Annotated in this window: 44 protein-coding genes, 4 tRNA genes and 2 pseudogenes; 47 read left to right on the top strand and 3 right to left on the bottom strand. The window is 46.1% G+C overall.

The window, feature by feature from the left end:
• Window positions 1-45 precede the first annotated feature (45 nt).
• Window positions 46-405, top strand: coding sequence for a hypothetical protein (locus FGF66_RS08270; protein WP_139457187.1), 360 nt, complete (start codon window positions 46-48; stop codon window positions 403-405).
• Window positions 406-552: 147 nt separating this feature from the next.
• On the opposite strand, the gene fusA is transcribed toward FGF66_RS08270, so the two are convergent.
• The gene (gene fusA, locus FGF66_RS08275; RefSeq protein ID WP_139457188.1) at window positions 553-2631 is read right to left on the bottom strand and encodes an elongation factor G; all 2079 of its coding nucleotides are present in this window, start codon (window positions 2629-2631) and stop codon (window positions 553-555) included.
• A 251-nt stretch (window positions 2632-2882) separates the two neighbouring features.
• Between fusA and eno the strand changes: the two genes are divergently transcribed.
• The 22 genes from eno to FGF66_RS08385 all read left to right on the top strand — a co-directional run bounded on the left by eno (window position 2883) and on the right by FGF66_RS08385 (window position 32002).
• Entirely contained in the window at window positions 2883-4196 is a 1314-nt protein-coding gene (gene eno / locus FGF66_RS08280; RefSeq protein ID WP_139457189.1) for a phosphopyruvate hydratase, read from the top strand.
• Window positions 4197-4291: 95 nt separating this feature from the next.
• Window positions 4292-4597 carry a septum formation initiator family protein gene (locus FGF66_RS08285; protein ID WP_246046635.1) on the top strand — a complete coding sequence of 102 codons (306 nt, stop codon included), beginning with the start codon at window positions 4292-4294 and terminating at the stop codon, window positions 4595-4597.
• A gap of 201 nt (window positions 4598-4798) precedes the next feature.
• Window positions 4799-6883, top strand: coding sequence for a (E)-4-hydroxy-3-methylbut-2-enyl-diphosphate synthase (gene ispG, locus FGF66_RS08290; RefSeq protein WP_246046636.1), 2085 nt, complete (start codon window positions 4799-4801; stop codon window positions 6881-6883).
• Window positions 6880-7662, top strand: a complete 783-nt coding sequence (locus FGF66_RS08295) for an SDR family NAD(P)-dependent oxidoreductase (RefSeq protein WP_139457191.1) — start codon at window positions 6880-6882, stop codon at window positions 7660-7662. Before ispG ends, FGF66_RS08295 begins: the two co-directional genes overlap by 4 nt.
• A gap of 174 nt (window positions 7663-7836) precedes the next feature.
• Window positions 7837-7909 (top strand) — tRNA-Thr (locus FGF66_RS08300).
• A 14-nt stretch (window positions 7910-7923) separates the two neighbouring features.
• Window positions 7924-8006 (top strand) — tRNA-Tyr (locus FGF66_RS08305).
• Between the two features lie 21 nt (window positions 8007-8027).
• Window positions 8028-8100, top strand: a tRNA-Thr gene (locus FGF66_RS08310).
• Between the two features lie 23 nt (window positions 8101-8123).
• A tRNA-Trp gene (locus FGF66_RS08315) sits at window positions 8124-8196 on the top strand.
• Between the two features lie 53 nt (window positions 8197-8249).
• The gene (gene secE / locus FGF66_RS08320) at window positions 8250-8441 is read left to right on the top strand and encodes a preprotein translocase subunit SecE (protein WP_139457192.1); all 192 of its coding nucleotides are present in this window, start codon (window positions 8250-8252) and stop codon (window positions 8439-8441) included.
• 27 nt (window positions 8442-8468) lie between these two features.
• Window positions 8469-9044, top strand: a complete 576-nt coding sequence (gene nusG, locus FGF66_RS08325; protein WP_139457193.1) for a transcription termination/antitermination protein NusG — start codon at window positions 8469-8471, stop codon at window positions 9042-9044.
• Between the two features lie 45 nt (window positions 9045-9089).
• Window positions 9090-9515, top strand: a complete 426-nt coding sequence (gene rplK / locus FGF66_RS08330) for a 50S ribosomal protein L11 (protein ID WP_139457194.1) — start codon at window positions 9090-9092, stop codon at window positions 9513-9515.
• Between the two features lie 65 nt (window positions 9516-9580).
• Complete coding sequence (gene rplA / locus FGF66_RS08335; protein ID WP_170181291.1) at window positions 9581-10270, top strand: 50S ribosomal protein L1; 690 nt, start codon at window positions 9581-9583, stop codon at window positions 10268-10270.
• 24 nt (window positions 10271-10294) lie between these two features.
• Complete coding sequence (rplJ, locus tag FGF66_RS08340; protein WP_139457222.1) at window positions 10295-10813, top strand: 50S ribosomal protein L10; 519 nt, start codon at window positions 10295-10297, stop codon at window positions 10811-10813.
• Window positions 10814-10869: 56 nt separating this feature from the next.
• Complete coding sequence (gene rplL, locus FGF66_RS08345; protein WP_139457196.1) at window positions 10870-11250, top strand: 50S ribosomal protein L7/L12; 381 nt, start codon at window positions 10870-10872, stop codon at window positions 11248-11250.
• Window positions 11251-11662: 412 nt separating this feature from the next.
• Complete coding sequence (gene rpoB, locus FGF66_RS08350; RefSeq protein ID WP_170181296.1) at window positions 11663-15568, top strand: DNA-directed RNA polymerase subunit beta; 3906 nt, start codon at window positions 11663-11665, stop codon at window positions 15566-15568.
• A 91-nt stretch (window positions 15569-15659) separates the two neighbouring features.
• Complete coding sequence (gene rpoC, locus FGF66_RS08355) at window positions 15660-20114, top strand: DNA-directed RNA polymerase subunit beta' (protein WP_139457198.1); 4455 nt, start codon at window positions 15660-15662, stop codon at window positions 20112-20114.
• A gap of 1637 nt (window positions 20115-21751) precedes the next feature.
• A complete protein-coding gene (locus FGF66_RS12825; RefSeq protein WP_211341997.1) occupies window positions 21752-22315 on the top strand; it encodes a polysaccharide biosynthesis/export family protein in 564 nt (187 codons plus the stop codon).
• Between the two features lie 30 nt (window positions 22316-22345).
• Complete coding sequence (locus FGF66_RS08365) at window positions 22346-24787, top strand: GumC family protein (RefSeq protein WP_139457199.1); 2442 nt, start codon at window positions 22346-22348, stop codon at window positions 24785-24787.
• 163 nt (window positions 24788-24950) lie between these two features.
• Window positions 24951-26969: a polysaccharide biosynthesis protein gene (locus tag FGF66_RS08370; protein WP_170181292.1), complete on the top strand. Its 2019-nt coding sequence runs from the start codon at window positions 24951-24953 to the stop codon at window positions 26967-26969.
• Window positions 26970-27294: 325 nt separating this feature from the next.
• Complete coding sequence (locus FGF66_RS08375) at window positions 27295-29067, top strand: ABC transporter ATP-binding protein (RefSeq protein WP_170181293.1); 1773 nt, start codon at window positions 27295-27297, stop codon at window positions 29065-29067.
• A 602-nt stretch (window positions 29068-29669) separates the two neighbouring features.
• Window positions 29670-30782 (top strand): polysaccharide pyruvyl transferase family protein, encoded by a 1113-nt coding sequence (locus tag FGF66_RS08380; protein WP_139457201.1) that lies wholly within the window; start codon window positions 29670-29672, stop codon window positions 30780-30782.
• On the top strand, window positions 30779-32002 hold the full coding sequence (locus FGF66_RS08385; RefSeq protein WP_139457202.1) for a Coenzyme F420 hydrogenase/dehydrogenase, beta subunit C-terminal domain: 1224 nt from the start codon (window positions 30779-30781) through the stop codon (window positions 32000-32002). Before FGF66_RS08380 ends, FGF66_RS08385 begins: the two co-directional genes overlap by 4 nt.
• Window positions 32003-32459: 457 nt before the next feature.
• Here the strand turns inward: FGF66_RS08385 and FGF66_RS08390 are convergent, their stop codons facing one another.
• The gene (locus FGF66_RS08390) at window positions 32460-32804 is read right to left on the bottom strand and encodes a transposase (RefSeq protein ID WP_246046637.1); all 345 of its coding nucleotides are present in this window, start codon (window positions 32802-32804) and stop codon (window positions 32460-32462) included.
• Window positions 32805-33097: 293 nt separating this feature from the next.
• Here FGF66_RS08390 and FGF66_RS08395 point away from each other — a divergent pair, with 293 nt between their 5' ends.
• From FGF66_RS08395 to FGF66_RS08500, 23 genes and pseudogenes are all read left to right on the top strand, one after another.
• Window positions 33098-34231, top strand: a complete 1134-nt coding sequence (locus FGF66_RS08395) for a glycosyltransferase (protein ID WP_139457204.1) — start codon at window positions 33098-33100, stop codon at window positions 34229-34231.
• Between the two features lie 66 nt (window positions 34232-34297).
• Window positions 34298-35533 carry a hypothetical protein gene (locus FGF66_RS08400; protein WP_139457205.1) on the top strand — a complete coding sequence of 412 codons (1236 nt, stop codon included), beginning with the start codon at window positions 34298-34300 and terminating at the stop codon, window positions 35531-35533.
• A gap of 45 nt (window positions 35534-35578) precedes the next feature.
• Window positions 35579-35779, top strand: coding sequence for a transposase (locus FGF66_RS13045; protein WP_281279066.1), 201 nt, complete (start codon window positions 35579-35581; stop codon window positions 35777-35779).
• Window positions 35780-36426: 647 nt separating this feature from the next.
• The gene (locus tag FGF66_RS12950) at window positions 36427-36597 is read left to right on the top strand and encodes a hypothetical protein (RefSeq protein ID WP_246046638.1); all 171 of its coding nucleotides are present in this window, start codon (window positions 36427-36429) and stop codon (window positions 36595-36597) included.
• Between the two features lie 12 nt (window positions 36598-36609).
• Window positions 36610-36816, top strand: a pseudogene (locus FGF66_RS12955) (transposase); the annotation flags it as partial.
• 85 nt (window positions 36817-36901) lie between these two features.
• The gene (locus tag FGF66_RS08415; RefSeq protein ID WP_139457206.1) at window positions 36902-38125 is read left to right on the top strand and encodes a glycosyltransferase; all 1224 of its coding nucleotides are present in this window, start codon (window positions 36902-36904) and stop codon (window positions 38123-38125) included.
• Between the two features lie 4 nt (window positions 38126-38129).
• The gene (locus FGF66_RS08420; protein WP_139457207.1) at window positions 38130-39206 is read left to right on the top strand and encodes a polysaccharide pyruvyl transferase family protein; all 1077 of its coding nucleotides are present in this window, start codon (window positions 38130-38132) and stop codon (window positions 39204-39206) included.
• 19 nt (window positions 39207-39225) lie between these two features.
• Window positions 39226-40449 (top strand): Coenzyme F420 hydrogenase/dehydrogenase, beta subunit C-terminal domain, encoded by a 1224-nt coding sequence (locus FGF66_RS08425; RefSeq protein ID WP_139457208.1) that lies wholly within the window; start codon window positions 39226-39228, stop codon window positions 40447-40449.
• A gap of 4 nt (window positions 40450-40453) precedes the next feature.
• Window positions 40454-41476, top strand: a complete 1023-nt coding sequence (locus FGF66_RS08430) for a polysaccharide biosynthesis protein (protein ID WP_139457209.1) — start codon at window positions 40454-40456, stop codon at window positions 41474-41476.
• A 38-nt stretch (window positions 41477-41514) separates the two neighbouring features.
• On the top strand, window positions 41515-41775 hold the full coding sequence (locus FGF66_RS12830) for a four helix bundle protein (RefSeq protein WP_211341998.1): 261 nt from the start codon (window positions 41515-41517) through the stop codon (window positions 41773-41775).
• A gap of 263 nt (window positions 41776-42038) precedes the next feature.
• Complete coding sequence (locus FGF66_RS08440; RefSeq protein ID WP_139457210.1) at window positions 42039-43205, top strand: polysaccharide biosynthesis C-terminal domain-containing protein; 1167 nt, start codon at window positions 42039-42041, stop codon at window positions 43203-43205.
• A 49-nt stretch (window positions 43206-43254) separates the two neighbouring features.
• Window positions 43255-44388, top strand: coding sequence for a non-hydrolyzing UDP-N-acetylglucosamine 2-epimerase (wecB, locus tag FGF66_RS08445; RefSeq protein ID WP_139457224.1), 1134 nt, complete (start codon window positions 43255-43257; stop codon window positions 44386-44388).
• 85 nt (window positions 44389-44473) lie between these two features.
• Window positions 44474-45283, top strand: a complete 810-nt coding sequence (locus FGF66_RS08450) for a glycosyltransferase family 2 protein (RefSeq protein WP_139457211.1) — start codon at window positions 44474-44476, stop codon at window positions 45281-45283.
• Window positions 45284-45656: 373 nt separating this feature from the next.
• Entirely contained in the window at window positions 45657-46868 is a 1212-nt protein-coding gene (locus FGF66_RS08455; protein ID WP_281279068.1) for a glycosyltransferase family 4 protein, read from the top strand.
• 130 nt (window positions 46869-46998) lie between these two features.
• Window positions 46999-47634 (top strand): sugar transferase, encoded by a 636-nt coding sequence (locus FGF66_RS08460; RefSeq protein ID WP_139457212.1) that lies wholly within the window; start codon window positions 46999-47001, stop codon window positions 47632-47634.
• A 15-nt stretch (window positions 47635-47649) separates the two neighbouring features.
• On the top strand, window positions 47650-48282 hold the full coding sequence (locus FGF66_RS08465) for an acetyltransferase (protein WP_139457213.1): 633 nt from the start codon (window positions 47650-47652) through the stop codon (window positions 48280-48282).
• A 2-nt stretch (window positions 48283-48284) separates the two neighbouring features.
• A complete protein-coding gene (locus FGF66_RS08470; RefSeq protein WP_139457214.1) occupies window positions 48285-48527 on the top strand; it encodes an acyl carrier protein in 243 nt (80 codons plus the stop codon).
• Complete coding sequence (locus FGF66_RS08475; RefSeq protein WP_139457215.1) at window positions 48524-49849, top strand: AMP-binding protein; 1326 nt, start codon at window positions 48524-48526, stop codon at window positions 49847-49849. The genes FGF66_RS08470 and FGF66_RS08475 overlap by 4 nt, the downstream gene beginning before the upstream one ends.
• The gene (locus FGF66_RS08480) at window positions 49846-50571 is read left to right on the top strand and encodes an SDR family NAD(P)-dependent oxidoreductase (protein ID WP_139457216.1); all 726 of its coding nucleotides are present in this window, start codon (window positions 49846-49848) and stop codon (window positions 50569-50571) included. Before FGF66_RS08475 ends, FGF66_RS08480 begins: the two co-directional genes overlap by 4 nt.
• A gap of 11 nt (window positions 50572-50582) precedes the next feature.
• Window positions 50583-51194, top strand: a complete 612-nt coding sequence (locus FGF66_RS08485; RefSeq protein WP_170181294.1) for an acyltransferase — start codon at window positions 50583-50585, stop codon at window positions 51192-51194.
• Window positions 51195-51342: 148 nt separating this feature from the next.
• Window positions 51343-52506: a DegT/DnrJ/EryC1/StrS family aminotransferase gene (locus tag FGF66_RS08490; protein WP_139457217.1), complete on the top strand. Its 1164-nt coding sequence runs from the start codon at window positions 51343-51345 to the stop codon at window positions 52504-52506.
• 136 nt (window positions 52507-52642) lie between these two features.
• Window positions 52643-53497 (top strand): exosortase/archaeosortase family protein, encoded by an 855-nt coding sequence (locus FGF66_RS08495; protein WP_139457218.1) that lies wholly within the window; start codon window positions 52643-52645, stop codon window positions 53495-53497.
• Window positions 53457-54182, top strand: a complete 726-nt coding sequence (locus FGF66_RS08500) for an exosortase C-terminal domain/associated protein EpsI (RefSeq protein WP_139457219.1) — start codon at window positions 53457-53459, stop codon at window positions 54180-54182. The genes FGF66_RS08495 and FGF66_RS08500 overlap by 41 nt, the downstream gene beginning before the upstream one ends.
• Before the next feature lie 42 nt (window positions 54183-54224).
• On the opposite strand, the pseudogene FGF66_RS12960 reads toward FGF66_RS08500, so the two are convergent.
• A pseudogene (locus FGF66_RS12960) lies at window positions 54225-55064 on the bottom strand (IS630 family transposase); the annotation flags it as partial.
• Window positions 55065-55094: 30 nt separating this feature from the next.
• Between FGF66_RS12960 and FGF66_RS08510 the strand changes: the two are divergent.
• The coding region (locus FGF66_RS08510; RefSeq protein ID WP_139457221.1) for a transposase family protein at window positions 55095-55343 on the top strand (249 nt) is incomplete at its 3' end.

Consider the following 55343-nt stretch of genomic DNA (forward strand, 5'->3'; position numbering starts at 1 on the left):
TTCTTTCTGGTCATAGTTTTGCTCCTTGTTTCATGAGTGGAATCTATGACCGTTTACACACTTTATCTCACTGACCCAAAATCCTTGGGCTTCCTTGAACTCTCATTGTCTAATCCCGAAAAGGCGTTGTCACTTTTTCGCAAAGCAGATGAACTGATCCGGAGAGCGCAGGCCCCTTTGGGATTGGCAGGCAACCTTGCTGGGATGATTCTCTGTTACAAGCAACTCAATACGCTGGATGATGATACTTTGAAGGAGCTTGCAACTGAAGCTTTGACTATTGCGCTCAAATTCGGAGTTGAATCGGCGGTCATGCAGACTTTGCTAAGCGTTTTATACGAAGCGTGTGACGAGGATGAAGATAAGCTGAAGGCGTTGCTTGATTCCCTTGGATTCGACGCATAATCAAAACAGCAACCGGCCTGCTCATTTCAGGGGAGCTGAAAAAACGGGTCGGTTTGCAGGTAATGCGGACAGTGTGGACGAAGTGGACGGGGTGGACAGGAAAACGATGATGAGGTTTTCGCTGTCCACTTTGTCCTTTTTGGCTTTTTACTGTTTCGCGGCTTTTTCGGCGATGAGCTGGTTGGCTATTTCTACCGGGGCCTCTTCGTAGTGGTTGAAGGTGTAGCTGTAGCGTGCGCGGCTCTGGGTCAGCCTCGTCAGGGCGTGATGGAACGTCGAGAGCGAGGCTTGCGGGATGAGCGCCTTGATGACCTGGAACCTGCTTTCGGTGTCCATGCCGAGAATTCTGCCTCGCTTGCTTGAGATGTCGCCGACGATTTCGCCCGTGAACTGGTCGGGGGTCTGCACCGTCAGCGAGTAAATCGGTTCGAGAATCAGCGGCTTTGCCTTTTCGACCGCGGCCTTGAAGGCCATGTGAGCGGCGATCTTGAAGGCGTATTCCGAACTGTCAACCGGGTGGTATGATCCATCGTACACCACCGCTTTCAGATCGACGACCGGGTAGCCGGTGAGGCTGCCTTCGGCGATCGATTCGCGCAATCCCTTCTCGACTGCCGGAATGTAGCGGGTCGGGACCACGCCGCCGACCACCTCGCTGGCGAATTCGAAGCCAGAGTCGCGCTCCAGCGGTTCGATGCGCACCCAGACATCACCGTACTGGCCGCGACCGCCAGACTGTTTTTTGAATTTACCCTGCGCCGCCGCGCTCAACCGGATGGTCTCGCGATAGGGAATCCGCACGGGGGCTACCTCGACCTGCACGTTGAATTTGTTGTGCAGTCGGCTGATGATGATGTCGAGATGCGTTTCGCCAAGTGTTTTCAGGATGGTCTGGTTGAACTCGACGTCATGCTCGATGGCGAAGCTCGGATCCTCTTCGTGGAGATGGTGCAGTCCGGCGGAGATTTTTTCTTCGTCACCCTGCGTGACCGGCACGATGGCCGAAGAGAGCACCGGTTCGGGAAAGAGAATCGGGCTGATCCGGCAATCGACCCCCTTGTCTGCGAGCGTGTCGTTGGTGTGGGAGTTCTTGAGCTTGACCACCATGCCGATGTCGCCCGCGAGCAGCTTGTCCACGGGAATCTTTTTCTGCCCCTGCATCGTGTAAACTTGCCCGATTTTTTCGAGCTGACCGGTCTGGACGTCGATCAGTTCGTGGCCGCTTTCGATGTGCCCCGAATAGACACGAACGTAGGAGATTTCGCCGACTCTTGGTTCGGACATGGTCTTGAAAATAAAGGCGATGGTCGAGCCGTCGGGATCGGGTGGAAGCAACTTTTCGTCGTTCATGACCGAGCAGTACGCGTGTTCCGGGCCGCGCTCGATGGGTGACGGGCAGATGTTGACGATGGCGTTCAGAAGTCTTTCGGTACCGATGAGATGGAGCGGGGAGGTGCAGAAAACCGGGAAGAAGGTTCTGGTGACGAGTGCCGATTTTATGCCGGCCCGGAGTTCGTCTTCGGTGAGGGAGCCCTCTTCGAAAAAGCGGTTCATCAGCTCCTCGTCGGTTTCAGCGACCGCCTCGACGAGTTGCTGGTGCAGCTCCTCGGCTTTTTTCCGGTACAGATCGTGAATCTCCGAAACCACCATGCTGCCGGGTTTGTCGGGGCTGAATTCGATCTGCTTCATCAGGAGCACGTCGATCAGGATATGGTGTCCGGGTCCCTCATCTGCCGGAAACTGGATCGGTGTGACCAGGTGGCCGAAATGGTCGCGCAGGGAGTCGAGGGTCGAATCGTAGCCCGCCCGGTCAGCATCGAGTTTGGTGAGCACGAACATGGTCGGTTTGTAGTACTCTTTGGTGTACTCCCACACCGTATCGGTGCCGACTTCCACGCCTGTGGCGGCGTTGACCGTGATCAGAACGGTATCGGCGACCCGCATGGCGGATTTGACGTCTCCGTGGAAATCGAGCAGTCCGGGGGTATCGATGATATTGATCTTCTTCTCATTCCATGCGCCGTGGATGAGGCTGGTGTTCAGGCTGTGCTTTCTCTCTGTTTCGTCAGAAGCGTAATCTGACAGAGTTGTGCCATCTTCGATGCTGCCGAGCCGGTTGATGACCCCCATGCAGAGGGCGAACGATTCGCACAGTATGGTTTTTCCGGTGCCGGAATGGCCGGTAACGACAATGTTCCTCAATTGATCCGTTGGAACAGCTTGCATGTCAGTACTCCTTTCTTGGATTGGTTTTAACGGAGCCGTCTGTTTTTGCCGCTTTCCCGCCTGACAGTGCGTCACGCAGTAAGTCAGCTTCGGGCAGTACTTGAAAACTTAGTGAAAAAAAGTGGCCTTCGCTACCAGACGGACATGAAACCTATTTTGTCATCGATAAAATGAGTTACGATTTCCGAACAATGAGCACCATTGCGTATCTTTTCAATTCTGTTCTTCATTCAATTCTAAATACCCGTATCATGCCAGTCATCACCAGGATTCATGCCCGCCAGATCATGGACTCGCGAGGAAATCCCACTGTCGAGGTGGATGTTCATACTGAAAGTTCTTTTGGCCGTGCAGCGGTGCCAAGCGGCGCTTCGACGGGTGTTCACGAAGCGGTCGAACTCAGGGACAAGGACAAGAGCGTTTTTCTCGGCAAGGGTGTGCTCAAGGCTGTCGAGAACGTCAACACCGTGATCAACGATGCTTTGCAGGGCATGGACGTGACTGAGCAGGAGGCTATCGACGCCAGGCTCATCGAGCTTGACGGCACGCCGAACAAATCCGTTCTCGGCGCCAACGCGATCCTCGGCGTTTCGCTGGCCTGCGCGAAGGCCGGAGCTGAGTATTCCGCCTTGCCGCTCTACCGCTACATCGGCGGCACGACGGCCAAGACGCTGCCCGTGCCGATGATGAACGTGCTCAATGGCGGCGCTCATGCCGACAATACGGTCGATTTTCAGGAGTTCATGATCATGCCGATTGGCTTCGAGCGCTACTCCGACGCGCTTCGGTGCGGCGCGGAGGTGTTCCACTCGCTCAAGTCGCTTCTGCACAAGCGCGGCCTGAGCACGGCGGTGGGCGATGAAGGCGGATTCGCGCCGAACGTGGAGTCCAACGAACAGGCGATCGAGCTGGTGATCGAGGCCATCGGCCTGGCGGGCTACAAGGCCGGAGCGCCGACCGACAAGGGCGGTCTCGGCGACGCGCACGTCATGATCGCGCTCGATCCGGCAAGTTCCGAGTTTTACGACACCGAAAAGAAAAAGTACGTGTTCAAGAAATCCTCCGGACGCGAACTTTCTTCCGAAGAGATGGCCAGCTACTGGGCCGACTGGGCGAGCCGCTACCCGATCATCTCCATCGAAGACGGCATGGCCGAGGACGACTGGGAAGGGTGGAAGATGCTGACCGACAAGATCGGTGACCGTGTGCAGCTCGTGGGCGACGATCTGTTCGTGACCAACAGCCTCCGCCTGGCCGAAGGCATCGAGAAGGGCGTGGCCAACTCGATTCTCATCAAGGTCAACCAGATCGGCACCCTGACCGAAACGCTTCAGGCCATTGAGCTGGCCAAGCGCAACGGCTATACCTCGGTCATCAGCCATCGGAGCGGCGAGACCGAAGACACCACCATCGCGCAGATCGCCGTGGCGACCAACGCCGGGCAGATCAAGACCGGCAGCATGTCGCGCTCCGACCGCATGGCCAAGTACAACGAACTGCTCCGTATCGAGGAGATGCTCGGCGACACGGCGCTCTATCCGGGCATCGGGGCCTTCAGGGTTTGAGGCCGGGGAGATTATCGTTCATATGACTCTATCAGGGGGCAAGGCGCGTCAATCCGGCACGCCTTGCGCTCGAACCTGCTGCTACTGAACACATGATGAACTACTTGACGGATATATGGGGTTCCATCCGCCTGAATCCGAAAAAGTATGTGATTCGGGTCATTCTTGCCCTTGTGGCTATCTGGTTTGTTTTCGGTGACTTCGGCCTGGTGACCCGCATAAGCATGGAGCTGGAGAACCGGAAACTCGAAAAGCTCCAGGCCGAAGAGGACAAGAAGATCGTCGAACTCCGCGGCACGATCAAGAACGCCTACCAGCCCGACAGCGTCGAAAAGGTCGCCAGGGAGCGCTTCAATTTCCACAAAAAAGGCGAGACCGTGTTCATTATAAGAGAGCCGTGAGGTGCTTGGCAGAGTGAGTGCTGCGTGGACGAAATGGACGCGGTGGACAAATGACAAAGCCCGGAGCCAGGCACTCCTTCAATTCAGCATTCATAATTCATAACTCATAATTCTCTTCCCCCTCCTTCCCCCCGGTTTTTATATGTGCTGGCCTTTGGCTACCTTCTGGATCATTTTCATTCATTTTCAACCAGCCATCTTATGAGCGAAGATCGCCTTGCCGCAGGCAATGTCATCGACTATCCGGCGCCGGTGTACAGTTACCGCCGTCGTGTCACCAGAGAGGTTCCCTTCGGAGTGATCGCCCTGGGCGGATACCTGCCGATCCGGGTGGAGTCCATGACCACCGCGCACACCCTGGATACAGCGGCTTCGGTGGAGCAGTGTCGGCGCTTGTACGAGGCGGGGTGTGAAATCATCCGCTTGACGGTTCCGACCGAGCGTGATGCCGAAAATCTGCGTAACATCCGCGAGCAGCTTCGCCGGGATGGCATCGACACGCCGCTGGTGGCCGACATCCACTTTTCGGCGAAAGCGGCTATGAAAGCGGTGGAGTTCGTCGAGAACATCCGCGTCAATCCGGGTAACTACGCCACCGGCGCGAAGTTTTCGAGCGAGGATTACACCGAGCTGGAGTATCGTGCCGAACTCGACAAGGTGCGCGAGGAGTTCACGCCGCTGGTCAGGAAGGCCAAGGCGCTCGGCGTTTCGATGCGCATCGGCACCAACCACGGCTCGCTCTCCGACCGCATCGTGAGCCGCTACGGCAACTCGCCCGAAGGGATGGTGGAGGCGGCGCTTGAATTCTCCCGAATCTGCGAGGACGAGGGGTACTACGACCAGCTCTTTTCGATGAAGTCCTCGAACGTTCGCGTGATGATCCAGGCCTATCGCCTGCTGGTCGCCCGCGCCGACGCGGAGCTGCGCTACGCCTATCCGCTGCATCTCGGCGTGACCGAGGCGGGCGACGGCGACGAGGGGCGCATCAAGTCGGCGATGGGCATCGGCGCCCTGCTCGAAGATGGCCTCGGCGATACGATTCGCGTATCGCTCACCGAGGATCCGGTCAACGAGGTGCCGGTCGGTTTCGCTATCGTCAAGAAATACAACGACATGCTGCTGGTGCGTGGCGACCGGGCGCACCTGCCGGTTAAGCATGTGGTCGAGCACGAGCTGAAGAATCAGGGGCACGAGCTGCTGCCGTTCGAGCCATTCGGCTATTCGCGGCGACCCTCCGTCGCCATCGACGGCGCGGGAATACCGCTCGGCGGCGACGCCTTGCCGGGGGTCGAAACCGCCGCCCGTGCGCCGATTACCGATACGGCGGCGCTTCGCGACGAGATTGTCGCGCGGCTCGATCCGGAGAAGCCGGAGGGCGCAATCCGCTCGGAGCTGGTCGGCGTCGGCGTCGGCAGCGCCGAGGATATTCCGTTGTTCGCGGAGTTGCTCGATTCGCTCGGAGCGCTTCGCGAAAAGATCGTCGTTTCGACCGCCGATACCTCGATTGTTTCGGCGCTCTTGCCGCTCTGCGGACGGGTGCGGCTCGATATTGTCGAGGGCGAAACGCTCGGCACCGGCTTCATCGAGTCGCTGCACGACAGGAACGCCGCCATCGAGTTCTGCTTCATCCACGAAAAATCTTCCGAGAATGTGCCTGCCGAGGTGCTGGTTCGCCTTGCCGCCAAACTGAAGACGAGAGGCTTGCGGCGGGTCATGCTCTCCATCGTCTCCGATGCGCCGCTCTACCCGACGCGGAAGCTCGCGCTCGAACTGAAAAAAGCCGGGATCGACTATCCGCTTGTCGTGCGTTACCGTCGGCTTGACGGCGAACGTTTCGGGGTGCTGATCCAGAGCGCCATCCAGGCGGGCACACTCTTTTGCGACGGCATCGGCGATCTGGTGGCGCTCGAAACGACGCTGCCAGTCGGCGAAGAGGTCGGACTCTGTTTCAACATTCTTCAGGCCGCACGGATCAGGATGTCCAAAACCGAGTTCATCTCCTGCCCCGGTTGCGGACGCACCTACTTCGATCTCGAAAAGATCACGGCGCTCATCAAGCAGCGGGTCTCGCATCTCAAAGGCTTGAAGATTGGCATCATGGGCTGCATCGTCAACGGACCCGGCGAGATGGCCGACGCCGATTTCGGCTACGTCGGTTCGGGCAAAGGGCGCGTCAGCCTCTACGTCGGCAAAGAGTGCGTCGAGGAGAACATGCTCGAGGCGGCGGCGCTCGACCGGCTGATCGAGCTGATCCGCCAGAATGGCAAGTGGGTCGATCCTGTATGACTTTCCATACGCTGATTACCGGCGCTTCGACCGGTATCGGCAAGCGGCTTGCCGAAGAGTTCGCCGGCATGGGCGACAATCTGGTGCTGGTCGCCCGCTCTCGCGACAAGCTCGAAACGCTGGCCGGGGAGTTGCGTCGCGCGCATGGCGTCGATGTGCAGGTGTGCTGTCAGGATCTTTCAATGCCCGGCGCGGCGGCGAAGGTCTTCGGGTTTTGCGAGCGGAATGGGATCGCCATCGACAGGCTGGTCAATTGCGCTGGATTTTCCGTGGCAGGGGACTTCGAGCGGATGGATGAGGAGGCGTTCGTGCAGATGGCCACGGTCAACATGGTCGCGGTGGCGGCGCTGATCCGCTTGTTCCTGCCGGCCATGCGCGCCCGCCGCCGAGGCGCGGTCGTCAACATCGCCTCGCTCGCCGGTTTCCAGGGGGTGCCGGGCATGGCCTGTTACTCCGCCAGTAAGGCGTTCGTGGTCAATCTGACCGAAGCGCTCTCCATCGAGTTTCGGGGCACTGGCATCCGTATATTTGCCGTCTGCCCCGGATTCATCGACAACGACCTTTTTTACCGCCGGGCAGGTCACGACAGGAACCGGATCATCGTGCCGGTTTCAAGTCCCGATGTGGTCGTGAAAGCCGTGCGCAAGGGACTCGCCGGAAAAGAGTTGCTGATCCTGCCGACCTTTTTCGACTGGCTCATGGTCTTTTCCCAGCGTTTCGTGCCCAGGAAAATTGCGGCGGGGCTGGCCGGCCTCTTCGCTGGAGCCAGGGGGAAGTAATTATGAATGATGAATGTTGAATGTTGAATGTTGAATTGAAAGAGTGCCAGGCATCTTGCTCAGGTTAATGGTCCACATCGCCCATTCCATCCTTTTTTCTTGAGATTTTTATTTTTTTCTTTTGCATTATTTGAACGGGCTGTTATATTACCAGCCCTGTATTTTTAATGAGCTGCTGGTGTAGCTCAATTGGTAGAGCAGCTGATTTGTAATCAGCAGGTTGCGGGTTCGAGTCCCATCACCAGCTCTCGGTACATGCATGGGTAGGTAGCGAAGCGGTCAAACGCAGCAGACTGTAAATCTGTCGACTTATGTCTTCGGAGGTTCGAATCCCCCCCTACCCACTTGCTTTTTGTTGGTGACAAGCTGATGTAGCTCAGTCGGTAGAGCACTTCCTTGGTAAGGAAGAGGTCATCGGTTCAAGTCCGATCATCAGCTCCGGTTCCTGAAGGAGTGGTTATACGTCAGTGGCTCAATTGGTAGAGCAGCGGTCTCCAAAACCGCAGGTTGGGGGTTCGAGTCCCTCCTGACGTGCAGACAGGCTGGATTCGAATGCTGTTCACGATCTTTTACCTCGTTGGTCTATCATGAAGAAATATATCGAGAAAGCTGATAAGTACTATCGTGATGTCGTCGGCGAGATGCGCAAGGTGTCATGGCCGACCAGAGAAGAGGTGAAGGATATGACAGTTGTAGTGTTGACGGTTTCAGGTATTCTTGCCTTGTTTACCTTTGCAGTGGATTGGGTCATCAGTACGCTGATGGGGAAATTATTGTAAGACTAAGGAGATTTTCGAGGTAACGAGATGAGCGTCAAAAAAAAGGTGATGGAAGAACAGCATCCCCCGCAACTCCATTGGTACGCTCTCAGGATTTATTCTGGCCATGAGCGCAAAGTCAAAGAGAGTATCGATATGGAGGTCGAGCGGTGCGGCCTTTCAGATAGAATCAAGCAGGTTTACATTCCCTACGAACGTTTCGTCGAGGTCAAGAACGGCAAAAAGCGCAGTCTGACCAAAAACGCATTTCCCGGCTACGTGCTGATCGAAGCCGTGCTCGACAAGCAGACCCGAAACCTGATCATGGATATTCCATCGGTCATGGGCTTCCTCGGCGTCGATGACAATCCCACCCCTTTGCGTCCCGATGAGGTAGAGAAGATTCTCGTACCGGATGGCTCTATCGAGCACCGCGCGGTGGTCGAAGCGCCTTTCAAGGTCGGCGATTCGGTCAAGGTCATCGATGGTCCTTTCAGTTCGCTTACCGGTATCGTTCACGAGGTTTGCACCGAGCGGATGAAGGTCAAGGTCATGATCAGCTTCTTTGGCAGGAGCACTCCGACCGAGCTCGATTTCGCCCAGGTCAAGCCGGTTTCGCAATAACAGAGAACATAGTATTCAATCAAGCTGTTGAAAGAGAGATAGTTTATGGCAAAAAAGGTAACAGGGTTCATCAAGTTGCAAATTCCTGCAGGAGCCGCCAATCCCGCGCCTCCGGTCGGTCCGGCGCTCGGTCAGAAAGGCGTCAACATTATGGAGTTCTGCAAGCAGTTCAACGCCAGGACGCAGTCTGAAGCCGGCATGATCATCCCTGTGGTGATCACGGTCTTTTCCGACAAGTCCTTCACCTTCGTCACCAAGACTCCGCCCGCGGCTGTTCTCCTGCTCAAGGAGGCCCAGCTTCCGAAGGGTTCCGGCGAGCCGAACCGCAACAAGGTCGGTACGGTTACGATGGAGCAGGTGCGCAAGATCGCCGAGCTGAAGAGGCCCGACCTCAATGCCGTCGATCTCGAAGGCGCGACCCGGATGGTTATGGGCACGGCCCGCAGCATGGGTATCGTCGTCGAGGACTGAGCTACAGTTTTTTTTCGTGGGAGGCCTGACAAGCCGCTTTCAAAACCACTAATATCATAATGTCAATGGCAGGAAAGAATTACAGGAATGCAAGCGCAGCGGTGAACCGCGCTCTTGAGTACGATCTGGCGGAAGCCATCGAGAAGGTCAAGGAGATCACTACCACAAAATTCGACGCCACGGTCGATGTCGCCATGAAGCTCGGGGTTGATCCCCGTCATGCCGATCAGGTTGTCCGCGGCACGGTCATGCTTCCTCACGGCACGGGTAAAACCGTTTCTGTCCTCGTTGTCTGCAAGGAGAACAAGGCGGAAGAAGCTCGCGAGGCTGGTGCCGATTTCGTCGGTTTCGAAGAGTATATCGAGAAAATCCAGGCTGGCTGGACCGATGTCGATGTGGTCGTCGCGACCCCCGATGTCATGGGTCAGCTCGGCAAGGTTGCCCGAATCCTCGGCCCGCGCGGCCTGATGCCGAACCCGAAATCGGGCACGGTCACGATGGATGTCGCCAAGGCTGTCCGCGAAGTCAAGGCTGGTAAAATCGAGTTCAGGGTTGACAAGGCAGGCAATATCCATGCCCCGGTCGGCAAGGTGTCGTTCGATTCCGAAAATCTGGTCGGAAATATCACCAGCTTCATCAAAGAGGTTGTTCGCCTGAAACCTTCGGCTGCAAAAGGCCAGTATCTTCAGGGGATCACCATCTCAAGCACCATGTCCCCCGGCGTGAAGGTGAAAAAGGAAAAATTTGTTGCCTAACATTAAAGATTGTGCACCGATATGATGAAGCGTGATACAAAAGAGCAGATCGCTCAGGAAATAGCAGAGAAGTTCCAGAAGTCACAGGGCTTCTACTTTACCGAGTTCCAGGGACTTGATGTCAAAAAGATGGGCCAGTTGCGCCTCGAGTTCCGCAAGGCTGGTATCGAGTACCGGGTGGTCAAGAACACCCTGATCAAGAAGGCGCTCAAGGATGCCGCCAATGCAGACAAGCTTGCTGCCGGTCTCAAGAACACCACCGCCGTGGCTTTCAGCTATGACGATCCGATCGCCCCGGCCAAGATCATCAAGAAGTTCAGCAAGGACAACGAGGCGCTGAAGTTCAAGATGGCCTCGATCGACGGTTCGCTGTTCGGCCCCGATTCGCTGCCGCAGCTCTCCGAGATGCTTAGCAAGACCGAGAATATCGGTCGCCTTGCAGGCATGATCAATAACATGGTCGCTTCGGTGCCGAGGGTCATGAACGCGGTGATGCGTGACCTCGTTTCCGTGATCGATCAGGTCGGAAAGCTGGAGAAATAAACGAATTACGCACTCAAAGCTTCAATATTGTTCAATTCAAACTGAGAGAGGAAATAATGTCATCTATTGAAACCCTTGTAGAAGAGATTGGTAAACTTACCCTTACCGAAGCTTCCGAGTTGGTGAAAGCACTTGAGGAGAAGTTTGGCGTGAGTGCTGCTCCTGCCGTCATGGCTGGCGCCGTTATGGCCGCTCCTGCCGGTGATGCCGCCGCCGCAGAAGAGAAGACCGAGTTCGACGTCGTGCTCAAGGCTGCCGGCGCCAACAAGATCAACGTCATCAAGGTTGTCCGCGCTATCACCGGCCTGGGCCTGAAAGAGGCGAAGGACATGGTTGATGGTGCTCCGAAGACCGTCAAAGAGGCTGTCTCCAAGGACGAGGCCGAGAAGATCGCCAAAGAACTGAAAGATGCCGGCGCTGAAGTCGAGCTGAAGTGATCCATCACCAGGCGAAATGACAGACAAGCTCCGTGCCGATCCGGGACGGAGCTTTGTCCGTTTGTGTAAATGAATGCATATGTTATTCCGTTCAGCGGCAGCAACCGCGGATGGATATCCACTCCGGAAAGGGTATTTGCGAATCTTGTAATGACCAAAGGGTACCACTGATTACTGTCGTGAGCGATTCGATCGATGCCGGAGTGCAGAACCTGAATGTGCCGTCCTGCCGGGACATGAGGAGTGCAGTGCCGGACGACAGTACCGGTTGGAGCGCGGAGCAAAGAGGGTGCGAGGCTGACGGCGCAAATGAAATGCGACGGCATCCGAGCGGAAAAAGCCCGAAAGAGAGAATTGCCCATAAACTGTTAAGTACTCCCTGCAATTGACTAAAAGCGAGGTGCATGTGAAAGTGGCTGATGCAACACCAACACCCTGTATTGACTTTTCTAAGATCCAGAGTATCGTAACCCCCCCCGACCTTCTCAAGGTACAGCTCGATTCGTTTCATAATTTCATCCAGGACAGCGTTCCCCTTGAAAAGCGCAAGGATCAGGGCCTTGAAAAAGTGCTCAGGAGCGCCTTTCCCATTACCGATACCAGGGGTCTCTATCTCCTGGAATATATCTCATACAGCTTCGACAAGCCCAAATATACTGTCGAGGAGTGCATCGAGCGCGGCCTGACCTACGATGTGTCGCTCAAGATCAAGCTCAAGCTCTCCTACAAGGACGAAGCCGACGAGCCGGACTGGAAAGAGACCATCCAGCAGGAGGTTTACCTCGGCAGGATTCCCTACATGACCGAGCGAGGCACCTTCATCGTCAACGGCGCGGAGCGCGTCGTCGTGGCGCAGCTTCACCGTTCACCGGGCGTGGTCTTCAGCGAGGCGGTGCATCCCAATGGTAAAAAGATGTACTCCGCCAAGATCGTGCCGACCCGCGGCTCCTGGATCGAGTTCCAGACCGACATCAACAACCAGATATTCGTCTATATCGACCAGAAGAAAAACTTTTTGGTCACGGCCCTCTTGCGCGCCATCGGCTTCGCCAGGGACGAAGATATTCTTGGCCTGTTCGACCTGGTCGATGAGGTCGAGGTATCCTCGAAAAGCTCGAAGCGCGAACAACTGCTTGGTCAGTATCTGGCCTCCGATATCATCGACATGAACACCGGCGAGGTTGTCCCGGCAAGGGCTGCCATTACCGAGGAGATCTTGGAGCAGATCGTCATGGCGGGCTACAAATCGGTCAAGGTGATGAAGACCACCTCGCCGGAGAAGGGCGTGGACAAGTCGGTCATCATCAACACGATTCTCAACGACAACTCCGCTACCGAGGAAGAGGCGCTCGAAATCGTTTACGAAGAGCTTCGCGCCAACGAAGCGCCGGACATCGATGCCGCCAGAAGCTTTCTCGAACGCACCTTCTTCAACCAGAAGAAGTACGATCTGGGCGACGTCGGACGCTATCGCATCCAGAAGAAGCTCAAGGCAGAGCTTTCTGATCTTTCGGCATTCCTCAACGAAAAGCCGGAGCTGAAGGAGCTTTCAGACGCCATTTACGCGCGAATTCTCCAGACGATCAGCACCTACTCCGAGGAGCCGGTCGGCGACGATATTCTCGTCTTGACCCACTACGATATCATCGCGGTCATCAACTACCTCATCAAGCTGGTCAACGGCAATGCCGAGGTCGATGACGTCGATCACCTGGCCAACCGCCGCGTGCGTTCGGTGGGCGAGCAGCTTGCCGCGCAGTTCGTGATCGGCCTGGCGAGGATGGGCAAGAACGTCCGCGAAAAGCTCAACTCGCGCGACACCGACAAGATCGCGCCTGCGGACCTCATCAACGCCCGAACCGTTTCGAGCGTGGTGTCGAGCTTCTTCGCCACCAGCCAGCTTTCGCAGTTCATGGACCAGACCAACCCTCTGGCCGAAATGACCAACAAGCGCCGCGTGTCGGCTCTCGGCCCCGGCGGTCTGACCCGCGAGCGCGCGGGCTTCGAGGTTCGCGACGTTCACTACACCCATTACGGACGCCTTTGCCCGATCGAGACCCCTGAAGGTCCGAACATCGGTCTGATTTCGTCGCTGTCGGTTTATGCCGAAATCAACGACAAGGGGTTCATCCAGACGCCGTACCGCGTCGTCGATAAAGGCTTGGTGACCGATACGGTGCTGATGCTCTCCGCCGAGGACGAGGAGAACAAGATCACCGTGCCGGTCAGCATCCAGCTCGACGAGAACAACCGCATCGCCGCCGAGTCGGTGCAGGCCAGAACGAAGGGCGACTATCCGCTCGTGCTGGCCGAGGATGTGAACTACATGGACGTTTCGCCGGTGCAGATCGTCAGCGCGGCGGCAGCGCTCATTCCGTTCCTCGAGCACGATGATGGCAACCGCGCACTGATGGGCGCGAACATGCAGCGCCAGGCTGTGCCGCTGCTGGTCTCCGACGCTCCGATTGTCGGCACCGGCATGGAGGCGAAAGTCGCCCGCGACTCCCGCGCCGTGATCGTGGCCGAAGGCCCCGGCGTGGTGCAGAGCGTCACGGCGGATCGCATCGAGGTGCGTTACGACCTCGATCCGGAGAACGCCACCGTGTCGCTGCTCGATCCCAACGAAGGCCTCAAGGTTTACAAGCTCATCAAGTTCAAGCGCTCCAACCAAGACACCTGCATTTCGCAGCGCCCCTTGGTGCGCAACGGCCAGAGGCTCGAAACGGGCGACGTGCTGGCCGACAGCTCCTCGACCGACAATGGCGAGCTGGCGCTCGGCAAGAACGTGCTGGTGGCCTTCATGCCCTGGCGCGGTTACAACTTCGAGGACGCCATTGTGCTCAGCGAAAGGCTGGTCTATGACGACGTCTTCACCTCGATCCACGTGCACGAGTTCGAGTCGAACGTGCGCGACACCAAGCGTGGCGAGGAGCAGTTCACCCGCGACATCTACAACGTCAGCGAGGAAGCGCTGCGCAATCTCGACGAAAACGGCATCGTGCGCATCGGCGCTGAGGTCAAGGAGCGCGACATCCTGGTCGGCAAGATCACCCCGAAGGGCGAGAGCGATCCGACTCCGGAAGAGAAGCTGCTTCGCGCCATCTTCGGCGACAAGTCCAGCGACGTCAAGGATGCATCGATGCACGTGCCTGCAGGCATGAAGGGCATCGTCATCAAGACCAAGCTGTTCAGCCGCAAGAAGAAAATCGGCATGGACGTCAAGGAGAAGCTGGAGGCCGTTGACAAGCAGTTCGACCTGAAAGAGGCCGACCTGCGCAAGCGCTTCGCCAAATGGATGAAGCAGCATCTCGACGGCAAGAAGAGCGTCGCCATCCAGAGCGACAAGGGCAAGGTGCTCGTACCTGAAGGCGCGATCATCGGCGACGAGCTGCTGGCCAGATTCAACGGCCTGCCGTTTCTCGAATCGATCGATGTGTCGAAAGGCATCGTCACCGGAGCCAAGACTAACGAGAACGTCGTCCGCCTGATCCGTGAATATCGCCTGAAGCTCAAGGATCTTTCCGACGAGCGCGAGAATGAAAAATATAAAATCAATGTCGGCGACGAGCTGCCGCCCGGCATCGAGGAGCTGGCCAAGGTCTATATCGCCCAGAAGAGGAAGATCCAGGTTGGTGACAAGATGGCCGGACGCCACGGTAACAAGGGCGTGGTCGGCAAGATTCTGCCGATCGAGGATATGCCCTTCATGGCGGACGGAACGCCGGTCGATATCGTGCTCAACCCGCTCGGTGTGCCGAGCCGCATGAACATCGGCCAGCTCTACGAAACTTCGCTTGGTTGGGCGGGCAAGAAGCTCGGCGTCAAGTTCAAGACTCCGATCTTCAACGGCGCGACCTACAGCGAGGTGCAGGAGCAGCTCGAAAAAGCCGGTCTGCCGGGTCACGGCAAAGTCAGTCTCTTCGACGGCCGCACCGGCGAGCGTTTCCACGACGAGGTCACGGTCGGCTATATCTATATGTTAAAGCTGAGTCACCTGGTCGACGACAAGATTCACGCCAGGTCCATCGGGCCATACTCGCTCATCACCCAGCAGCCGCTTGGCGGCAAGGCGCAGTTCGGCGGCCAGAGGTTCGGTGAAATGGAGGTGTGGGCGCTCGAAGCCTATGGCGCGGCCAACATCCTGCGCGAGATGCTCACGGTCAAATCCGATGACGTCATTGGCAGAAACAAAACGTACGAGGCTATCGTCAAGGGGCAGAATCTCCCGGAACCCGGAACGCCTGAGTCATTCAACGTGCTTATCAGGGAGCTGCAAGGCCTTGGCCTCGAAATCAGGATCGACGACAGGGTACCCTGAATGATGTAATGACATGCCGGAGCGATCACTTCGGCATGTGAAAAGAAGTAACGAAGATAATTTCAAGGTTGTTTTAACAGGGATATCGACCATGATATTTTCACAGGGATCATCACCGCTCAAGGGTGATTTTTCAAAGATAAAGTTCAGCATAGCCTCTCCGGAGAGCATTCTGGCCCATTCGCGCGGCGAGGTGCTCAAGCCGGAAACCATCAACTATCGTACCTTCAAGCCGGAACGCGACGGCCTGATGTGCGAAAAAATATTTGGCCCGACCAAGGATTGGGAGTGCTACTGCGGCAAGTACAAGAGGGTGCGCTACAAAGGCATCATCTGCGACCGCTGTGGCGTCGAAGTGACCACCAAGAGCGTGCGCCGCGAGCGCATGGGCCACATCTCGCTGGCCGTGCCGGTGGTGCACACCTGGTTCTTCCGCTCCGTTCCGAGCAAGATCGGCGCGTTGCTCGATCTGTCCACCAAGGAGCTTGAGCGCATCATTTATTACGAAGTGTATGTGGTCATCAACCCCGGCGAACCGGGCGAGAAGCAGGGCATCAAAAAGTTTGACCGACTGACCGAAGAGCAGTATTTCCAGATTATCACCGAGTACGAAGACAACCAGGACCTCGAAGATAACGATCCGTCGAAGTTCGTCGCCAAGATGGGCGGCGAGGCGATTCACACGCTGCTCAAGGGCTTGAACCTCGACGAGATCGCCGTCCATCTGCGCAAGGTGCTCAAGGAGAGCGGCTCGGAGCAGAAGCGCGCCGATGCCCTCAAGCGCCTCAAGGTGGTCGAGGCCTTCCGCAAAAGCTACGAGCCGCAGAAGCGCACCCGCAAGAAATCGACCGGCCTGTTCCCCGAGGAGGAGTCGCCGGAGCTGTATATCTACGAAGGGAACAAGCCGGAGTACATGGTGATGGAGGTCGTGCCGGTCATTCCGCCGGAGCTTCGTCCGCTCGTGCCGCTCGAAGGCGGCCGCTTCGCCACCTCTGATCTGAACGACTTGTACCGCCGCGTGATCATCCGCAACAACCGCCTCAAGAAGCTGATCGACATCCGCGCCCCCGAGGTGATTCTGCGCAACGAGAAGCGCATGTTGCAGGAGGCGGTCGATGCGCTCTTCGACAACTCGCGCAAGGCCAACGCGGTCAAGACCGGCGAATCCAACCGCCCGCTGAAGTCCCTCTCCGACGCCCTCAAGGGCAAGCAGGGCCGCTTCCGCCAGAACCTTCTCGGTAAGCGCGTCGATTACTCCGGTCGTTCGGTTATCGTCGTCGGCCCGGAGCTTCAGCTCCACCAGTGCGGTCTGCCGAAGAGCATGGCTATCGAGCTGTTCCAGCCGTTCGTCATCCGCCGCCTCGTCGAGCGCGGCATCGCCAAGTCGGTCAAGTCGGCCAAGAAGCTCATCGACAAGAAAGACCCGGTGGTCTGGGATGTGCTCGAAAAGGTGATCGACGGACGCCCGGTGCTCCTGAACCGCGCGCCGACCCTGCACCGTCTCGGCATCCAGGCGTTCCAGCCGACGCTCATCGAGGGCAAGGCGATCCAGCTTCACCCGCTCGTCTGTACGGCGTTCAACGCTGACTTCGACGGTGACCAGATGGCCGTGCACGTCCCGCTGTCACAGGAAGCGCAGCTCGAAGCGTCGCTGCTCATGCTTTCGTCGCACAACCTTATTCTGCCGCAGTCCGGCAAACCGGTCACCGTGCCGTCGCAGGACATGGTGCTCGGCATGTACTACCTCACCAAGTCGCGTCCGGGCGATACGGGCGAAGGACAGCTTTTCTACTCGATGGAGGAGGTGGTCATCGCCTACAACGAGGATCGAGTGGGGCTTCATGCACAGATTTTCGTGAAGTATGACGGCAAGGTGGATCAGAAGTTCGACCCGGTTCGCCTGGTCGAATCGATGCTGCCGGAAGATCAGGTTGAAAAGAAGGCGTGGCTGAAGAGCCAGATCGAGCAGAACAAGGTGCTGGTCACCACGGTTGGCAGAGTGATCTTCAACCAGCATGTGCCTGAAAAGATTGGCTTTATCAACAAGCTGATCAACAAAAAGGTGGCCAAGGAGCTGATCGCTCATCTCTCCAGTGAAGTTGGTAACGTCGAGACGGCGCAGTTCCTTGATAATATCAAGGCGGTCGGTTTCGGTTACGCCATGAGGGGCGGTCTGTCCATCGGCCTGTCCGACGCGATTGTGCCGGAGACCAAGGCGAAGCACATCAAAAATGCCCAGCGCGACAGCGCCAAGGTCATCAAGGAGTACAACCGCGGTACGCTGACCGACAACGAACGCTACAACCAGATCGTTGACGTCTGGCAGAAGACCTCGAACCTTGTGGCCGACGAGTCTTATGAAAAGCTCAAGAAGGATCGCGACGGCTTCAACCCGCTCTACATGATGCTTGATTCGGGCGCGCGAGGCTCCCGCGAGCAGGTGAGGCAGCTCACCGGCATGAGGGGTCTGATCGCCCGACCGCAGAAGTCGATGTCGGGCCAGCCGGGCGAGATCATCGAAAACCCGATTATCTCGAATCTCAAGGAGGGGCTGACGGTGCTCGAATACTTCATTTCGACGCACGGTGCTCGAAAAGGTCTCTCCGATACCTCGCTCAAGACGGCTGATGCCGGTTATCTGACGAGGCGTCTGCACGACGTGGCGCAGGATGTGATCGTTACCATCGACGACTGCGGCACTACCCGCGGCCTGCACGTCGAGCGTAATATCGAGGAGGAGACCAGCGGCCAGATCAAGTTCCGCGAAAAGATCAAAGGCCGCGTCGCGGCTCGCGACATCGTCGATGTCATCACTGACAATGTGGTTGTCGAAGCGGGCGAGGTCATCACCGACGAGCTTGCCGACCGGATCCAGGATACGGCAGGCGTCGAAGAGGCTGAAATCCGCTCGGTGCTCACCTGTGAGTCCAAGATAGGTATCTGCTCGAAGTGCTACGGCACCAACCTTTCGGTGCACAAGCCGGTTGAAATTGGCGAGGCTGTTGGCGTGATCGCGGCGCAGTCCATCGGTGAACCGGGTACGCAGCTCACGCTTCGTACCTTCCACCAGGGTGGCGCGGCGCAGGGCGGTATCTCCGAAACCGAGACCAAGGCGTTTCACGAAGGCCAGGTCGAAATGGAGGATGTCAAGAGTGTCGAGCACTCCATCATCACCGAGGATGGTATCGAAGAGACCCGGCAGATTGTCATCCAGAAAAACGGCAAGCTCAACATCATCGACCCCGATTCGGGCAAGGTGCTGAAGCGTTACGTCGTGCCGCACGGCGCGCATCTCAACATCGAGAATGGCCAGATCGTGCGCAAGGAGCAGGTGCTCTTCAGCAGTGAGCCGAACAGCACGCAGATCATCGCAGAAATGCCCGGCTTCGCCAGGTTCATCGACATCGAGAAGGGTGTTACCTACAAGGAAGAGGTTGATCCGCAGACTGGCTTCGCCCAGCACACCATCATCAACTGGCGTTCCAAGCTGCGCGCATCCGAGACCCGCGAGCCGCGCATTGCCATTGTGACCGAAGCGGGTGAGATCAGGAAGACCTATCCGGTGCCGATCAAGTCGAACCTCTATGTCGAGGATGGCCAGAAGATCGTGCCCGGCGACATTATTGCAAAGGTGCCGAGAAACCTCGACCGCGTCGGCGGTGATATCACGGCTGGCTTGCCGAAGGTGACCGAGCTGTTTGAAGCGCGAATTCCGACCGATCCGGCTATCGTTTCCGAAATCGATGGTTATGTGAGCTTCGGTTCACAGCGCCGTAGCAGCAAGGAGATCAAGGTCAAGAACGACTTTGGCGAAGAGAAGGTCTATTATGTGCAGGTTGGCAAGCATGTGCTTGCTACCGAGGGCGACGAGGTCAAGGCCGGCGATCCGCTGACCGATGGCGCGGTCTCCCCGCAGGACATTCTGCGTATTCAGGGGCCGAACGCCGTGCAGCAGTATCTGGTGAACGAGATACAGAAGGTCTATCAGATCAACGCTGGTGTCGAGATCAACGACAAGCACCTCGAAGTGATCGTGCGTCAGATGCTCCAGAAGGTGCGTGTCGAGGAGCCGGGCGATACCGAGCTGCTGCCGGGCGATCTGATCGACAGGAGCGCATTTATTGACGCAAACGAAGCCGTGTCCGAAAAGGTCAGGGTGATCGACCGCGGTGATGCTCCGGCAAGAATTCTGGAAGATCAGCTCTACAAGCAGCGTGACATCACCAAGCTGAACCGCGAGCTTCGCCGGAACAGCAAGTTGCTTGTCACGGTCGAGCCAGCATTGCAGGCTACATCGCACCCCGTGTTGCTTGGTATCACCAGCGCCGCGTTGCAGACCGAAAGCGTCATCTCGGCGGCCTCATTCCAGGAGACCACCAAGGTACTGACCGATGCCGCCGTCGCGGGCAAGGTCGATCATCTTGCAGGCCTGAAAGAGAACGTTATCGTTGGCAAGCTCATTCCTGCTGGTACCGGCTTGCGCAAGTACCGCGCAATCAAGCTCCGGAACAACGGAGCCGATGAGTCAGAAGCTGCTGGCTTGTAACCCGCTGTTGAAGCCTGAGTGCTACTCATACATAACAAACTTTGAATATCAAGCCGCCCTGTTTCAGAAATGGGGCGGCTTTTTTTATTCCGCACCATTTTTAAAAAGCTGGAATAATAAATATAGAGACAATAGTTATATCTATATTTATGCTTTTTTATTGCGTACATATAATATGTTTTGCTAATATTTTTGCATTTTCATCGCCAAAATAGACAGATATGAAAAATGAGTAATTGCAAGGATGAATAAGAAGAAGATGGTTGTTGTCAGAAGTACTTTTAATTGCTATCTTACATGTGAGTTAATAATCATGTATGATTTATATATATAGTCTGCTCTTTACGTATAAAGTCTGTTGTGTTAAGCAAATAATTTTTGTTAAAAGCGAATCAGAATTTTGGGGGTTCCTTGGCATGGTTTATCGGTCTTCGCCGGTGCAAGGCTGTCGTGCACCCCAGGTCATCTTTGGAGTTCTATCGCATGATAGATCACAACAGATTTCGCCTTGTCATTAAAGATACGGGACTTCGATTACAGAGTGTCTTGGCGCTTAGGAAGAATACGGTGTGCACTGAGTAATGATGATGACTTCAGATACTTTAGATGAGCTTATAGTGCTGGTACCGTATTTTTTTTGAAAATACTTACGATTTAAGAGAACCGCCTGCTTTACTTAATAATATTTTTTCCTCATCGACAATCGTGCCCTGTCGGCAAGTCAAAAATGCTCAAGATGCTTGACTATCAGAGCGATGAATATTGTACAGAGTATTGGGCGCTGTGGTCACAGACTGCTCAACAAAACTGCTGGACTCGGAAGTTTACACATAAAGATGGCGCACAGTATTAGATAAGGTATCTTTGCACAAGTGAATATCGGGTGACAAATTTGACTATTAAGTATCAAAAGGCCTTATATATGTCACCTATAAGGTTATGTGTGAGAGTATTGATTGTATGTATTAAGGTTGATGGTTGACTTTACCGTAGAGTCAAAAATATTGATCAGCATTGTAATGCATTACAAGAAAATTAAAATTTATTTTGCAGAAAAACCTTGTCTGAGAATCGCGCTTTCTGAATTGGTTAATATGCTATGTATAATTACGGTGGACGGCAATACTAAATAAGTATGCGACCTTCAGGTATAAAGTGATACAGGATTGATAATAGTGGCTGAAATAGAAGTTTTCCTTTGATAAGACTGTAGAATTTATAGTTTTCCTTGTATTAAGGTGTGCGGAAGGACAGTGCTTTAAAAGGTAAGATCAGAGCATATTGATAAGATTGTGCAGGACAGGTTTCTGTTAATAACGGTTCGAGTATTTCATACAGGTATAAAAAGAAATTCAGTTTATATTGTGACTGAAAATAGCGAAGCTATATGGATAATTGTCGAAATATATAGTTCATATATATTTAATGGATTCATTTTAAAGGCTAATAACTGATTGTTCTCATCTTGAGGTTCAAAAATTTATACGAATTAACGCCTCGTTATAACTATCATAACGAGGCCTGTAGCTTTAGAACGTTTTTCTTATGCCGTGGTTTATGGCAGGTTTTTTATTTAAATCATATTTACATTATTTAATATTTTGACTAATAGATCTCTCTTAATCATAAGAAGATATATGTATAAAAAAAACATCCTAACATTTCTGCTTGCTATTTCGATATGGACTCAGTTGGTTCCTTGCTTTGGAATGCCAGTATCAGCAAGAGCAGAAATAACGTCGATGGTTGGCAATGAACCAACAGTAGCTGCTCCAATCTACAATCCTCTTGCTGGTCCATCCTATCCTGTTGCGCAGAATTCATATTTTACTGATGATTCTGGCAATATTCTCATGTTCGTTAACATTCTTGGGCAGGTTTCAAGACAAGGACAATTTATTGTACGTGAAAACGCAGATTTTGCTACAATTCTTGCCATCTCTGGTGGGCTTGGTAAAGATGCGGACCTCAAAAAAGTTCTTGTTGTTAGGCAAGAACCTGATGATAACGGAAAGCAAGCTTATGTTGTAAATCTTAAAACTTTTTACAAAAAAGGTGATCGTTCTGGATTTATTGCATTAAAGCCTAATGATACTATAGTTATTCCAGAAAAAGGGATCAGTCTTGCTAAAATATCGCAATACTCAAGCATAATATCGCCATTTATATATTGGTATTATATTATCGATAAACAACAATAATTGAAATCTGATTCAAAGCCTGTCACTCATATGGATTACAAAAATCAACAAGCCGTAGTAGGCAATCAAGTTCAGAATCAGGATGATAAAGAGATTACTCTTGCTGAGATATTTCAGATTGTTGCCCGCAGAAAAATCGGTATTGGCATAATTGTGCTTTTATCGCTTCTCACATCAATACTTTTTTATTATTCCCAGACACCAGAGTATCGTGCTGTATCTGTGTTGATGATAAATAAAGAAAATGATTCTCAGCAGCTCGTTGAAGCAGTGTTGGGGGGAGGACCCGCAGCAGATAGCAAAATGGCCCAAAAAGATGTTGAGTTATTACAATCATTGCCTATTTCTGAAATGACGGTAAGGGCTCTTTGGAACAACAGTCGTCGTGATTCCCTTGAATTTTTTGGATACCGTCCATATATATCACCAATAAGAAAAATTGTAAACTGGATTGCTCCGGTACAACAACTGAAGGCAGATGATAATTCTGTTATAGAAAATACCCCTGCGTTCAATGCCATGGTGCGATATTATGCGGTTCAATTGAATAATCGTATAAAAGTTGAAGGGTCAAGGGATAGCAGTGTGTTACGTGTTTCAGTCGCAAGTCCATTTCCTGATGAAGCGACGTTTTTAAGCAACATGCTTTGTGACGTTTACCAAAAATCTGATATACAGCGTAATTCCGAAAAATACATTCAGTCAAACCGATTTGTTGCTGAAATGCTTCAGGAACAAAAAGAAATGATGGCAAAAGCAGATTCGTCATTGTCAGAATTTATGGCTGAAAACCAGATGTATGAGGTTTCTGGAAATACGGGGGGCTTGCTTGGAAAGCTGATTGAATTTGATGGCCGATACAACGATATCATGGCCGAATATAACATCATTTCTAACAGTCGCGATTTTCTCGAAAAGCAACTTACTCAAGCTGATCGTGAGCTCAGTGATCGAATTGCGCGTAATGTTAGTGCACAGTTGAGTGCTATACAGGATGAGATTCATTCAAAAGAATCTGCATATGTCAATGTTCTTCGTGAAAAGCCCGTAAATGATCCTGAAGTTAAAGGAAAAAAACAGGAGCTTGAGCAGGTTAAGGCAAGATACGATCAACTCAGTCGCAGTAAAATTGCGGGTCAGATCGAATATATCGGCAAAGCACAAAAATACCGTTATGATCTAATCTCTGAAAAATTGCAGATGGATCAAAAACTCAATCGTTTAAAGTTCAGTGCAGGTGAATACGCAAAAGTAAAGCAAAAATATGATAGTCAGCTTGCGCAACTACCGGAAAAAGAGCAAAATTTTATCAGGTTGCAGAGAGATCGTGATGTTGTAAGTAAAACATATCTGTTTCTCAAGGAAAAGCTTGATGAAACTCGAATCCTTATAGGATCAGAAGTTGGTAGCGTTACAATGATTGGTTCAGCATTCAAGCCGTTTACTCCAGAAAAACCAGAGCTGATCAAAAATTTATTGGCGGGCTTTGTCATCGGAATCGTTTTGGCAGGACTCTTTACATATGGAGCTGAAATGATCGATGATACCGTTAACGAAGAGATGCAGTTCTTTAAAGGTTTGGGGTTAAATATATGGGGTGTCGTCCCGTTTATAAGCTCATCGAGTGATTATTCTGCTACATACCACGAAACAAAAGACAAGATCGAAAAAAATGGTAAGAGGTTATTTGAAGTGTTTCATAATAAATCTAAAAAATTAAATGAACCAGCTAAAGAAGTGAAAAGCGACATAAAAACGTATCCCTTGATGACCGATAAGCTGAATTCAAGTTTTGCCGAAAGCTTCAGAACTCTTCGTACAAATCTAAATTTTTCCCGAATTGACAAGCCGTTCAAAACAATTCTCATATCTGGATGTTCTATTGGCGAGGGTAAGTCAACGGTCAGTACGAATCTTGCTTTGGCATGGGCTATAGCAGATAAAAAAACATTGCTGATAGATGCAGATCTGAGGCGTCCATCACAACATACAATACTTGGTAAAAAACGATCTCCTGGTTTGACAGATTGTTTGATTGACAATGAAAGAGAAAGTAATGATAAATATATTCAAGCAACTCATGTAGATAATCTGTTCCTGATGAGTGCTGGTACACCGGTGCCTAATCCAAACGAATTACTTGGGTCAGAAAAAATGCATGAATTTTTGAAAATATTATCAGAACAGTTTGAGAGGATTGTTATTGATAGTCCACCAATCTTTATTAGTGACGCGGCACAGCTGGTTAATGAGGTTGATGGTGTTTTAATTACAGCTCGTTTACATTATTCGAGCAGGGCGCCGCTGAAGCAGTATGCTTCAGATAATTTCCTGCATTCAAAAATAATTGGCGTAGCTATTATCGATAAGCAAAGACCAAGTAAAATAAGGTATGGTTATGGTGAAGGAAAATATGGGTATGGTCGATCTGGATATGGTCGTTATAGTAGTGTCTATCCTGAAAAATTGTGAAATACTTTGTTTCGCCAGTAATGTTTAAAGATATTGCTGTGTAAGGAAGTTGATATAGACCCTGAAAATATAATCTTTTAGATTCAGTCTTCATGAAGTTGCATGCAGTAAAAATTTTTGCTACAAAAACCTCATGGTTTGCTAATAAATGAATCAAAATATCTTGGATATTTCGTTTAAATTCTTTTCAAGAAATGTCAATTCATTTGCTGAAGCTAAAGCTGCCAAAAAGAATGTGTTGATTTTTCAGGGGTTAGTGTTTATGTTTCTTGGAATGTCTCGATTTGCGAAACAATGTATAGTATTTGCTATTGATAGCTTTTATATTCTGTTTACAGTATGGTTGGCCTTTGCATTAAGGTACGAGAACGTGCATATGCCGAAAAATGAGGAGTGGTATGCCTATATTCTTGCTGTTTTAATAGCATTGCCGATATTTATTATTTCCGGTTTATATCGTTCAATATTCAGATATAGCGGTTTTGCTGCATTAAACTCAGTTGCAATAGCATGTTTGCAATATGGTGTTCTCTATTTTATTGCATTTATTATTCTATTGCCAGTAGGCATTCCTCGATCTATAGGAATATTGCAACCCCTTCTTCTTTTAATTGGTATAGGTTCGAGTAGAGCCATGGCTCGATTCTGGTTTCATCCTGCGGGCTTAAGTGTTTCACAAAAATGTAATAAAGAAAATATTCTTATTTACGGAGCCGGAAGTGCCGGAATTCAGGTTGCCAATGCGTTGCAGCATAATGCGAATTATAATGTCAGGGGATTTGTTGATGATGATGAGAAACTATATAAAAAATGCATCAATGGGATCACTGTTTACAGTACGGCATCAATTAAAGCGGTAGTTGAGAAAAGCAAAATATCAAGTATTTTAATAGCGCTTCCTTCTGAAAAAAGATCAAGACATCAGGAGATATATCGTTCGCTTATAGGGCTTGGTGTTCATGTCAGAACTCTTCCGGGAATTGAGGATATCGCTAACGGAAAGATATCGGTTTCGGATATACGTGAAGTTGAGATTGAAGATATTCTCGGTCGTGATCCAGTTGTCCCTGATTCGAATCTTTTTAAAAGATGTATTGATGGGAAGGCCGTACTTGTTACTGGTGCTGGAGGTAGCATAGGTAGTGAGTTGTGTCGTCAGATTATTTCATTGAGGCCTCAGCAATTGATTCTTGTAGAACAATCTGAATACAATCTTTATGCGCTTAATAATGAATTAGAAGAACGAATAAAAAATCATGGATATGGAGTGCGACTGCTTCCGATACTTGCTGATGTCGCAGATCGCGAGTATATGCATAAGATTATTAAACAATACCGGCCAGAAACGCTTTACCATGCTGCTGCTTATAAACACGTGCCGCTTGTAGAGTGTAATCCTTTGGAGGGTTTGCGTAATAATGTCTTTGGAACATTATCTGTAGCAGAGGCATCAAGGAGTAATGGGGTAAAACATTTTATTCTTATAAGCACTGATAAAGCTGTACGTCCTACGAATATCATGGGGGCAAGCAAACGTATTGCTGAACTTATACTTCAGGCAATGGCTGATGAGCAGAATGGGTCCGGGACATGCTTTTCGATGGTTCGTTTCGGTAATGTTCTTGGTTCGAGTGGATCAGTTGTTCCGTTATTTAAGCATCAAATAAAGAATGGTGGGCCAATTACGGTTACTCATCAGGATATTACTAGATATTTTATGACAATTCCTGAAGCGGCACAATTGGTTATTCAGGCAGGTGCAATGGCTATCGGAGGTGATGTTTTTTTGCTTGATATGGGTGAGCCTGTGCGGATTATCGATCTTGCTAAACGCATGATAGAGCTTTCCGGTTTTACAATACGTGACAATGATAATCCGGATGGAGAAATAGAGATAAAAATAGCCGGTCTTAGACCAGGTGAAAAATTGTACGAAGAACTGCTTATTGCGGATAATCCAATCAAGACAACTCATCAGCGTATTTTTAAGGCGCATGAGAACTATATTAAATTTTATCAGCTTCGACAGTATCTTGATGCTCTTGAAATAATGATTGCTGATGGAAAAGTCGACGTAGATGAGCTTAGAGAATTGATCAAAAATATTGTAAATGGCTATCATGTAAACGGTTTCTCTTCAGAAACAAAAAAGATAAGTTTTATAGATATAAATAAATTATGAAAAAAATATTTTTTATGCAAAGCACTAAGGTATGGTAGGTATCGCTATTGTTCACCATTTTATTTATTTTCACCTGAAATATAGAACATCAGTGTAGGAACAATTATCGTAAGAATTAATTTAATATCGTATTAGGTTGACGGAAGTCTAAAATCCTCTATGGGAATCGACGAAGACAAAAAAGGAGCCTTGCAGGTTGCCGCAGATTATGCGCGATGAGACGGTGGCTCATGACTTGAACCAAGATAAGCGTAATGTCTTGATAAAAAACAATTTGTACGCTATAGGTCTGACACGAAAGAGCTGAGTAAGTAGTTAAAACTGTATGCCAAAATCGGACGAAAGTATCATATCCCTTCTCAAGCGCCTTTGGAGGAGTCTCAGCAAGAAGCGCAAGGCGCAATTTTCTATACTTATGGTGCTGATGATTTTCACCTCGTTTGCCGAGGTATTCAGTCTGGGGGCGGTTTTGCCGTTTCTTGGTGTGCTGACTGACCCTGAGCGTGTGTTTCAGAATGATATTGTGAGAAGGGTTGCTGGGCTTGTCGGCGTGACAACGCCGCATGGAATGCTTCTGCCTGTGACCATAACTTTTGCGGTGGCGGCGATCCTCTCAGGGGGAATGCGACTTCTGCAGATATGGGCGAACACGAGGGTGTCTTTTGCCACAGGCGCGGACATCAGCATTGCGCTTTACCGCAGGACCCTCTACCAGTCGTATGCCGTTCACGTATCGCGTAATAGCAGTATGATCATTGACGCAGTTTCGGCTAAAGTGATGCAAGTGATAAATAGCGGAATCATGCCGGTCATCACTATGGTGACGTCCAGCTTCATTATAGTTTCGATCATGGGAACGTTGATCGTTATCGATCCAGTGATCGCATTGATGGCCTTCGGGGGGTTTGGTTTCGCGTATGCAGTGGTTATCAAGTTGACGCGTTCACGGCTGAAGGAGAATAGTCGGTTGATTGCCCGAGAGTCAACTCAGGTTGTCAAATCTCTTCAGGAGGGACTCGGCGGGATAAGGGACGTTTTGATCGACGGAAACCAGCTCGTTTATTGCGATGTGTACAGCCGGGCAGTGTTTCCACTGCGCAGAGCACAAGGCAACAATAATTTCATTAACCATAGTCCTCGTTTTGGTGTGGAAGCAATCGGCATGCTTCTCATTGCCGGCCTCGCCTACTGGCTTGCCGGGCAGCCTGGCGGTATGGCACGGGCTCTGCCAGTGCTCGGTACGCTGGCCCTTGGTTCCCAGCGGATGCTACCCGCTTTGCAGCAGTTGTTTGGTGGCTGGTCTGCATTGATGGGAAATTCAGCTTCCATGGAAGAGGTGCTTGATCTGCTTGAGCAGCCCGTGTTGCACATTAACGGCGAGGGCGAGAGGGAGGTTTTGCCATTCGAACGGTTGCTGGCGTTGCGGAGATTATCCTTTCGCTACACGCCCGATGCTCCAGAGGTGTTGAGAGAAATCGACCTTGAGATTCCGAAGGGAAGCCGGATCGGGTTTATCGGGACGACAGGGAGCGGTAAAAGCACCCTGCTCGACATTGTGATGGGGCTGCTGGAGCCTTCGACGGGTACTGTTGAGGTTGACGGAACTTCTATAACACTTAGCAATCGCCGATCATGGCAGCGCCATATTGCACATGTGCCGCAGTCGATTTTCCTCTCCGATGCTTCCATCGAGGAAAACATCGCGTTGGGTGTACCGAAGAAGAAGATCAACAAAGAACGCGCCAGAAAAGCGGCGCGGCAGGCCCAGATTGCCGATATAATTGAATCATGGCCGAAGCAGTACGAGACTTTGGTAGGAGAGCGTGGTGTCCGCCTCTCCGGTGGTCAGCGTCAGCGTATCGGCATCGCACGTGCGCTGTACAAGCAGGCTGATGTTATCATATTCGACGAAGCCACTAGCGCACTCGACAACCAGACTGAGGCTGCCGTGATGCAGGCGATTGGCGAACTGCATGAAGAGCTAACTGTGTTGATTATTGCTCATAGGGTTACGACATTGCGGAACTGTGACATGATTATAGAGCTTGAGGATGGCAAGATAATGCGAATGGGACGTTATAAAGAAATATTTGGATAGAGCCAATGAGTACCAGTAATGGCGATCGACCAAAATTGAAAGAACTCTCTTTTTGATATTAAAAAAGTTAATTTCGTTGGACGCTTCGGCCGGAGCATCTCCGAAGATGATTAACTCATTTTTAAGAAAGTCAATAGCTTATTGATAGAATACATATCAATAAGACGCAATATTGGTGTGTAAAGGGATTGTGTGATGAAAGTTGTTGTGGCTATTTTATGTGAAGCAAAAAAGTATGAATTTAATCTCTGAGGGTCTAATTCGCCGAGGCAAGCTTCGGGAAAGTTGATTAAATATTGTTTTAAAGAACAATAAAAATAGAGAATATATTATAGAGTCTGGCCAAGATTTCTAGTGATTTAAAAAATATAAAAGTCCATCGCCTAAACGCTTCTCAATACTGTTTAGTGGCCTGTGATAATCTGCGAAGAACTTGTATAATATTGTTTGTATTTATGGATAAGTCGAGCAATAATTGGGAATTATTCTTGAGATGATATGTATAGTTTGCTATATTTTTGTTTCAGTCGATGATTGTTCAAAAAAATAGTATTTAGTAGTTACAGTTATAGTAGATCTTTTTTGTGATAAGTTTATATGATATGACGAAAAGTGTAGGTATTCTTACATTCCATGATGCGCTTAATTATGGAGCAGTTCTTCAAGCATTTGCTCTTCAGCAAACAATCGCAAGTTATAGTTGCTCATGTTCGATAATCAACTACCGTCGACCCGGCTATTATCCTATGTTTAGGTGTCTAAAAAGTAAAAGCGATATTAAAACAAATATTCTAACATTTTTATATTTGCGATCCCATTTAAAGTTGCGAAAGCGATTTTCACAATTTCGCACTGCTAACTTAAATAGCACTATTCAAAGTTATAGTTCTTTGGAAGACTTTTGTAGAAGTGATTCCAAATTTGATGTTTATGTTACTGGTAGCGATCAAGTATGGAATCCGTATTTATTAGATCGTCAAGGTGGAGTGGGATCAATTTTTTATTTGGGTTTTGTTTCAGATGGGCGTCGTGTTGCATACGCTCCAAGTTTTGGTAATTCAGAGGTACCTGAAGTCTATAAAGAACGTATTGCTGGTTTTCTCAAGCGCTTCGATTTCCTTTCATCACGAGAGGATATTGGTTGTAGTATTATTCGAGATTTGTCTGGTCTGAATTCAGTGCAAGTGCTGGATCCAACATTCTTGCAAGACTCAAGCATTTACAAAAAAGTTGCCGTTGAGCCGAGGTTCAGCAAGCCCTACATTCTGCTATATCCCATGCAGGAGTCTGATCTTCTTATAAGCCTTGTTTTAAATGTGCGCAAAATTCTTCGTATACCGATTGTTGCTGTGCTGCCAAGCCATTTTAATCCATTAAAGTATAGATTTGCAGATAAAATAGTTTTTGATGCTGGCCCAGCAGAATTTCTGGGATGGGTAGATAAATCTTCTTTTGTATGCACTAACTCTTTTCATGGTACTTGCTTTGCTATCATATACCGAAAAAATTTTCTTGGGGTACAATCTATACTAAGAAATAGTCGTATTCAAAGCTTACTGAAATGCGTAGGTCTATCATCGCGACTTGTTATTGATCCCGACCGGTTTTCGAAAAATGATGATTTGCTTAAACCGATCGATTATTTTTCTGTTTACAAAATTCTTGAGAACGAGATCAAGAATTCGTTGGATTATCTGAAAGTCGCGTTAGCATGACAATACATAATAAATCCAGTATTGATGTCATTGGTATAACCCGTTGTACGGGTTGTTTTGGATGCGAGTCTGCGTGTGCTCTGGGAGCTATTGAAATGGTATTAGATGATGATGGCTTCTATAAGCCGATTGTAGATCATAAAAAGTGTAGCGAGTGCGGTATTTGTCAGCGGTATTGTCCGGTTTTGATGAAGCAAAAGCATATGATATGTGATGAAAAAAAAGTTGAACCAAAAGCGTTTGCGGCATGGACAAATGACGAGCAGGTAAGAATGTCGAGTTCGTCAGGAGGTGTATTTTCTGAACTTGCAAAAATCGTTATAAAATCTGGGGGGATGGTTGCTGGATGTGTTTGGGGTGAAAAATGGTCCCCCATGCATATCCTTACTGATCACTGGCCGGATGTTGAAAGAATGAGAGGTTCAAAGTATCTCCAAAGCAACGTTGGTAAAATTTACCAAAAAGTGCTTGATGTTTTACGTGAAACCGATAAGCAGGTTCTTTTTAGCGGGACGCCTTGCCAAATTGCAGCAATGAAAGAGGCGCTTAGTCCAGAGCAAAGAGAACGAGTATTACTTGTTGATTTTATATGTCATGGTGTTCCGTCACTTCGAGTGTTTCATCGTTATCTCGAAGATTTGTTTGATGGTGAAGACGTGGCGTCCTATACATTTCGTGATAAGTCTTTTGGCTGGAAAACAACAGTATTGGCTGTTTCATCTAATGGAAAACGACATCACTTACCAGCACCTAGTGATCCTTTTTTTCAAGGTTTTGCTGTTCACCATCTTTATGTTATGGAGGCCTGCTATCAATGCCAATTTGCCCGTATACCGCGTTTTGGGGATATTACCCTTGGTGACTTCTGGGGTTGTCCAGAAAAATGGTATGACAAACGCGGGGTTTCAGTCGTATTGGCAAATACAAACGCTGGATATGATGCTGTTGAATGTCTTCACAAGTCTATGGCTGTAGATTTAAAGTCTGTTGAATTATCCGTAGCAATTGCAAAAAATAAAAGAGCATCTTTAGGTGATACTTATCGAATTCCCAAAAAAAGAAAAAGGTTTTTGAAAAGTTTAAAGAAAGGTGATGATTTTAAATTGTTAAAAAGAAGATATTTTCCTAAAAAAATACATCTTTTTATGCGTTCATTGTTAAGTAGTGGATCAAAATCACGTTTTATATCTTTATTTATATTGCGACGATTGGGGTTATAGCCGGTGTTGATATAATTTATAAATAGGCACTATTTTAGTGTCAATTACACAAAGAGTAAAGTATTTTGGTTTTATAATTATACTATTGTTCATAAGATATCTATGATTATTTTATGATTTATAATTCTATTTATGGATTTACAGTACTTGAATAAAGTGGTGGCTTATGATTGCGAAAGTTAGTCTATAAAATGTATATAGCTAAATATAGTGATGTTTTTATTGAAATTTATGTTCGGGGAAAAAGGGTTCTTCGAAGAATCTCGTGGGGAACAGCCCTTGCCGTTACGTCATAAAACGATATCTCTATTGAGTTTACCGCAATAAAAAAGAATCCGGTTCCGAAAGATCCGGAAAAGGTAAAACCCTCTTGCTGAGGCCTTGCCGATTTGAATCTTGTTGTTCAGTCCTTCGGAATACCGCTTTGGTGATCTGGTGTTTGAAGTAAGTCAGCTCGTTACCGAAATGCCGCTTGAGAAGCTCTTTGACTGTACTCAACGGTCTCAAGCCAACCGCATTGACCCCGCTTTGGCCAGTACTCTAAAAAGAAGCTCCCGGCATCAGCGCAACAAAGTTGCCAGAAATACCAGAACAGGTTTTTCAATGCCCATGCCTGCGCGGTTTTGAACTCACTGGATAGCAGATGGTTCAACTCGATCTGTTGTTGTTCGCGAAGGTTTTTAGGGTTGCGCAACCCTATATATTTTGAGCCGATCGGACTATCGAGTTTACGAAATGCCTTGCGGCGCACCACTTCGACGGCTTCATTGAGATACTTGCTGATATGAAAACAATCATGCAACAGATCAGCATTTGGTAATTGTTCTCGAACCGAGCTGGCAAACGGCTTCTACATGTCCACCGAGACCGCTTTGGCTTGTTCCTTTTGCTACTGGCTCAGCGTTACCAGTATAGTGCCTTGGCCGCCTCGGTAGTTCGGTGTCGACCACATCCCTTGCCTTTGATCCAGATCATTCTGACTATCGAGGTTCGGTTTGATAATGCTCAGGATTACAATGAGTAATTTATACACCCCTTCTTTTTACGATATTCTGCAAAGAAAAAAAATAATTCGATTTTTAAGGAACTTTTAAAATGATATCATTTAAAGATAATAGTCGGCAGTTAGTTGTGATTGTTAGTACAACTAACTGGAACGAGTATCCTAGATTTAGACATCAAGTTACAAGACAATTAAAAAAATATTATAATGTTTTATATGTAGAGAAGTATTGTAAGAAAACTAAAGATGAAAAAGATGGGTTTGAGATTTATGATGATAATATGATTATATACAGATGTTCTTATTTGAGACAAAAATATCGTGTTATCTATTCTCATATTAGACCATATCATAGTCTAATTGATTATTTGTGTCGTAAAAAAATAGAAGATCTAGTAAAGCTATTGGGAAACGAACGTGTTTTTTTGGTGAATTTTGTTTATCATTTTAGCGAGTTGATGAAATCTAGTGTTTTTAGGAAAAAAATATATATATGTAATGATGATTTTACGTCTTTGTTAAAATATCCGTGGCAAAAAAAAATGTACCAAAATTATGAAGATAAAGTGGTAAGAATTGCCGATATCTGCTTAGTGCATAGTGGTTATTTATATGATAAATTTAGGGGTAAAAATAGAAATATATATATAATGGAGCCGGGGCATGAGTTTGTCGTAGAGAAAAAAAACAAAAAAATAAATAATGATGACCATAAGATACGAGTATGCTATATGGGTTATGTTGATGAAAGATTAAATAGTGAGTGGCTAAGTGAGATTTTATTGCAACAAAATATGGAGTTATATTTTATTGGGCCTGTGAGCGATAAGTTTGAGTTTGATTCTATAGGTAAATATGGAAAAATTAATTTTATTAAACCGTTGTTGGGGTGCGATTTGTATAAAAAGATGAATGATATGGATGTTTTTATTATACCATATGATTTGTCGCATCCAATTGTTAAGGCGTGTGTCCCGAACAAACTTTATCAATATATGGCGTGCGGTAAGCCAATTGTTATTTCTAATATGCCTCAGATTATTGGTTTTGAGGATTGTGTTATATCTAAGGCAAGTGACAAGATTGATTTTATAAAAAAAATCAATAAAATGTATTGTGATGATTCGCAGGATAAAATCAATAAAAGGTATGAGATCGCAGAGAATAATACATGGGATAAAAGAGGTGTGTTTTTATATTCAATAATTAATGAATTATTGAGCTGAGAAATGTAGATTAAGTAAGGTTTTTCTAAAAAAGAAAAGATGTTATATCTTTAGGAAGTAGCGCTGATGAATATGTATAAAAGTATTGGCGAGAATGTTAGATTATTTTTAAGATATTCTATACCGTTATCAGTTGCGGTTATGTTGACTTTTATGAGGAACGGTTTTTTGTTTTTTACAAACACGTACACATTTATTGATTATATAATAAATGTATTTGTTGTTTTTTTTGCGATGATTCTTTTTGTTAAGTCAGTGATTTCTGGATATAGGTTGTCAGATTTTTATAAGTATTTTCCGATATTATTATTTTTATTATGGGTGTTTTGTCGCGGCGTTATATTTGATTATGATCATATTATTACAAGATCAAATATAATATCTATATTTGTGGCAGTAGTGTTGAGTATTCATATAAGGATGTCGGATTTGTTGTTATTAAGAAGGAGTTTGATGCTTATTAATCTTGTCTTTGTTGGTATCGTTATTATATACGCGCCTTATGCATTAAGTGGATTGCATAATAGCATTTTCGAAAGTAGTTTTGGTGTTAATTATAAATTTGGTATGGATTACTCACCAGCGTCTGGAGTTGCATACCCTAGAAGCCTTTATACATTAGCTCTCGCTTGTATCGGTGGTGCTATCATAGAGAAAAAAATATTTTTGAAGGCGCTATCTATTATTATTTCATTTGTTCCAATATTCATGGGTTTTTCGACAGCTGGTAGAGGTGGTCTGTTGGGATTCATTATAGCTATTGTAGTTATTGTGATTGGTGCTTTTTATGTGTACGGTTTAAAAAGAAAAATAAAGATGATGGTTATAATAACGTTTTTAGTCTCTATGATGTATTTATTGTATTCTGTGATGATAATGAAATTTCCTATATTGTTGAACAGGATTTATAATGATGCTGATGATGGTAGATTCGATATTTGGGAACAATCTTTGAGAGGTGTATCATTTTTAGGCGAAGGAGTATCAATGTCTTATTCGCATAACCTATTTCTTGAGTCTCTTCATGATTATGGTATTGTAGGTTTTATACTTTGTGTGTATATGATATTTATGGTTATTGTAAACGGTGTAAGATCAATAAGAAAAAAGAAGAATATGGAAGTATTCGTTGTTTTGAGTATTGTTGCGCTACAGTTAGTAGCACAGCAATTTTCTTTAAATATGTATTGGGCTTTTTTTTGGTCGGCAATAATACTGCCGATGAGCATTAATAGAGAAGATTCAAAAGATACACACGGCCATCTTAGAATATCGCAAGTAAAGTCAGTAAGTGTCATATAAAAAATCGTCTCGGCAAGTTATAAAAAAGGCTCTTCGCAGATTATCGTGGAAAGATTTAAGTTCGGCTCGAAATGTGTCTGGCTGCGCAATCCGGAGAAGCTGCTTAAAAAACAACAAGTTGAGTTGAGCGAGCTGATGGCAGGCGAGCTTAAAACCGGACAAGCATGGGCATTGAAAAATATGTTCCGGGTCTTCTGGCAGCGTGATTGCACCGATGCCGGGAGCTTCTTTTTCGTGTACTGGTAGCGGGTCGATGCGGTTGGTTTTTGACCCCGTTGACGAAGGTCAAAGAGCGACACCGGTGGCATTTCGACAACGTGCTGACGCGGTTCAAACACGCAATCACCAACGCGGTTTCCGAAGGCTTGAATAGCAAAATTCAGATTGTCAAAAGCCTCTGCAAGGGGGTATTCACCGTTTCGAGAGTTACCGGAACCGGATTCTGTTTTACTGCGGAAAACTGAAAATGGTTCCCGGATCATGACGTAACGGCTCTCGGCCTTACCCACGATATTCTGCGAAGAGCCTGAAATATCATGAGCGCGATAACGTAACAGCAACGAAACGACAGTCTGCTGGGGATTCGAGTATCGTGTCACCATAAATCAGAAATATTGAATGGTTAAGTTTATTTTCATTTATTAACCAATCTACGGTTAGAATACAGAAGTGTAAAGTCACTTGGTACGCATAGAAATGAAAAGAACAAGATGCTCTACTCTCTACTATCAAAGGCAAGTAAAAAGTAAATATGCTGTCTTTTTATCGTTTCATGAAGTACTATCATAAGGGCATCTCTAAAAAGTCAGTACTGACATAAGGTATTGAAATCTATCGATTTAACTGAAATATCCATATCTTGACGCAGTACCTATCAACACGACTGTACTGCCATGAAAAATATCAACCCTCTCGGTCTTTTCGACGAATATTTGCTGCTCGAACGCCTCACCAAACTCAAGGATCCGCTCGTCAAGCTTGAAGCGCATATCGACTGGCAACTCTTCGCGCCCATTCTCGAAGTGGCTTTCAACAAGCCAGCAAACCGTAACCATATGGGCTGACCGCCGTTCGACCGGTTGATGATGTTCAAACTCCTCATTCTCCAGAGCCTGTACAATCTTTCGGACGATCAGATGGAGTACCAAATCACCGATCGGTTGAGCTTCAGGCGTTTTCTGGGCCTGAAGTCCAGCGACAAGGTTCCAGACAGCAAAACGATCTGGAAATTCCGGGAAACGCTGATTCAGGAAGAACTTATCGAGGTGTTGTTTAGTTATTAACTACGATACTCTTCGAAAAAACGATGATTCTAAAAATAATTATTGCGGCGATATATCGCGAATTAACCGAAATAACTAATTTCAAATGAATTCAGCAGTGAAAAGCGAAAAAATAAAAGTTTTATATGCCAGTACAGTGTGCTCACAAAAAGTATTTGATTATATATATGCTAAGTCTGCTATAAAGCCTCGGATATCTATACAAAAATTTCATAAATTATTTGTTGGGGGTATAAAAGATACGGGTTTTTTTAACATAACTTCATTGTCAATATTGCCTATAAGTGCGAAAAATAATAAAAGACTACTGTGGAATGTTAATGGCGAAATTTGTGATGGGGTTAAATATGTTTACACTCGGTTCATAAATATAAGTATTCTTAATAAGTTAATGCAGTATTTGTATGTTTTATTATATGCACTATTATGGGTTGCCAAGCCAGGGAAAAAAGTGATTGTATGTGATGTATTGACGTTGCAAGCATCTGCCGCTATATTAATAGGGAAAATATTTCATGTAGAAGTAGTGGGGATAATTACAGATATTCCTCTAATAAGTACAAAAAGCCTATTGCGAAAAAAAGTAAATCTAATAATTAAGTTTTCAATCAAATACATTATTTATTGTATCAATCAGTGTGATAGTTACGTCATGCTAACTGAGCAGATGATGGATTGTGTAAAAAGGAAAGATAAAGATTATGTAATAATTGAAGGCTTTTCTGAACTGAACAAGACAGATGGTATAAATAATATTGGCGGTATTGATGAAAATGAAATGTCTATATTATATGCAGGAGGTTTATATGAAGGTTTTGGAGTTAAAATGCTTATTGAAGCGTTTATGTGTCTAAGAAAAGATAATATACGTCTTGATTTATATGGTTATGGTGACATGGTCGATGAGATAAAAAAATATATGAAGATAGACAATAGGATAAGGTTTATGGGTATGGTTCCCAATAACATCGTAGTTGAAGCAGAAAAACGTTCATATTTATTAGTTAATCCTAGGCCAAGTGATATAGAAATAGCAAAATATTCATTTCCATCTAAAATTATAGAATATATGAGTTCAGGTAGGCCTGTATTGACAACAAAATTACCAGGGATTCCAAGAGAATATTATGATTACTTGTTTTTTATAGATGATGAGAGTGCTGATGGTATGAAAAAGTCTTTAGAGATAATTATTGATAAAGATAGTTCTGAAATTAATAAAATAGGCGCTAAGGCTTATGATTTTATGCGAAATAATAAAAGCGCTAAACAGCAATCATTGAAATTTTATAAAATGATAAACAGGTAGAGCTATGAACGTAGGGATTGTGACAATGCATAGATTGCATAATTATGGTTCTTTTTTGCAAGCATTTGCCCTAAAAAAAATAATAGAAAGTTATGGTCATTATGTCGAGTTTATAGATATTGTTAGTCCTATAAATGCTGAAATAAAACAAGGTAAATATGATGTGGAAAAATTATTGCGTAATTGTAAGCGAGTTGTAAGATATAATTATAGGCTTAGTGATATACTAAAATGGCGACATGATATTAAATCAGTTTTTAATTCAAGTGGAAGAACGTGGCTTGGTTATAATGATAATGTAAATGATAATGGAGAATATGATATAATTGTAATTGGAAGTGATGAGGTTTTTAATTGTGCTGATAAAGTACTCGGATTTAGACCAGGAATGTTTGGGCATTTATTAAAAACAAAACGTAAAATATCTTATGCGGCTTCATTTGGTTACACAGTATATGATGATTTATGTGTTAATGTTTTGCGTGAGAGGGTAAGCGAGATGTTGTCTGAGTATGAAGCAATATCTGTCAGAGATAAAAATTCATATGATATAGTTAAAAGATTGGTTGATGTTGAGCCTATAATATCATTAGATCCCGTTTTTGTATATAATTACGATGATTATATTGAAGAGGTCAATTATGGGGATTATATATTGATTTATTCATATTTAGAACGAATTAGTAGTGATGAGTCTGCTCAGATAAAAAAGTATGCTAGCGAGAATGGGATAAAAATAATATCGCTATTTAGTTATTATAAGTGGGCTGATTATAATTTAGCTGCAGATCCATTTAAGGTATTATCTTTGTTTAAAAGTGCAAAATGTGTGGTTACTGATACTTTTCATGGTATGGTAATGTCGATAAAATATAATAAAAGTTTTGCTTGTTACGTGCGCGCGTCAAATTATAATAAAATAACTTATGTTTTGAAGTATTTTGATTTAGAGAGATGTGTTGTTGGGGATAAGGACTCATTGAGGGATATATTAGATAGTGTTGTGAGCTATGATAATGTTAATGATAAAATAAATTATGAGACGCAGAAATCAATATCATATTTAGGGTCTTTCATGTGATTCAAAAATAAAAATAAGAATGGTCGAAAAGATTGATAATAAATTCATTGTTGATAATGATTATTGTCAACAATGTGGTACGTGTATAGGTCTATGTACATCCAGTGCTATTTCAATGTGCCTAAGGGATGACGGCATAAGCATTTTAAGTATATTGAATGAAAAGTGCATTAATTGTGGCATGTGTTATGATGTGTGCCCAGCAAATAAAAAATTAGAAGTCGAAAATATTTATGATCATATTAAACGGATGTCATATTGTGATGCTTATGCAAAAGATGATGATATTCGTAATTTATCTTCATCGGGTGGCGTTGCAAAAACTATAATTGTTGAAGGGCTAAATAATGGAATATTTGACGCGGTTTATGTGCTGAAAAAGAGTGATATATACCCATATGTTGCAGGAACTTATATAGATAAAAGTGATGGGGTAAAATATGACGATATTCCGAATTCTATATACCACCCTTTGATGATGAATTTGGCACTTAAAAAAGTTAAAAAAGTAGATAAATTATTAATAGTAGGTACTCCATGTCAAATAAAAGGAGCAGAAGAGTATCTGAAAGGACGTTGTAACAAGTTGACAAAAGTGGCGCTATTTTGCAAACAACAAAAAACTTTAGATTCAACAAAATTTATAGCTAAATTATTAAACACGTCGGTTGATATAAAAAAGCCATTTTCTGCTAAATATAGGGGTGACGGATGGCCAGGCATAATAAGAATTAATAAAAAAGAAATACCGCTAGAGAATGGCGTGGCCATGTCAATGCAAAAAAGATTGTGGACTGTAAATGGCTGTAAAATATGTGGGATTCCATTTGGTGATAAAGTTGATTTGTCATTGATGGATCCATGGGGAGGGTATTATAAAAAAAGTGATAACGGAATTACTGTTGTCGTAATTCAGTCCTCACAAGGAGAAAAAATATTAAGCGATTTAAATGCCCATATTAATATCGAAAAAAAAAGTTTTAAGCAGATAAAAAGGGTGTTTATTTTAGATGATATTCAAAGAAAGATTATTCTTATTCCTTATTTTTTAAAAGAGAAAATAAGGAAAAGAATATTGTTTGCAGGAAAAGTTAATGATATTCAAGATGTGTTTTATAGAAATTTGGTCGAGGTTATGCCGAGAATGCCATTAAAGATATATAGTATATTGTGTAGAGTGCCTGATATAAGGGATTTAATTCTTAGTGTAGGATATTTGAAAAAAAAATATAATCAAAAATAAAACGGTGTTTCAAAATAAAACTCTCCTCATAACCGGCGGTACCGGTACATTCGGTAACGCAGTTCTACGCCGGTTTCTTGAAACAGATATTGCTGAAATTCGTGTATTCAGCCGCGACGAAAAGAAGCAGGATGACATGCGCAAGGAGTATGCTAATTCAAAGCTCAAATTCTACATTGGCGATGTACGCAACGCCGATAGCGTTCGCGATGCAATGGGGGGCGTTGATTATGTTTTCCATGCGGCGGCTTTGAAGCAGGTTCCATCATGCGAGTTTTTTCCGGTTGAAGCGTTACGTACGAACGCTCTTGGTACGCATAATGTGTTAACGCAGGCGACAGCGGCAGGAGTAAGCCGGGTTATTGTTCTCAGCACAGACAAGGCTGTCTACCCGATAAACGCTATGGGTATTTCAAAGGCAATGATGGAAAAGGTTGCCGTTGCGCAATCGCGCGTCTCTGGCGAGCGTACGGTTATTAACGTTACGCGCTACGGCAATGTCATGGCAAGCAGAGGCTCGGTTATTCCTCTGTTCCTCAAGTACCTCCAGGATGGGCGTCCATTGACGGTTACCGATCCAAACATGACCCGCTTCATGATGAGCATTGACGATGCCGTCGATCTCGTGCTTTATGCCTTTACCAACGGAAATCCCGGTGACACGTTCGTGCAAAAGGCTCCGAGCGCCACTATTGAAACACTTGCACTTTCGCTCAAAAAGCTCATGAATAGCGATGTTCCAGTTACCATCATAGGAACTCGGCACGGTGAAAAACTCTATGAAAGCCTTCTGACTCGAGAAGAACTTGCTGTTGCCGAAGATCTTGGCGGTTATTATCGAGTTCCCGCGGACAATCGCGACCTCAACTATGCCGCATATTTCAGCGAAGGATGCGAGGAGGTGTCGCTAAAAGAGGATTATAACTCTCACAATATACCGCTGCTTGATGTCGATAGCATGTGTGAACTCTTGATGACACTTGAGTGTGTGCAAAAGGCAATGAACGGTGAGCGGGTTGAACTATGAGGTGAAGAAAAGAGATTTTGAATTTTGGATTCTTGATTTTGAATTATCAGGCAGAGAAACGTCAGAATGCTATGAAAGAGAATCTGATCAGGGACAAGAGTTATCGGTTTGCGTTGAGCATCATTGATCTTTATAAGATTCTTGTTGCAAAGCAAGAGTATGTGATGTCAAAGCAGCTGCTTAAATCTGGAACGAGTATCGGAGCAAATGTTGAAGAGGCACTTGCAGGTCAAAGCAGAGCTGATTTTCTTTCGAAAATGTCTATTGCATCCAAAGAGGCACGGGAAGCACGTTACTAGCTACATCTTCTTCGTGATAGCAATACTCTTGATACTGAACACCTCATCCATCTGATTCAGGAATCTGAAAGCCTGATTAATATCCTTACTTCAATAGTGAAAACAACCTCCATAAAAAAAGCTTAAAGCTTTTTTTATGATTCTTGATTTTGGATTCTGAATTTTGAATTGTTTAAGAAAATAGTGAAAAAAATAACCGATTAGTGCTCTGGAAGTTATAGTAATTCAAAATCCATAATTTAGAATTTAAAATCTTCTTTTATATGTCTGTAACCCCTGAATCCAAAATCAAAAATTCAGAATCCAAAATTGCCAAAGTTTTAGTAACCGGTTCGAACGGTTTTGTCGGTAAAAATCTGTGTTCTGTGTTACGTACGATGGAGGGGGTTCAGCTCAATGAGTTCGATATCACCAATTTTCCTGTCGATCTCGAACGGATGCTGAGTGATGCCGATGTTGTTGTGCATCTCGCAGGTGTAAACCGTCCAAAGAACAAACAGGAGTTTATGACCGGTAACGCTGGGTTAACGGAAAGTATCTGTTCATTTTTAGGTCGATCCGGGAACCCAGCAAAAATTGTACTCGCTTCGTCAATCCAAGCCGAGTGTGACAATCCTTATGGGCAGAGCAAATTTCAGGCCGAAGAGACCATCCGTGAGTATGCCGAAAACAGTGGCGCGATAGCTGTTGTCTATCGGTTCAAAAACTTGTTCGGTAAATGGTGCAGGCCGAACTACAACTCCGTGACAGCGACCTTTTGTCATAACATCGCTCACGGATTGCCGATTTCCGTCTCCGACCCGTCAAAGGTGATCGAACTTACCTACATTGATGATGTGGTCAATGCTCTGGTTCGTGAGATTTTGGATGATGAGTCACAAGCTCAGCAAGGCTTCTTTTTCGCTCCGGAACTCACGGGGTATCCCATATCGCTTGGAGAACTTGCCGATCTGATAACCTCCTTCCGAAAATCGCGCGAAACGCTTGAAATGCCCGGGTTTGACAGCTTCCTCATCAAGGCACTGTATGCAACCTATCTATCGTATCTGGATGGAGAGGAATTTGCGTATCCGCTTACGATAAGGTCTGACGAGCGCGGTTGTCTCGCGGAGATGATGAAAAGCCGCACATTCGGGCAGATTTTCGTTTCACGAACGAAACCGGGCATTACACGCGGCAACCACTATCACCATACGAAAACGGAAAAGTTCATGGTGGTGGAGGGAGAGGCGGTCATCCGGTTCCGCCGTATCGATAGTGACGAAATTATCGAGCATCGCGTATCAGGTCAGGAGTTCAAGGTTGTCGATATACCTCCAGGCTACACGCACCACATCACCAACACAGGTCAGGGTGAACTGGTGACGCTCTTTTGGGCTTCGGAAATGTTCAATCCTGAACGGCCCGATACTTATTTTATGACTGTCTGATTTTATCCATGAATTGATTCGGTTTTTGGGCAACTATTTTTCTTTTGCCGTGAAAAAATTAAAAGTAATGACTATTGTTGGTACCCGTCCGGAGATCATCCGGCTTTCGCGGGTGCTGGCAAAGCTCGATGAGCATACGAATCATGTTCTGGTGCATACCGGCCAGAATTACGATTACGAGCTGAACCAGATATTTTTTGACGATCTCGATATTCGCAAGCCAGACCATTTTCTCGAAGCGGCAGGCTCTACAGCGGCGGAAACTGTTGGATTGATCATTGCAAAAGCCGACAGCGTGATGGAGCAGGAGAGACCGGATGCGCTCTTGATTCTTGGTGATACGAACTCCTGTCTCGCGGCTTACCCGGCAAAGCGCCGAAAGATACCAGTATTCCATATGGAGGCTGGTAATCGTTGTTTCGATCAGCGGGTTCCTGAGGAGATCAATCGTAAAATTGTTGATCATACGGCGGACATTAATCTGACATACAGCGATATTGCTCGCGAGTATCTGCTTGCAGAAGGATTACCGGCGGACCGCATTATCAAGACGGGAAGCCCCATGTTTGAGGTGCTTACGCATTATCGCGACAAGATCGAGCGCTCCGATGTGCTACAGCGCCTTGCTTTGGAGCATGGCGAGTACTTCGTTGTGAGCGCGCATCGTGAAGAGAACATTGAGTCGAGACAAAACTTCATGTGCCTCGTTGACATCTTGAACACGCTTGCTGAGAAGTCGGGCAAGCGGGTGATTGTATCGACCCATCCACGTACGAGAAAACGAGTAGAGGCAGAAGGGGTAACATTCGACCAGCGGGTAGAGCTGCTCAAGCCACTTGGTTTTTCTGATTATGTGCATCTGCAGATGCATGCCAAAGCCGTGCTGTCGGATAGCGGCACCATTACCGAGGAGTCCTCGATTCTGAATTTTCCCGCGCTCAACATCCGGGAAGCGCACGAGCGTCCCGAAGGGATGGAAGAGGCCAGCGTGATGATGGTTGGCCTCGATGTCGATCTCGTCATGCAGGCGATGGCCATTATTGATGCGCAGCCACGTGGTGAAGAGCGCGGATTGCGGCAGGTATCCGACTATTCGATGCCGAATGTTTCGGACAAGGTGCTTCGGATTATACTCAGCTATACCGGTTATGTAAACCGGGTAGTGTGGCGAAGAATGATGTGATAAAGACATAATGCAATAGTATATATATTATTTGGATATTCATATTTGACCTGTCTGCAAAGAACAAAAATACTTAAAGATTGATATGCTTATATCTATTATTGTACCTACATTTGAGCCTGGTGAATATTTGAATATGTGTTTGCAGTCGATTCGTAATCAAACCTTAGAGAGTTATAATTATGAGGTAATAGTTGTTTTGAATGGTTGTAAAGACCCATATTATAAAAATATAGAGGCCTTTTTTTTGCAAAAAAATTATTATAATTATCATTTGCTTTATTCTGAGCGAAGAGGTGTTTCCTTGGCTAGAAATATGGGACTTAAAGCTGCAAAAGGCAATAATATAGTCTTTGTTGATGATGATGATTTGATTTCCCCTGAATTTTTAGAAAAATTATTAATTCATAGTGGTGAAGGTATTGTTGTTGTTAGTAATTTTAAGGTCTTTAAAGGTAGTGATAACAATGAGTGTAGTGATGATTATATTACTCGCTGTTATATGCGTAATAAGGCAAAAGAAAGAAACTCGCTTTTTTACAAAAGGTGTTTTATGTCAAGTGTTTGTGCTAAGCTAATTCCTGCCAATGCAGTAATAGGTAGAGTTTTTAATGAGAATATATCAAATGGTGAAGATGGTTTATATATGTATTTAATTAGTGACAAGGTGAGTCGTATAGAGTTAGCTGCTGAAGAGGCTATTTATTATAGAAGAGTTCGTGAAAATTCTTTATCGAGAGGGAATATATCTTCTTTTGTTAAGATAAAGCAATGTTTTGTTGCGATATATGAATATAGTGTTATATATATTAAGAGTCCTTTAAAGTATAGTTTGATAATCTATTTGGCTCGTCTGGTCGCATCTATTAAGAGATTGATGATAACAATTCGCTAGTGGCTTACAAAAAAAGAAATAACTGATTATATAGATGATAAGGTGATAGCGTAAAAGTCGAATCTTAAAAAAGAGTTAAACTTTTGATCTGTTTTGATTTTGTATAAGAACAGTATTTAAAAGAAAGAATTTTGTTAAAAATAGTCTTTTTTTTGTATAAATACTATATTTACAAGAAGGTGAATTTCTTGAAGCTTTATTTAAAAAATTCGATAATTGATGAGTTCACACTTAAAGGCTTGTGCTGCTCGGTTAATTTGCATAAAACTCTGCAGTTAAAATGTAGATTAGATTGAAAGAGATAACGCTTTGTCGTTTAGTGCATTACAAAATGAAAATATTATACTTACACCAATATTTCAATACGCCTAATATGTCCGGTGGGACAAGGTCATATGAAATGGCACGGCGGTTGGTGGCTATGGGCCATGAAGTCAATATGGTGACTTCATGGCGAACAGGTCATAATAAGAAAGATTGGTTTGAGACTAAGGAGGCTGGTATTACGGTTCATTGGTTGCCCGTTCATTATTCGAATCATTTAAGCTATCGTGAACGGATTAGGGCATTCTTTGATTTTGCAATTAAGAGTTCGTTGAAAGCTGCTACATTAGAGGCTGATATAATATTTGCTACGAGTACCCCTCTGACTATTGCTTTACCCGCAGTATATGCAAGTCGTAAGAAGAAAATACCGATGGTGTTCGAAGTTCGTGATTTATGGCCTGAGATGCCTATTGCAATGGGTGCATTGAAGAACAATATCCTTCGATATGCAGCTCGTGAACTTGAGAAATGGGCATACCGCAATTCCGATGCTGTTGTAGCACTATCTCCCGGAATGAAAGCTGGTATTGTGTCTGCAGGCTTCTCTTCTAAGTGCATATCAGTAATACCAAATAGTAGTGATAATGCTGAATTTGCCTACAATGCATCGTTAGCACAATCCTTTAGAAGCTCTCGGCCGTGGCTTGGAGATAAGCCATTGCTCTGCTATGCTGGTACCTTTGGTAAGGTAAATGGCGTTGGTTATGCTGTTTCGCTTGCCAAGGCATTGCGTGATCGTGATTCAGATATTCGCATACTCTTGGTAGGCGATGGGGCTGAGCGTGACTTAGTGATTCAAGAGGCAAAAAAGGCTGGCGTGTTTGAATTTAATCTGTTTTTCGAAACTGAAATGCCAAAAAAGAGAATGCCAGAACTTTTTTCTGCTTCAACAATGAGCGCTACTTTGTTTATGGATTTGCCAGAAATGCAATCGAATTCTTCAAACAAATTTTTTGATGCATTAGCCGCAGGTAAACCTGTTTTAATAAATTATGGCGGTTGGATGCATGATTTGGTTTCATCTAACAACTGTGGGCTTACGATGTGGCGCAAACCAATGGATGCAGTTGCGGCAGAACTTGATAGAGTGTTGCATGATCCAGCCTGGCTCTGCAAAGCCGGGCAAGCGTCACGTCAACTTGCTGAAAAATATTTTGATCGTGACACATTAGCAGCACAACTTGAGCAAGTTCTCATGGCTGTTATTGATGGCAAGTCGGAGCATGCAGAGGAATTTGCATTTGGAATATATTGTTAAACATTTATTTAAATTTAAATATAGTGTCACAGGTGAGTGTGATTCCTCTATGTTAGCTCTCTTGCGATTCTCACAGAGAGAATATTGGTGAAGCTAAAATATAGGACGGCTTTGAAACCCTATTATCACAATGCATAGTATCCCCTTTATAAAAGCTTATGAGTCATTCCAGAAGCGCCTGTTCGATCTTCTGCTCACGATTCCAGGTACTCTTCTGATTCTTCCTTTTTTACTCGTTTTAGCTCTTTTTGTAAGGATATTTCACGGCAGCCCGCTGTTTTTTGTTCAGGTCAGGCCGGGAAAGCACGGCAAACCGTTCAGGATGTACAAGTTTCGCACCATGACGAATGCCCGGAATGCTGAGGGCAATCTGTTGCCTGATCATGAGCGTTTGACTCCTCTGGGAAAATTTCTGCGTGCTACCAGCCTCGATGAGTTTCCGGAATTGATCAATGTACTGAAGGGGGAAATGAGTCTTGTCGGGCCAAGACCACTATTAATGGAATATCTGCCATTGTATTCTACCGAACAGAATCGCCGCCATGCAGTGAAACCGGGGATGACCGGATGGGCGCAGATCAATGGCCGCAATGCCATCAGTTGGGAAGAGAAGTTCAGGTACGATGTGTGGTATGTTGATCACTGGTCGCTATGGCTGGATATCAAGATACTTGCGATGACCATATTGAATGTCGTATTGCGTAAAGGAATCAATCATAATGCAACTGAGACCATGCCTTATTTTCAGGGATCGACTCATCAATAGTCAACAGAAAAGAGCATGAAAAAGAGTTGCCGGCTTGCTCTGCTCGGAGCAAGTGGTCATGGTAAAGTGGTCGCTGATGCTGCGTTATTGGATGGATGGAGAGAAGTAGATTTTTTTGATGATGCATGGCCGGATGTTTCCTGTGTAGGGCCTTGGCCAGTTATTGGTAATTCTCAGTCTCTGATAGAACAGCTTTCGACGTATGATGGCGTGGTTGTGGCGATTGGCGATAATAGCATTCGGCTTCAAAAACTGACGTTGTTTCAGGAAATCGGATTGCCACTGGTTACCATTATTCATCCATCATCGGTTATCAGTCAGTATGGCCGGATAGGTAAAGGAACTGTTGTGTTTGCTGGTGCGATTATCAATCCCTTTGCGGAAATCGGTTGCGGTTCAATCATCAATACTGCGGCCACCATTGATCACGACTGCAAGATTGCAGATGGCGTACATGTGAGCCCTGGTGCTCATCTCGGAGGCGGGGTGCAGGTTGGCAAGTCAACATGGATAGGTCTTGGCGCAAGTGTAAAGCAATGTATTCGAATCGGAGAAAATTCTATCGTTGGTATGGGCGCTGTCGTCGTTCGTGATGTACCTTCTGGTGTAACGGTTGTCGGGGTTCCCGCGCGTGAAATGAGAATATGAGCATGAAAGATAAAATTATTGCCATTATTCAGGAGTTAGCTGCTGAATCTGGCTGGAAAATAGTAAGCGACCTGAATTATGAGACCGTGTTGCTTGAGAGTGGGCTGGATTCACTGGGTTTTGCAATTCTTGTCGCTCGCCTGGAAGAGGAGTTGCGGTATGATCCATTTACCATGATGGACGAACCGTTCTATCCGCGAACACTGGGTGAATTCGTTGCTATCTACGAGCGCTATGCTTCATGAAAGCCGAGACATTATCCGGGATAGTCGGAAGTTTATGCGGTGATCATTCGGTTGTTGCGACTCCATCAGTAGTCTGTTCTGTAGGTAAACTACTCGAACATGCCGATGAACTTTATCGTCGTTCATCGGTTACCACGGCAAGTCGTGTAGCTCTCAGCGGGTTGTCCGCCTTGTCATTGATGACGGGACTTGTCGCGTTCGATGGTAAAGTTGAGGCGATGCTGCTTCTTCCGGTTGCTTTGGATGAAGCGACTTTTGATCGACTGATTGCATCTGCCGGATGCACCCATCTCATGGATGCTGACGGTATTCGTACCTTGCCGAATTGTCTGGCTGGTGATACTGAATTCAATGTCGAAGGAACACAATGGTTGCTTGCGACTTCCGGCACGACAGGGACTCCCAAACTGATCTGCCATACACTGGCGTCCATTACCCGTTCGGTTAAGAGAGACAGAACAAAAGGAGCGCATTTTGTGTGGGGGTTACTGTACGAAACCTCACGATTTGCCGGTTTACAGGTGGTTTTGCAAGCATTGTTTTCTGGCTCCCTGCTCATCGCTTCCGAGTCGAGCGAGTTTGATTCGCAGATTGAAGCTTTTGTTCGGCATGGGGTCAATGCCTTGTCTGCTACACCGTCGTTATGGCGGAAAATGCTCATGGATGCGCGAATCAAGGCTTGTCCGTTACGGCAGATTACGCTTGGGGGAGAAATAGCAGATCAGCAGATTCTGGATGCTTTGAGGCGCTCTTTTCCGGCAGCGAGAATCGTTCATATTTATGCCTCAACGGAAGCGGGAGTGGCCTTTTCTGTCAATGATTGCTGTGCCGGTTTTCCGGCGGCATGGCTACGGAGTGAACATTCTCCTATACCTTTGCGCATACGAGATGATGGACACCTGTTGATCAAGCCTGCCAAACTTCCTGATGGGCAGGAAATTGCAAGACGTCTCGATGCTGATGGTTATCTTGATACGACGGATATTGTGTATGTCGAGGGCGATCGGGTGTTTTTTTCGGGTCGTGCATCGGGAGCTATCAATGTTGGTGGCAACAAAGTCATTCCGGAATTTGTAGAGCAGCATCTCAGGTGTGTCGATGGTGTGCTCGACGTCCATGTATTTGGGAAGAAAAACAGTATCATAGGGCAGCTTGTTGCGGTTAAAGTTGTCGCCCGCTCAGGCGTTGATACTGCTTTGTTGCGGGGCGCGATCATTGGCTATTGCAAGGTACACCTGGAGAAATGGCAAATTCCTGGAGTTATCTTTTTTGTGGCTGAACTTAAAGAGAGTATGGCGGGAAAGCGTGAAAGAGTGGTATGATGAAAGTCGTTGTTGTTACTGGCGCCACGCGCGGACTGGGACTTGCGATTGCTCACCAATGCATTACTGATGGGTATAAAGTTGTTGCTGTGGGACGCTCCATGACCGGGCAACTTAATTTGTTATTACAGCAGTATGATGGGCAAATTGTATTTGAACGATATGATTTTTCCGATATAACTGGTATTCATTCATTTGCCGTCGATCTTGTGAAACGGCATGGGCGGCCTTGGGGATTGGTAAACAACGCAGCTATCGGTATTGATGGTGTCCTCGCTACGATGCATGAAAAAGATATTTCCAAGCTTATAAAAATTAATATAGAAGCACCTGTTCTATTGACCAAGTACTTGTTGCGCTCTATGCTTCTGAACAGGTGTGGTCGAATAATCAATGTGTCTTCGATTATAGCTTCCACGGGATTTAACGGACTCTCTGTTTATGGCGCCACAAAAGCCGCTCTCGCTGGTTTTACGAAGTCACTCGCCCGGGAGGTTGGCAAAGCGCATATAACTGTCAATGCTCTTTCGCCTGGTTTTATGGAAACCGATATGACCTCAAAGATACAGAAGGAAAGGTTCGATTCAATCAGGCGTCGCTCTCCGTCCGGGCATTTAGCTTCCGTTGAAGATGCCGCTCATGCGGTGAGTTATCTTTTGAGTGATAGTGCGTTGCGTGTGACGGGGACAACAATCACTGTTGATGCTGGAACCACTGCGTGAATTAAAAAAATATGCCAAGTGAAAAAATAGAAAACGCAAGCAACCCATTTTACAAAGGATTTTATGTGACTGATGATCTCGTGAATATGGGTTTTAAGTATGTTGGTGAAAATGTAAAAGTGGCTAAAAATTGTACTATTATCGGATTGAAAAATATTTCAATCCGATCCAATGTGCAGATAGATGAAAATGTATTTATTGTGGCAAATAAAGGGTTTCTCGATATTGGCAATCATGTCCATATTGGAGGCGCGTGTCATTTAACTTGCTCTGGAGGAATAACTCTTGCTGATTTTTGTGGTCTGTCACAAGGTGTCAGGGTCTATTCGATGACTGATGACTATACCGGGTATTCTATGACAAATGTTACAGTTCCTGAAAAATATAAAGTGTTAAAAATATCTCCTGTCATATTAGAGTCTCATGTACTTATAGGTTCGGGTAGCGTTGTTTTGCCTGGTGTGACAATTGGTATTGGTTCGGCTGTTGGCGCTCTCTCTTTAGTGACTATGTCTCTCGAAGAATGGGGGATTTATTTTGGCGCACCAGCAAAAAAAATAAAGATGCGGTCAAAAAAGATATTAGCTTTGGAGAAACGTTTTTTGCAGGAAGAAAGACAGTGATGAAAACGAGTGCTTGTCTTTTGAGCGTTTTTAATAGAAGTCTTTTATTTTCTTAGTGATAAGACGTTGCTTTCAGATAAGTGGCAACCACATTGTTTCCCAATAGATTATAAACTGATATTCGCATTTATTTATAGATAATTATAATATGCTTAATACCATATTCCCTCCTTGGCCGTCATTTACACAGGAAGAAGCTGGTGCAGTGAGTCGAGTGCTTTTGTCGAATAAAGTAAATTATTGGACAGGCCAGGAATGCCGAGAGTTTGAAAAAGAGTTTGCTTCGTGGACTGGCAGTTCATATGCCATAGCCCTTGCAAATGGGACGTTGGCGCTTCAAGTAGCTTTGAGGGCTTTGGGGATAAGCTCTGGGGATGAAGTTGTGGTGACTCCTCGTACTTTTATTGCATCTGCGTCGTGCATTGTGGCTATGGGTGCAGTACCAGTGTTTGCGGACGTAGATCGAAATACCCAGAATATTACCGTTGAAACGATTGACAAGGTGCTTACTCCACGAACAAAAGCGGTTATTTGCGTGCATCTTGCCGGTATGCCATGCGATATGGACCCGATTATGGATATGGCTAAACAACATGGGCTGTATGTTATCGAAGATTGTGCACAAGCGCATGGAGCGAAATATAAAGGGCAGCCGGTTGGTTCAATCGGTCATATCGGTGCGTGGTCATTTTGTCAAGACAAAATTATGACTACAGGCGGAGAAGGTGGTATGGTGACCACAAACGATCGTGCATTGTGGTCTTCGATGTGGGAGTACAAAGATCATGGAAAATCCTGGAATGCAGTGTATGAGCAAGAGCATCCTTCAGGTTTTAGATGGCTTCATGAATCATTTGGCTCTAATTATCGGATGCTGGAAATGCAGGCGGCAATAGGTAGAATACAGTTGCGGAGAATGCCTGAGTGGAGCAGTACACGTCGCGAGTATGCCAAAATGATATGGGATACGGCAAGTCAGCAACCGTGGTTGCGTGTTCCGGATATGCCAGATTGGGCGGAGCCTGCGGCTTATAAGTGTTATGTTTTTGTCGATCCCTCAGCTTTACCAGATGGCTGGAGTCGTGATAGAATAATGGCAGATATCAATGCTTGTGGTGTGCCGTGTTATTCTGGTTCCTGTTCAGAGATATATCTTGAGAAAGCGTTTGATAATAGAGGCTGGAGACCTCAAGAGCGGCTTTTGGTCGCAAAAGAGTTAGGTGAAACCAGTTTAATGTTTCTTGTGCATCCCACGCTTAGATCGGAGGATATTGAAAAGACGTGTAAGGTTATTCAGAGTGTGTTTTTATGATTGCATCTATGAGTATCATTTTTTTTAGAGCGGATCACAGATTATTGAAGGCAAAAAAGAATGTGTTGGTGAATTGGCATAAATATATTTATGCCATATATAAATAATTAAAATAAAAATTTTGAGTAAGGAGTTTATGAATGAGTTAAGAATAAGTGTGGCGTTATTTCCTTGGTTTTTATATGTGTATATGTATACTGTGTCTTTTTATCAGTATATAAGTAAAAAAGGCTTTGCTGATACTGATGAACCGTTGCTTTTTGCAACGGCTTTTATTGTCCTTTGGATTGAGCGTCAAAGTATTATTGCGTCATTTAGAGGGGTTACAGTAGGGTACCCATTATATGGTTTTTTTCTTTTGTGTTTTGGGTTAATTGTTTATATCGCAGGGCAGTTATATCCTGTAATATATCTGGAGATATGGGGCCTTTTTATTATAGGTTCCGGATTGGTTATGAGCTTGGCGCCAAAAGAATATGTAAAGTCCGCTGTGTTTATTGGTGTCGCGGGAACAGTTTTGGTTGTTATGGGTAGAATTGCGCCTTATATGCTCTCATCTGAGCTTGCTAAAGGATTAGCATCAGTATCATCGCATATGCTTAGCGCTACATTGTTCCCTGTTACATATAATGGCGTTACGTTATATTTTGGTCCTTATTCTGCCGAGGTTGCTCATGCCTGTTCTGGTATGAACTCTATATTCTCATTGTTGGCATTGTCAGTTATATATCTTCGTGAAGGAATTAGTAGAAAGCTTTGGCATATTGTGATATTGGTTGCTCTGGTGATTCCGATAGCAGTGGTTACAAATTTACTTCGTGTGATTAGTCTGGTAATTATTACTTGGTATTTTGGGAATAGATATGCTCAAGGTATATATCATGACTTGGCCGGTATAATTGTATTTGTGATTGCTCTTGTGTTTCTTGCGGCTATTGATAAGGTGATGTATGGCGTTTATAAAAAAAGCAATAATGGCTATAAAAAATAAATACATATTATCTCTTCTTTTTTCTTTTTTGATGGTTATGTCGCTTGTGTTGATTAGTGAAAAAGAGAAAAACATCTATAATGCACACCAGCCGGATATAGAGAGATTAATTGGTTTGCATCCTGATAAATGGTATCCTGTTGTGAGTGAAGTTAGTAGCCCTGCATGGTTGGGTAGTGCGACGTCGGAATATGATATGGTAAAGGCCAGAACATACAGGAACGCGGATGGGCAGGAAGTGACGATTGTTATGACGTGGGGACGTAATGGTATACAGAAGGCGGGACATGTCCAACAGCTGTGCTATTCTGCTCAGGGTTTTTCAGTGTCAGGTCAGAAAAATACAGAAGTGCCAATAAAATCCAAGAGGTTAATTGTGACAAGTTTTGTCGCAAGCCAATTGGATGGACAGATTGAGGATGTTTTTTATTGGAGGATAAGTGATGGAAAAATATTGAATAATATCCAGACTACAGGATTGGATGATCAGCGGTTATCGCATAGGATATTGCGGATGAAAGAGGTGTTAAGATATTTATTCACTAATATCCCTGATAATGTTATGGTTCGGGTGTCATCACGGAGGTATGACTCTGATGACGCATCTGTTGCGCCTTTAAATTATATAAAAGAATATTTAGAAAATCTTTCATCTCAAGATCTTAAATTGCTGACTGGTTTGTAGTTTCCGGTATATAGTATTTACATTACTCCTGTCACGTCACAGCTATATTGGTGCATAAAGATGCTTGAGCTTGATTCTTGAACCAGTCATGGTGATTCGCCAGTTGCTCATTGCCTCTTTGTTGTTGCGTTCGTGCTCCCGGCCTGACACTTTCCGTTTGATCGCCGCGATATTCTCGATTCACCAGTTCAGACACTGGGGCGACAAGACTTGCAGTTCGATCTCGGCCATGTTTAGCCATTTCCCGTGCTTTGGCGTGAATCCGAAGTCGAATCGATCCAGCAACGCTTTGGCTTTTTCCGGCGCATAGGCCTCATAAAGAGCGCTTGGCACATGGGTATTGAGATTATCCATGACCAGCGTGATTTTTTCTGCGTACTTGTAATTTAACCGCAATGTTAGCCAAAAGCCTTGACCATTCCTGCATTTTCCGGGTTTCGCTGACCTTCACCAGTCGCTTGCCCATCAACGGTTCGGTGGCGATGAAAATATTGCACGTGCCGTTTCTGACATACTCATAATCATATCAGGCGGCACACCCCGGCCTGCCCTGAAGGGGAATTCTGCCTTCTCTGATCAGTTGCTTTGGCGACTCGCCCATGCAGACCACAGGATAAAGCGGATCATACAGTTATTTGTATCCATCCAACACAGTTTCCATATGAGCGGCAATGTTGCTACTTTGATTCGTCGGGATCACCCATTCCCCTGCTTCCGCGGCTTTATCGGTAAGGAACCTGAGCGTCCAACGTGCATGGTCTTGTGGAGCTGGCGAACAGCTCAGCGCAATCAACTGGCCTCAAGATCGCCATCGAATTTTTTGGCTCTTCGCAGAATATCGTGGAAAGAAGGGTGTGTATGAAGTAACATAGAGTAATTTTGAGCTTTACCCAACCGCACCTTGATACTCCCATGCAGAGCCTGACGAGCCATTACCACCAACTTTTAGGTCTTTCCTCAAACTGGAAGGTCGAGAACGTTCATCTGTCGATGAGCGGCAAGCGGGTCGAGATCAGACTGGTCTGTACCGGCAAGCAGGTCGCGTGTCCGGTATGCGGTGCATCATGCAGCCTTTATGACCATACCACTGAGCAACGATGGCGTCATCTGGATACCATGCAGTTCGAGACCATTCTGGTGGCCTGTTTGCCACGTTGTCAA

Origin of the sequence: Chlorobaculum thiosulfatiphilum, from assembly GCF_006265165.1 — a bacterium.
In the GTDB taxonomy this organism is placed as follows: domain Bacteria; phylum Bacteroidota; class Chlorobiia; order Chlorobiales; family Chlorobiaceae; genus Chlorobaculum; species Chlorobaculum thiosulfatiphilum.

Bases quoted from the DNA above. Each gene is read 5' to 3' on its own strand.
- FGF66_RS08270 (WP_139457187.1), top strand. From the start codon at position 46: ATGACCGTTTACACACTTTATCTCACTGACCCAAAATCCTTGGGCTTC.
- fusA (WP_139457188.1), bottom strand. From the start codon at position 2,631: ATGCAAGCTGTTCCAACGGATCAATTGAGGAACATTGTCGTTACCGGC.
- eno (WP_139457189.1), top strand. From the start codon at position 2,883: ATGCCAGTCATCACCAGGATTCATGCCCGCCAGATCATGGACTCGCGA.
- FGF66_RS08285 (WP_246046635.1), top strand. From the start codon at position 4,292: ATGAACTACTTGACGGATATATGGGGTTCCATCCGCCTGAATCCGAAA.
- ispG (WP_246046636.1), top strand. From the start codon at position 4,799: ATGAGCGAAGATCGCCTTGCCGCAGGCAATGTCATCGACTATCCGGCG.
- FGF66_RS08295 (WP_139457191.1), top strand. From the start codon at position 6,880: ATGACTTTCCATACGCTGATTACCGGCGCTTCGACCGGTATCGGCAAG.
- secE (WP_139457192.1), top strand. From the start codon at position 8,250: ATGAAGAAATATATCGAGAAAGCTGATAAGTACTATCGTGATGTCGTC.
- nusG (WP_139457193.1), top strand. From the start codon at position 8,469: ATGAGCGTCAAAAAAAAGGTGATGGAAGAACAGCATCCCCCGCAACTC.
- rplK (WP_139457194.1), top strand. From the start codon at position 9,090: ATGGCAAAAAAGGTAACAGGGTTCATCAAGTTGCAAATTCCTGCAGGA.
- rplA (WP_170181291.1), top strand. From the start codon at position 9,581: ATGGCAGGAAAGAATTACAGGAATGCAAGCGCAGCGGTGAACCGCGCT.
- rplJ (WP_139457222.1), top strand. From the start codon at position 10,295: ATGAAGCGTGATACAAAAGAGCAGATCGCTCAGGAAATAGCAGAGAAG.
- rplL (WP_139457196.1), top strand. From the start codon at position 10,870: ATGTCATCTATTGAAACCCTTGTAGAAGAGATTGGTAAACTTACCCTT.
- rpoC (WP_139457198.1), top strand. From the start codon at position 15,660: ATGATATTTTCACAGGGATCATCACCGCTCAAGGGTGATTTTTCAAAG.
- FGF66_RS12825 (WP_211341997.1), top strand. From the start codon at position 21,752: ATGTATAAAAAAAACATCCTAACATTTCTGCTTGCTATTTCGATATGG.
- FGF66_RS08365 (WP_139457199.1), top strand. From the start codon at position 22,346: ATGGATTACAAAAATCAACAAGCCGTAGTAGGCAATCAAGTTCAGAAT.
- FGF66_RS08375 (WP_170181293.1), top strand. From the start codon at position 27,295: ATGCCAAAATCGGACGAAAGTATCATATCCCTTCTCAAGCGCCTTTGG.
- FGF66_RS08380 (WP_139457201.1), top strand. From the start codon at position 29,670: ATGACGAAAAGTGTAGGTATTCTTACATTCCATGATGCGCTTAATTAT.
- FGF66_RS08385 (WP_139457202.1), top strand. From the start codon at position 30,779: ATGACAATACATAATAAATCCAGTATTGATGTCATTGGTATAACCCGT.
- FGF66_RS08395 (WP_139457204.1), top strand. From the start codon at position 33,098: ATGATATCATTTAAAGATAATAGTCGGCAGTTAGTTGTGATTGTTAGT.
- FGF66_RS08400 (WP_139457205.1), top strand. From the start codon at position 34,298: ATGAATATGTATAAAAGTATTGGCGAGAATGTTAGATTATTTTTAAGA.
- FGF66_RS12950 (WP_246046638.1), top strand. From the start codon at position 36,427: ATGAAAAATATCAACCCTCTCGGTCTTTTCGACGAATATTTGCTGCTC.
- FGF66_RS08415 (WP_139457206.1), top strand. From the start codon at position 36,902: ATGAATTCAGCAGTGAAAAGCGAAAAAATAAAAGTTTTATATGCCAGT.
- FGF66_RS08420 (WP_139457207.1), top strand. From the start codon at position 38,130: ATGAACGTAGGGATTGTGACAATGCATAGATTGCATAATTATGGTTCT.
- FGF66_RS08425 (WP_139457208.1), top strand. From the start codon at position 39,226: ATGGTCGAAAAGATTGATAATAAATTCATTGTTGATAATGATTATTGT.
- FGF66_RS08440 (WP_139457210.1), top strand. From the start codon at position 42,039: ATGTCTGTAACCCCTGAATCCAAAATCAAAAATTCAGAATCCAAAATT.
- FGF66_RS08450 (WP_139457211.1), top strand. From the start codon at position 44,474: ATGCTTATATCTATTATTGTACCTACATTTGAGCCTGGTGAATATTTG.
- FGF66_RS08455 (WP_281279068.1), top strand. From the start codon at position 45,657: ATGTCCGGTGGGACAAGGTCATATGAAATGGCACGGCGGTTGGTGGCT.
- FGF66_RS08460 (WP_139457212.1), top strand. From the start codon at position 46,999: ATGCATAGTATCCCCTTTATAAAAGCTTATGAGTCATTCCAGAAGCGC.
- FGF66_RS08465 (WP_139457213.1), top strand. From the start codon at position 47,650: ATGAAAAAGAGTTGCCGGCTTGCTCTGCTCGGAGCAAGTGGTCATGGT.
- FGF66_RS08470 (WP_139457214.1), top strand. From the start codon at position 48,285: ATGAAAGATAAAATTATTGCCATTATTCAGGAGTTAGCTGCTGAATCT.
- FGF66_RS08475 (WP_139457215.1), top strand. From the start codon at position 48,524: ATGAAAGCCGAGACATTATCCGGGATAGTCGGAAGTTTATGCGGTGAT.
- FGF66_RS08480 (WP_139457216.1), top strand. From the start codon at position 49,846: ATGATGAAAGTCGTTGTTGTTACTGGCGCCACGCGCGGACTGGGACTT.
- FGF66_RS08485 (WP_170181294.1), top strand. From the start codon at position 50,583: ATGCCAAGTGAAAAAATAGAAAACGCAAGCAACCCATTTTACAAAGGA.
- FGF66_RS08490 (WP_139457217.1), top strand. From the start codon at position 51,343: ATGCTTAATACCATATTCCCTCCTTGGCCGTCATTTACACAGGAAGAA.
- FGF66_RS08495 (WP_139457218.1), top strand. From the start codon at position 52,643: ATGAATGAGTTAAGAATAAGTGTGGCGTTATTTCCTTGGTTTTTATAT.
- FGF66_RS08500 (WP_139457219.1), top strand. From the start codon at position 53,457: ATGGCGTTTATAAAAAAAGCAATAATGGCTATAAAAAATAAATACATA.